The 53,946-nt window shown below is 68.1% G+C and carries 59 protein-coding genes and 1 tRNA gene (1 of these 60 only partly in view); 23 read left to right on the top strand and 37 right to left on the bottom strand.

Annotated elements, in window-relative coordinates; all coding sequences use genetic code 11:
* Positions 1-813 carry the 3' end of a carbon starvation protein A gene (locus B378_RS0109350; RefSeq protein ID WP_026046240.1) on the top strand. It extends 1,044 nt beyond the left edge of the window, so 813 of the gene's 1,857 nt are visible here — the last part of the coding sequence; its start codon lies off the left edge, out of view; its stop codon occupies positions 811-813.
* A 58-nt stretch (positions 814-871) separates the two neighbouring features.
* Here the strand turns inward: B378_RS0109350 and B378_RS0109345 are convergent, their stop codons facing one another.
* Positions 872-1,561, bottom strand: a complete 690-nt coding sequence (locus B378_RS0109345) for a hypothetical protein (protein WP_017343536.1) — start codon at positions 1,559-1,561, stop codon at positions 872-874.
* Entirely contained in the window at positions 1,554-1,934 is a 381-nt protein-coding gene (locus B378_RS0109340) for a cupin domain-containing protein (protein ID WP_017343535.1), read from the bottom strand. The genes B378_RS0109345 and B378_RS0109340 overlap by 8 nt, the downstream gene beginning before the upstream one ends.
* Positions 1,935-2,105: 171 nt before the next feature.
* Between B378_RS0109340 and B378_RS0109335 the strand changes: the two genes are divergently transcribed.
* From B378_RS0109335 to B378_RS0109320, 4 genes are all read left to right on the top strand, one after another.
* Positions 2,106-2,366, top strand: coding sequence for a hypothetical protein (locus B378_RS0109335; RefSeq protein ID WP_017343534.1), 261 nt, complete (start codon positions 2,106-2,108; stop codon positions 2,364-2,366).
* Between the two features lie 127 nt (positions 2,367-2,493).
* On the top strand, positions 2,494-3,180 hold the full coding sequence (locus B378_RS0109330) for a DUF5828 family protein (protein ID WP_017343533.1): 687 nt from the start codon (positions 2,494-2,496) through the stop codon (positions 3,178-3,180).
* A 113-nt stretch (positions 3,181-3,293) separates the two neighbouring features.
* Positions 3,294-3,533, top strand: coding sequence for a hypothetical protein (locus tag B378_RS0109325; protein WP_017343532.1), 240 nt, complete (start codon positions 3,294-3,296; stop codon positions 3,531-3,533).
* Positions 3,534-3,588: 55 nt separating this feature from the next.
* Positions 3,589-3,963, top strand: a complete 375-nt coding sequence (locus tag B378_RS0109320) for a helix-turn-helix domain-containing protein (protein WP_017343531.1) — start codon at positions 3,589-3,591, stop codon at positions 3,961-3,963.
* Between the two features lie 16 nt (positions 3,964-3,979).
* Here B378_RS0109320 and B378_RS0109315 read toward each other — a convergent pair whose 3' ends face one another.
* Both B378_RS0109315 and B378_RS0109310 read right to left on the bottom strand, forming a co-directional pair.
* On the bottom strand, positions 3,980-6,109 hold the full coding sequence (locus B378_RS0109315) for a S9 family peptidase (RefSeq protein WP_017343530.1): 2,130 nt from the start codon (positions 6,107-6,109) through the stop codon (positions 3,980-3,982).
* A gap of 77 nt (positions 6,110-6,186) precedes the next feature.
* Positions 6,187-6,780 carry an IMP cyclohydrolase gene (locus B378_RS0109310; protein WP_017343529.1) on the bottom strand — a complete coding sequence of 198 codons (594 nt, stop codon included), beginning with the start codon at positions 6,778-6,780 and terminating at the stop codon, positions 6,187-6,189.
* Positions 6,781-6,968: 188 nt separating this feature from the next.
* On the opposite strand from B378_RS0109310, the gene B378_RS0109305 reads away from it, so the two are divergent.
* Positions 6,969-7,041: transfer RNA gene (locus tag B378_RS0109305), tRNA-Gln, on the top strand.
* A gap of 178 nt (positions 7,042-7,219) precedes the next feature.
* Here B378_RS0109305 and B378_RS0109300 read toward each other — a convergent pair.
* Both B378_RS0109300 and B378_RS0109295 read right to left on the bottom strand, forming a co-directional pair.
* Positions 7,220-7,876 carry a hypothetical protein gene (locus tag B378_RS0109300; RefSeq protein ID WP_017343528.1) on the bottom strand — a complete coding sequence of 219 codons (657 nt, stop codon included), beginning with the start codon at positions 7,874-7,876 and terminating at the stop codon, positions 7,220-7,222.
* Positions 7,877-8,555: 679 nt separating this feature from the next.
* Positions 8,556-9,143: a MarR family transcriptional regulator gene (locus B378_RS0109295; protein WP_017343527.1), complete on the bottom strand. Its 588-nt coding sequence runs from the start codon at positions 9,141-9,143 to the stop codon at positions 8,556-8,558.
* A gap of 148 nt (positions 9,144-9,291) precedes the next feature.
* On the opposite strand from B378_RS0109295, the gene B378_RS0109290 reads away from it, so the two are divergent.
* On the top strand, positions 9,292-9,951 hold the full coding sequence (locus tag B378_RS0109290) for a hypothetical protein (RefSeq protein ID WP_017343526.1): 660 nt from the start codon (positions 9,292-9,294) through the stop codon (positions 9,949-9,951).
* Between the two features lie 283 nt (positions 9,952-10,234).
* Here the strand turns inward: B378_RS0109290 and cgi121 are convergent, their stop codons facing one another.
* The 3 genes from cgi121 to B378_RS0109275 all read right to left on the bottom strand — a co-directional run bounded on the left by cgi121 (position 10,235) and on the right by B378_RS0109275 (position 14,556).
* Positions 10,235-10,858: a KEOPS complex subunit Cgi121 gene (cgi121, locus tag B378_RS0109285; RefSeq protein WP_017343525.1), complete on the bottom strand. Its 624-nt coding sequence runs from the start codon at positions 10,856-10,858 to the stop codon at positions 10,235-10,237.
* Complete coding sequence (locus B378_RS0109280; protein WP_017343524.1) at positions 10,855-13,311, bottom strand: ATP-dependent DNA helicase; 2,457 nt, start codon at positions 13,309-13,311, stop codon at positions 10,855-10,857. The genes cgi121 and B378_RS0109280 overlap by 4 nt, the downstream gene beginning before the upstream one ends.
* A gap of 567 nt (positions 13,312-13,878) precedes the next feature.
* Positions 13,879-14,556, bottom strand: coding sequence for a class I SAM-dependent methyltransferase (locus B378_RS0109275; protein WP_017343523.1), 678 nt, complete (start codon positions 14,554-14,556; stop codon positions 13,879-13,881).
* Between the two features lie 66 nt (positions 14,557-14,622).
* Here B378_RS0109275 and B378_RS0109270 point away from each other — a divergent pair, with 66 nt between their 5' ends.
* Positions 14,623-15,066 carry a DUF2391 family protein gene (locus tag B378_RS0109270; RefSeq protein ID WP_017343522.1) on the top strand — a complete coding sequence of 148 codons (444 nt, stop codon included), beginning with the start codon at positions 14,623-14,625 and terminating at the stop codon, positions 15,064-15,066.
* Positions 15,067-15,112: 46 nt separating this feature from the next.
* On the opposite strand, the gene B378_RS0109265 is transcribed toward B378_RS0109270, so the two are convergent.
* Both B378_RS0109265 and B378_RS0109260 read right to left on the bottom strand, forming a co-directional pair.
* Positions 15,113-15,688, bottom strand: coding sequence for a magnesium transporter (locus tag B378_RS0109265; protein WP_017343521.1), 576 nt, complete (start codon positions 15,686-15,688; stop codon positions 15,113-15,115).
* Entirely contained in the window at positions 15,685-16,257 is a 573-nt protein-coding gene (locus tag B378_RS0109260) for a magnesium transporter (RefSeq protein WP_017343520.1), read from the bottom strand. Before B378_RS0109260 ends, B378_RS0109265 begins: the two co-directional genes overlap by 4 nt.
* 252 nt (positions 16,258-16,509) lie before the next feature.
* Between B378_RS0109260 and B378_RS0109255 the strand changes: the two genes are divergently transcribed.
* A complete protein-coding gene (locus B378_RS0109255; protein WP_017343519.1) occupies positions 16,510-17,088 on the top strand; it encodes a hypothetical protein in 579 nt (192 codons plus the stop codon).
* 31 nt (positions 17,089-17,119) lie between these two features.
* Here the strand turns inward: B378_RS0109255 and B378_RS0109250 are convergent, their stop codons facing one another.
* Positions 17,120-17,983: a hypothetical protein gene (locus B378_RS0109250; protein WP_017343518.1), complete on the bottom strand. Its 864-nt coding sequence runs from the start codon at positions 17,981-17,983 to the stop codon at positions 17,120-17,122.
* 177 nt (positions 17,984-18,160) lie between these two features.
* Between B378_RS0109250 and B378_RS0109240 the strand changes: the two genes are divergently transcribed.
* Positions 18,161-18,604 carry a hypothetical protein gene (locus tag B378_RS0109240; protein ID WP_017343516.1) on the top strand — a complete coding sequence of 148 codons (444 nt, stop codon included), beginning with the start codon at positions 18,161-18,163 and terminating at the stop codon, positions 18,602-18,604.
* Positions 18,605-18,622: 18 nt separating this feature from the next.
* Here the strand turns inward: B378_RS0109240 and B378_RS0109235 are convergent, their stop codons facing one another.
* The 6 genes from B378_RS0109235 to B378_RS0109205 all read right to left on the bottom strand — a co-directional run bounded on the left by B378_RS0109235 (position 18,623) and on the right by B378_RS0109205 (position 23,709).
* A complete protein-coding gene (locus tag B378_RS0109235; RefSeq protein ID WP_017343515.1) occupies positions 18,623-19,804 on the bottom strand; it encodes an aspartate kinase in 1,182 nt (393 codons plus the stop codon).
* Between the two features lie 343 nt (positions 19,805-20,147).
* Entirely contained in the window at positions 20,148-20,816 is a 669-nt protein-coding gene (locus B378_RS0109225; RefSeq protein WP_017343513.1) for a Zn-ribbon containing protein, read from the bottom strand.
* A complete protein-coding gene (locus B378_RS0109220) occupies positions 20,817-21,239 on the bottom strand; it encodes a DUF2073 domain-containing protein (protein ID WP_017343512.1) in 423 nt (140 codons plus the stop codon).
* Positions 21,239-21,880 (bottom strand): Era-like GTP-binding protein, encoded by a 642-nt coding sequence (locus B378_RS0109215; protein WP_017343511.1) that lies wholly within the window; start codon positions 21,878-21,880, stop codon positions 21,239-21,241. Before B378_RS0109215 ends, B378_RS0109220 begins: the two co-directional genes overlap by 1 nt.
* Positions 21,881-22,179: 299 nt before the next feature.
* On the bottom strand, positions 22,180-22,647 hold the full coding sequence (locus tag B378_RS0109210; RefSeq protein WP_017343510.1) for a DoxX family protein: 468 nt from the start codon (positions 22,645-22,647) through the stop codon (positions 22,180-22,182).
* Positions 22,648-23,709, bottom strand: a complete 1,062-nt coding sequence (locus B378_RS0109205; RefSeq protein ID WP_017343509.1) for a hypothetical protein — start codon at positions 23,707-23,709, stop codon at positions 22,648-22,650.
* A gap of 79 nt (positions 23,710-23,788) precedes the next feature.
* Between B378_RS0109205 and B378_RS0109200 the strand changes: the two genes are divergently transcribed.
* The gene (locus B378_RS0109200) at positions 23,789-24,802 is read left to right on the top strand and encodes a TatD family hydrolase (protein WP_017343508.1); all 1,014 of its coding nucleotides are present in this window, start codon (positions 23,789-23,791) and stop codon (positions 24,800-24,802) included.
* Between the two features lie 5 nt (positions 24,803-24,807).
* On the opposite strand, the gene B378_RS15860 is transcribed toward B378_RS0109200, so the two are convergent.
* From B378_RS15860 to B378_RS0109175, 6 genes are all read right to left on the bottom strand, one after another.
* Entirely contained in the window at positions 24,808-25,221 is a 414-nt protein-coding gene (locus tag B378_RS15860; protein ID WP_017343507.1) for a hypothetical protein, read from the bottom strand.
* The gene (locus tag B378_RS17310; protein WP_256364749.1) at positions 25,214-25,588 is read right to left on the bottom strand and encodes a nucleotidyltransferase domain-containing protein; all 375 of its coding nucleotides are present in this window, start codon (positions 25,586-25,588) and stop codon (positions 25,214-25,216) included. The genes B378_RS15860 and B378_RS17310 overlap by 8 nt, the downstream gene beginning before the upstream one ends.
* A gap of 42 nt (positions 25,589-25,630) precedes the next feature.
* Positions 25,631-25,879, bottom strand: a complete 249-nt coding sequence (locus B378_RS17305; protein WP_017343505.1) for a hypothetical protein — start codon at positions 25,877-25,879, stop codon at positions 25,631-25,633.
* A gap of 634 nt (positions 25,880-26,513) precedes the next feature.
* On the bottom strand, positions 26,514-26,786 hold the full coding sequence (locus tag B378_RS16410) for a hypothetical protein (protein ID WP_017343504.1): 273 nt from the start codon (positions 26,784-26,786) through the stop codon (positions 26,514-26,516).
* A 125-nt stretch (positions 26,787-26,911) separates the two neighbouring features.
* Positions 26,912-27,796: a fumarylacetoacetate hydrolase family protein gene (locus B378_RS0109180; protein ID WP_017343503.1), complete on the bottom strand. Its 885-nt coding sequence runs from the start codon at positions 27,794-27,796 to the stop codon at positions 26,912-26,914.
* Between the two features lie 60 nt (positions 27,797-27,856).
* Positions 27,857-29,212, bottom strand: coding sequence for an amidohydrolase family protein (locus tag B378_RS0109175; protein WP_017343502.1), 1,356 nt, complete (start codon positions 29,210-29,212; stop codon positions 27,857-27,859).
* A 138-nt stretch (positions 29,213-29,350) separates the two neighbouring features.
* On the opposite strand from B378_RS0109175, the gene B378_RS0109170 reads away from it, so the two are divergent.
* A complete protein-coding gene (locus B378_RS0109170; protein ID WP_017343501.1) occupies positions 29,351-30,022 on the top strand; it encodes a TetR/AcrR family transcriptional regulator in 672 nt (223 codons plus the stop codon).
* 121 nt (positions 30,023-30,143) lie between these two features.
* Here B378_RS0109170 and B378_RS0109165 read toward each other — a convergent pair whose 3' ends face one another.
* From B378_RS0109165 to B378_RS0109155, 3 genes are read right to left on the bottom strand one after another with little or no spacing between them, the layout of a single operon-like run.
* A complete protein-coding gene (locus B378_RS0109165; RefSeq protein WP_017343500.1) occupies positions 30,144-30,530 on the bottom strand; it encodes a hypothetical protein in 387 nt (128 codons plus the stop codon).
* Positions 30,527-31,723 carry a beta-ketoacyl synthase N-terminal-like domain-containing protein gene (locus tag B378_RS0109160; RefSeq protein WP_017343499.1) on the bottom strand — a complete coding sequence of 399 codons (1,197 nt, stop codon included), beginning with the start codon at positions 31,721-31,723 and terminating at the stop codon, positions 30,527-30,529. The genes B378_RS0109165 and B378_RS0109160 overlap by 4 nt, the downstream gene beginning before the upstream one ends.
* A complete protein-coding gene (locus B378_RS0109155; protein ID WP_017343498.1) occupies positions 31,723-33,039 on the bottom strand; it encodes a CaiB/BaiF CoA-transferase family protein in 1,317 nt (438 codons plus the stop codon). Before B378_RS0109155 ends, B378_RS0109160 begins: the two co-directional genes overlap by 1 nt.
* 848 nt (positions 33,040-33,887) lie before the next feature.
* Here B378_RS0109155 and B378_RS0109150 point away from each other — a divergent pair.
* Positions 33,888-35,822 carry a Cdc6/Cdc18 family protein gene (locus B378_RS0109150; protein WP_017343497.1) on the top strand — a complete coding sequence of 645 codons (1,935 nt, stop codon included), beginning with the start codon at positions 33,888-33,890 and terminating at the stop codon, positions 35,820-35,822.
* Positions 35,823-35,867: 45 nt separating this feature from the next.
* On the opposite strand, the gene B378_RS0109145 is transcribed toward B378_RS0109150, so the two are convergent.
* On the bottom strand, positions 35,868-36,941 hold the full coding sequence (locus B378_RS0109145) for a S26 family signal peptidase (RefSeq protein ID WP_017343496.1): 1,074 nt from the start codon (positions 36,939-36,941) through the stop codon (positions 35,868-35,870).
* 129 nt (positions 36,942-37,070) lie between these two features.
* Between B378_RS0109145 and B378_RS0109140 the strand changes: the two genes are divergently transcribed.
* Positions 37,071-38,738: a DNA-directed DNA polymerase II small subunit gene (locus tag B378_RS0109140; protein WP_017343495.1), complete on the top strand. Its 1,668-nt coding sequence runs from the start codon at positions 37,071-37,073 to the stop codon at positions 38,736-38,738.
* 20 nt (positions 38,739-38,758) lie between these two features.
* On the opposite strand, the gene B378_RS0109135 is transcribed toward B378_RS0109140, so the two are convergent.
* From B378_RS0109135 to B378_RS0109120, 4 genes are all read right to left on the bottom strand, one after another.
* Positions 38,759-39,388 (bottom strand): YigZ family protein, encoded by a 630-nt coding sequence (locus tag B378_RS0109135; protein ID WP_017343494.1) that lies wholly within the window; start codon positions 39,386-39,388, stop codon positions 38,759-38,761.
* Complete coding sequence (locus B378_RS0109130) at positions 39,385-39,864, bottom strand: hypothetical protein (RefSeq protein WP_017343493.1); 480 nt, start codon at positions 39,862-39,864, stop codon at positions 39,385-39,387. Before B378_RS0109130 ends, B378_RS0109135 begins: the two co-directional genes overlap by 4 nt.
* A gap of 14 nt (positions 39,865-39,878) precedes the next feature.
* Positions 39,879-40,484, bottom strand: a complete 606-nt coding sequence (locus B378_RS0109125) for a hypothetical protein (protein ID WP_017343492.1) — start codon at positions 40,482-40,484, stop codon at positions 39,879-39,881.
* Positions 40,485-40,610: 126 nt separating this feature from the next.
* Positions 40,611-41,525 (bottom strand): MBL fold metallo-hydrolase, encoded by a 915-nt coding sequence (locus tag B378_RS0109120; protein WP_017343491.1) that lies wholly within the window; start codon positions 41,523-41,525, stop codon positions 40,611-40,613.
* 128 nt (positions 41,526-41,653) lie between these two features.
* Between B378_RS0109120 and B378_RS0109115 the strand changes: the two genes are divergently transcribed.
* Together B378_RS0109115 and B378_RS0109110 are read left to right on the top strand one after the other, a co-directional pair.
* Positions 41,654-42,598 carry an NAD(P)H-binding protein gene (locus tag B378_RS0109115; RefSeq protein WP_017343490.1) on the top strand — a complete coding sequence of 315 codons (945 nt, stop codon included), beginning with the start codon at positions 41,654-41,656 and terminating at the stop codon, positions 42,596-42,598.
* Positions 42,595-43,263: a hypothetical protein gene (locus tag B378_RS0109110; protein ID WP_026046237.1), complete on the top strand. Its 669-nt coding sequence runs from the start codon at positions 42,595-42,597 to the stop codon at positions 43,261-43,263. Before B378_RS0109115 ends, B378_RS0109110 begins: the two co-directional genes overlap by 4 nt.
* A 133-nt stretch (positions 43,264-43,396) precedes the next feature.
* Here the strand turns inward: B378_RS0109110 and B378_RS16755 are convergent, their stop codons facing one another.
* Complete coding sequence (locus B378_RS16755) at positions 43,397-43,564, bottom strand: DUF5786 family protein (protein ID WP_004599209.1); 168 nt, start codon at positions 43,562-43,564, stop codon at positions 43,397-43,399.
* A 125-nt stretch (positions 43,565-43,689) separates the two neighbouring features.
* Here B378_RS16755 and B378_RS0109100 point away from each other — a divergent pair, with 125 nt between their 5' ends.
* On the top strand, positions 43,690-44,739 hold the full coding sequence (locus tag B378_RS0109100) for a DUF5784 family protein (protein ID WP_017343488.1): 1,050 nt from the start codon (positions 43,690-43,692) through the stop codon (positions 44,737-44,739).
* A gap of 93 nt (positions 44,740-44,832) precedes the next feature.
* Here the strand turns inward: B378_RS0109100 and B378_RS0109095 are convergent, their stop codons facing one another.
* Positions 44,833-45,117 (bottom strand): hypothetical protein, encoded by a 285-nt coding sequence (locus B378_RS0109095; protein ID WP_008444580.1) that lies wholly within the window; start codon positions 45,115-45,117, stop codon positions 44,833-44,835.
* A 147-nt stretch (positions 45,118-45,264) separates the two neighbouring features.
* On the opposite strand from B378_RS0109095, the gene B378_RS0109090 reads away from it, so the two are divergent.
* From B378_RS0109090 to hemB, 3 genes are all read left to right on the top strand, one after another.
* Positions 45,265-46,200 (top strand): PHP domain-containing protein, encoded by a 936-nt coding sequence (locus B378_RS0109090; protein WP_017343487.1) that lies wholly within the window; start codon positions 45,265-45,267, stop codon positions 46,198-46,200.
* 25 nt (positions 46,201-46,225) lie between these two features.
* On the top strand, positions 46,226-46,390 hold the full coding sequence (locus B378_RS17075; RefSeq protein WP_004599205.1) for a DUF6757 family protein: 165 nt from the start codon (positions 46,226-46,228) through the stop codon (positions 46,388-46,390).
* An 84-nt stretch (positions 46,391-46,474) separates the two neighbouring features.
* Positions 46,475-47,455 (top strand): porphobilinogen synthase, encoded by a 981-nt coding sequence (gene hemB / locus B378_RS0109080; protein ID WP_017343486.1) that lies wholly within the window; start codon positions 46,475-46,477, stop codon positions 47,453-47,455.
* Between the two features lie 365 nt (positions 47,456-47,820).
* Here the strand turns inward: hemB and B378_RS0109075 are convergent, their stop codons facing one another.
* Positions 47,821-48,063, bottom strand: a complete 243-nt coding sequence (locus tag B378_RS0109075) for a ferredoxin (protein WP_017343485.1) — start codon at positions 48,061-48,063, stop codon at positions 47,821-47,823.
* Between the two features lie 418 nt (positions 48,064-48,481).
* Here B378_RS0109075 and B378_RS0109070 point away from each other — a divergent pair, with 418 nt between their 5' ends.
* Positions 48,482-48,736, top strand: a complete 255-nt coding sequence (locus B378_RS0109070; RefSeq protein WP_017343484.1) for a hypothetical protein — start codon at positions 48,482-48,484, stop codon at positions 48,734-48,736.
* A 93-nt stretch (positions 48,737-48,829) separates the two neighbouring features.
* Positions 48,830-51,517: a valine--tRNA ligase gene (locus B378_RS0109065; protein ID WP_017343483.1), complete on the top strand. Its 2,688-nt coding sequence runs from the start codon at positions 48,830-48,832 to the stop codon at positions 51,515-51,517.
* Between the two features lie 30 nt (positions 51,518-51,547).
* Here the strand turns inward: B378_RS0109065 and B378_RS0109060 are convergent, their stop codons facing one another.
* Positions 51,548-52,603, bottom strand: a complete 1,056-nt coding sequence (locus B378_RS0109060; RefSeq protein ID WP_017343482.1) for a quinone-dependent dihydroorotate dehydrogenase — start codon at positions 52,601-52,603, stop codon at positions 51,548-51,550.
* 97 nt (positions 52,604-52,700) lie between these two features.
* Positions 52,701-52,904 carry a hypothetical protein gene (locus B378_RS0109055; protein WP_004599199.1) on the bottom strand — a complete coding sequence of 68 codons (204 nt, stop codon included), beginning with the start codon at positions 52,902-52,904 and terminating at the stop codon, positions 52,701-52,703.
* A gap of 344 nt (positions 52,905-53,248) precedes the next feature.
* Between B378_RS0109055 and B378_RS15850 the strand changes: the two genes are divergently transcribed.
* Positions 53,249-53,578: a non-histone chromosomal MC1 family protein gene (locus B378_RS15850; protein ID WP_044965795.1), complete on the top strand. Its 330-nt coding sequence runs from the start codon at positions 53,249-53,251 to the stop codon at positions 53,576-53,578.
* The last annotated feature ends 368 nt before the right edge of the window (positions 53,579-53,946 follow it).

The following is a 53,946-nucleotide window of genomic DNA, read 5'->3' as shown; positions in this document are numbered from 1 at the left end:
TCCTCAGGGACGACGGCCAAGCAGCTGAACAAGGAGAGCGACGCCCGGCTCATCGGCTACGGCGGCATGCTCGGTGAGGGGTTACTCGCCGCGACGGCGCTGTCCGCGCTCGCCATCGCCGGGTTCGCGTCCGACGCCGCGGCCGGCGGCATCGGCGGCGCGCTGCCGAACTTCGCGACCGGCGGCGGGATCATCCTCACGAGCCTGAACATCCCCACCGCGTACGGCGCTCCCTTCATGGCGCTGGTGCTCGTGAGCTTCCTGCTCACCTCCACGGACACGGCCGCGCGGCTCGGCCGCTACATGATGGAGGAGATCGTCGGGACGAAGGGGACCCAGAGCGAGACCGGCTTCGCGGGCGGCATCGGTTCGTTCGCCCGCGGTCGGTACACGAATCCTGTCATTCAGGGGCTCATCGCGTACGCGCTGGTCATCTCCGGCGAGTGGGCGACCCTGTGGGCGCTGTTCGGGAGCGCGAATCAGCTGCTCGCCGCGCTCGCGCTGCTCACCGGAACCGTCTGGCTCGCCAACTGGGACGAGACGAAACAGCTCGTCAGCACGGGCGTGCCGATGGCGATCATGGTCGTGATCACCGTGATCGCCCTGGCGTTCCTGGCGGGGTATCAGTGGTTCTTCGTCAACCTCGTTCAGGGCGGCGTCACCGGCATCGGCGGCCAGATATCGATGGTCGTCCGCATCGTCCTCGCGGCCGTCCTCGTCTACCTCGCGCTGTCGCTCGTGCGCATCGGCTACAGCAACATCACGAGCGTCCGCGGCGGCGACCGGCCCGCGGCGGAGCCGAGCGACGACTGACGCCGCCGACCGACCCCGCCCCCTGCCCTCTACGGTTTTTTCGGCGCCGCTTCGACCGCTACCGCCAGAACCGCTTCGCCAGCCGCGAGAAGAACCCCTCGTCCGGCTCCGCGACCGCCTCCCACAGGCGGAACGCGCCGGCGACGTCAGCGACCTCGCTCGCGACCAGCTCCTCCTCGTCGGGCGCGACGACGATCAGGTTCACCTCGTAGTGGCCGTAGTAGCCGAACTTCAGCAGCGTTCGGTCGCGGAACCCGTCGACGAAGTCGGCGACGTCGTCAGGGATCCGGTCCGCGACGAGCGCGACGGTGACGTCCGTCCCGTAGTGTTCCTCGTCGGCCTCGACGCGGTCGTCAGCCACCGCGTGGGCGAACTCCACGAGCCGTTCGAGCTCGGCGACCGACGGGGTCGAGACGCGCCGAGCGAACAGGAACTCCATCATGTCGTGGTCCGCGTAGCTCAGCGCCGGGTGGAGGAACTGCTTCTGGTTGCGCACCCGCATCTCGGCCGTCATGTCGAAGCGCTCGCCGTCGACGACGACATCACGGTCGAGGTCGTAGCTGTACAGCAGCCGGTCGGAGACCCGGTCGAGGTACTCGTCGTCGTAGTCGGGGACGGCCTCGCGGATCTCGGCCGGCAGCTCCTCGGGGTCGCGGCGGCCGTCGCCTCCCGCTGGGGCGGTCCCGTCGCTGCCCGTCGCGTCGCCGCCCGTCGCGTCGCCGCCCTCCGGCCCGGCCCGCTCACTCATCGTCCGGGTCGTAGGCGACCGCGTCGCCGTCGGCCGGCGGCGCGCCGATCGCGAGCACGGTGACGGGGGCGTCGGCGTCGGCCGGGTTGTACGCGCGCTGCGGGCTCTCGGGGTCGACGACGAACAGGTCGTCCGCGGGAATCTCGTAGGTCTCCTCGGGCGTCTCCACCGAGAGCGTCCCGTCGAGCACGTAGAACGCCTCCTGTTGCGTCTCGTGGTAGTGGTACGCGAGCGGGAGCTGCTCGCCCGGCTCGGCCCTGAATCGGTTGATCGCCGCGGCGTCGAGGCCGCCCGGCTCGGAGAGCTTCCGGCACTCGCACGGTCGGTCCGGCTCCGGGTCGACCGAGTCGACGTCGACGACGCGATATCCCATGCCAACGCATTCCACGGAGCGAGTAAAAAGGGCGTCGGGAGCGGGATGCCGGCGGCGACCCGGGCGTCGACGCGGTGCCGCAGCCGACGAGATCGAGCGTCCGAAACGGGCGGGAGCGGGAGCTAGGCGCGGTTTTAAGAAGACGCACGGCGTAACGTGTCGTGAGAGACCATGGCAGACGAACGAGACCGGTCCGACGGGGACGACGGCGCGGTTGAGGTCGAGGCCTGCGGCCGCTGCTCGATGTCGACCGTCGTCGGCGCGGTGTCGAGCGATCAGTCCTCCGAAGAGCGGGCCGAGCGCGACCCGTTCTCGGGCGAGCGGATCGAGGTCGACGAGTCGTCGGTCCGGCGCGTCTCGCCGGCCGGGTACTTCGGCGACCTCAAAGCGCGGATCGACGCGTTCGCGCGCCGGATCGCGTACGGAGAGTAGGCATCGGCCGGAAGTCGGCGTCAACTGCAAGCCGGCGTCGGCCACGGGTCAGACCGCGAGCCGCGCTCGGCGAGTCACGTCAGTTCGGGGAGACTTATACGCGTCCGTGCCGTAGCGAGGGCAACCGATGGAAGAGAGCATCTCCGGGTTCAAGGTGCGCGGCGACTGGGGAGACGTCGTCGAACACGGCGAGCGGATCGCCTTGGCGCTCCGGGAGGTCGGCGTCGACGGCGACGCCTACTACGAGTTCGACGAGTGGCGTCCCAAGACCCACGAGCGCATCGACGAGGACGTCTCGGAGAAGACCGCGGCGCAGGCGTCCGTCGACGAGGGGAAAGGCGAGCGCGCGGGGCAGTCGCCCGGCGACGACCTCCAGACGGCCGGCGAGAAGCTCACGGAGTCCTACGAGAAGGTCGAGGAGAACGACACGGAGAGCGCCCGCGAGAGCTGGGGGGAGTCGATCGAGCACGTCGCCCGCGCGGCCGACTCCGCCAGCCGGAAGGCGCTCCGGAAGGTGGAAGACGCCGTCTACCGCAACGTGATGACCCAGATGGCGCCGTACTACTTCGACAACGAGCTCGTCAGCGCCAATATCCAGGAGGTCGCCCGCGCCGAGGACGGCGAGACGTTCGTCTTCGAGGTGAACGTCAACGACGACGAGCTGAAAACGGAGGTCTCCGAGGTCCTCGGCGAGTACGAGTCCGAGATCGACCGCTGGCACGTCGAGACCGAGAAGCGGACCGACGACATCGCGGCGGCCGAGGGCGTCGAGCCGCCCGCCGAGGAGGGCGGCCCGGACTCGACGACGACGTGAGATCGGGAGCGATCCCGCCGACCACGCCGGCGCATCGCCCGCGTCGACGGGACGGCCGCCGCGGGCCGAGCGACATCGGTCGCCTTTAACTCGCCGACCGTCGTATCACACCCATGAGCGAGGTACTCCGAGTCGAGGCGGGCGAGCTGTCCGTCGACGAACTCATCGACGCGCTCAACGACGGCCGGCGGATCCTCGTCGACGTCGAGGTCGCCGGCGCTAACCACGAGGTCGCCCTCCGCTACGACGGGGAGACGTACCACTGCGACACGCCGACGAACCTCCATCGGCACGCGGACGAGTCGGGGATGCGGGGCTGTATCGACCAGATGGGGTACGCGGCGGACGAATGACCGCGTCGAGCCGCCGTGACGGGTATTTAACAGCACCGCGCGCGGATCGACCGACATGAGCGATCCCGAAATCGAGGACCTCGTCGGCGACGCCTCCCCCTCCTTCGAGCACGTCCTCTCCTGCGTCTTCGGCGTGCGCGACCACGAGAGCCGGGCGTACCTCGAACTGCTCGATTACCCGGGCAGCACCGTCTCGGAGCTGGCCGACGCGCTCGACCGCGACCGGTCGAACGTGAACCGGTCGCTGTCGACCCTGCGGGAGAAGGGGCTCGTCGAGCGCCGGCGGCGGCTGCTCGACTCCGGCGGCTACGTCTACCAGTACACCGCGATCCCGGTCCCGGAGGCCAAGCGTCGGCTCCACGACGCGCTCGACGAGTGGGTCGCGGACGTCCACGACGCGATCGACGGGTTCGACCCGGACGAGCGCTGACCCTCGGCCGAGACGCCTACTCCTCCCCTTCCTCGTCTTCCGCGCCGGCGGTCAGCCCGTCGTCCTCGGGGCGGTCGAGCGCGCGCTCGGCGTCGTGGTGGTCGGAGTAGCCGTCGAACCAGCGGGCGATGCGCTCGATGCGGTCGACGATATGCGCGGGCTCGCCGGACCGCGAGAGCTCGTGTCCCTCGCGGGGGTACCTGACGAACCGCGTGTCGACGCCGTTCTTGCGGAGGATCCGGTGGTACAGCTCCGCCGTACAGATCGGCGTCCGCGTGTCGTCCTCGGAGTGGATCAGGAGCGTGGGCGTGTCGACCGCGTCGGCGTGGCCCGTCGGCGACTGCTCCCAGAGCCACTCGGGCTCGTCGGAGGGGACCGTGTCGAAGTCGCCCTCGACGAGCTTGTACGCCGCGTCGGTCGAGCCGTAGAAGCCGGTGAGGTCGTAGACGCCGCGCTGGGCGACGGCCGCGCGGAAGTAGTCGGTCTGCCCGACGATCCACGAGGTCATGAACCCGCCGAAGGAGCCGCCGGTGACGAACGCGTTCGACGCGTCGATCTCCGAGCGGTCCGCGACTGTCTCGACGCCCGCCATCACGTCGCGGGTGGTGACCGCTCCCCAGTCGCGCTCGATCGCTTGCATGAACTCCTCGCCGTAGCCGGTCGAGCCGCGGGGGTTCGACCAGAAGACGGCGTAGCCGCGGGCGGCGAGCGTCTGGAACTCGTGCCACATCGTCCCCGCGGTCGACCACATCGCGTGCGGGCCGCCGTGTATCTCGACCGCGAGCGGGTACGGCTCGTCGGCGTCCCCGGCGGCCGCGTCGTCGCTTCCGCCGACGCCCGCCGGCGGCGTCAGCAGCCACCCCTGAACCTCGACGCCGTCGGACTCGAACCGAAGCTCCTCCGGCTCGCCGACCGCCCGCTCGGCGAGGTAGTCGGCGTTCAGCTCGGTCAGGCGAGTCGTCTCGTCGGCCGCGGCGTCGTACGCGAACGCGTCGCCCGGGTGGTCCCATTCGCTTGCGGCGAACGCGACGGTCACCGACTCGGGCCCCGCGTCGGCGTCGCCGCCGACGGTCGCGCCCGAGACGGTGCCCGGTCGGAGCAGGCGCTCGGGGCCGGCGCTCCCGTCGGCGGGGACGTGCCACAGCGCCGTCTTCCCCTCGTCGGGCGTCGCGAAGTAGATCGTCTCCCCGTCCGGCCCCCACTGGGGCGTCGTGTCGCGGCCGAGCCCGCGGTCGATGCCGCCGGTGAGGTCGGTGACCGCGCCCGATTCCGCGTCGAGGACGCGGAGGTCCGTCGGCTGCATCGACACCTGCTCCGGCTCCGCGTGCGTGAACGCGACGCGGCCGTCGGCGGTCGCCGCGAGGTCGGCGCCCCACCCGGTCGTGGTGTGGACGCGCTCGGCCTCGTCGGCCGCTAGATCGTGGGCGTGTATCGCGATCTCGACGGAGTCGTCGGGGTCGTCGCCGACCGCCTCGGTGTAGTACAGCGTGTCGGCGTCGCCCCACGAAGGCGCGACGAAGTCGGCGTCGCGGTCGGTGACGCGCGTGACCGCCCCGGACTCGGCCGGGTCGGGGTCGGTGACGCCCCCGACCGTCGCGTCCGCGTCGACGACGTACACGCCGGGGCGGCGGCCGTCGAAGTAGCGCTCGGCGGCGCGGTAGACGGTCCGGTCGATGACGCGCGGGTCGGGGTGTTCCTCGGGCTCGTACTCGTCGGGCACCGCGAGGTCGCGGTCGGCCTCGCGGTCGTCCGCGGTCACCGACTGGACGAACGTGATCCGCTCGCCGTCGGGCGACCACGTGATGGAGGAGACGCCGCCGACGACGTCGGTGACGCGGCGGGCTTCGCCGCCGTCGAGCGGGAGGACCCACAGCTGCTGGCGGTCGTCGGCCGCGCCGCGGGTGGAGGTGAAGGCGATCCGATCGCCGGAGGGGCTCCAGCGCGGTTCGGCGTCGGCGCCCTCCGAGAGGGTGAGCCGGCGCGGATCATCCTCGCCCGCGACGTCGACGAGGTACACCGTCGTCTCGTAGCTCTCGTCGTCGGTCGGCTGTCGGCGCACGAAGGCGACGCGGTCGCCGTCCGGCGAGATTCGGGGGTCGGACGGGACCGCGAGGTCGTGGTAGTCGGCGGCGGTGACGCGCTCCATGCGCGTCAGTCGGACGGGGGAGGCAAAAGGCGTCGGGAGCCGGAAAGGCGGGGGCGGGCGCGCTCCGGTGGGGGCGATCAGTCCTCGCCGTTGTCGAACGCGAGCGAGACGCCGTCGTCGTCGACCGTCGCGCCCGCGGCGCAGACCGGGTGTTCGAGGTCGGCCTCGAGGAGTTCGGTCGCGACGGATTCGGCATCGGTCGCGGTCAGGTCGTACGGCTCCGGCGAGTCGGTTTCGTAGGTCGCGACGACGGTGGGCTCGTCGACGGCCTCGACGAGCAGCGCGTCGCGGCGGACGGTGCCGATCACCGCCGCGTCCGCGCCGACGACCCCGGCGACGCGGGGCGTGTCGTAGTCGTCCTTCTCGAAGTCGAGCGCGAGCAGCGTCGACGCGAGCGCGTCGCGGGCGGGATAGCCGCGCTCCAGTTTCTCTGCGATCGGGTCGACGTGCGATCCGTTGCCGAGGGCCGCGAGGGGCTCGCCGGTCGGGCTCTCGACCGCCCGCGCGCAGTTGTACGAGACGTACGGGTTGTCGGTCTCGGGCGCGTCCGGGGTCGGACCGACGGTGAGGGTCCCGTCTCGGCGGCTGACGCGACGGTTCGGGAACGAGCGCGAGGAGACGCGGTAGCCGCCGATCCCGGGCGCGACGACGACGAATCGTCCGACGTACATACAGCTTCGTGCGGATTAGGTCGTGTAAAACGCGTCGATATGTCCACGAACGCGATCGGAGAGAGCGAGGAAGGCGACCGGCGACCCCACGACGGGGGGAGACCGTCGGACGCGGGAGCGTCAACGGATCGCACGGCGGCCGCAACGCGCAACGCTTACAAAGACGTACTGGCTACTGATAAGTGCGCAGTCCATTGGGGTAGTGGCCAATCCTGTTGCCTTCTGGGGGCAACGACCCTGGTTCGAATCCAGGATGGACTACTTCCTCCGTATCTCACTTCGACTGGAACGGAGTGGCGTCCCCGTCCTGCGGTTTCCACTCGAAACGAAGGGGTGGCATTCGCCAGTTCGAGCTGTAGTTGTAGTTCACCAACGATCTCCATCGCACAAGCGTATGGAAAGAAAGAGGAGTAGAGCGTGTTTTTACTGTCAGTTAGTCTTATTCGCCGTTGACTGTCTGATTCTCCGGAGGCAGGTCGATCCTGATAATCTCTTCTGAAGGGACGGTCGTGGTGGTTTCGTCGTCTTCGACTTCGAAGGTGAAGGTGCCCTCTCCGCCACGTTCAATCGAGCTCTCGTTCAGCTCTATCTGAGTGGCTTGGTCTGCTGTGAGTCTCGTGGCGTTTTCTTCATTGTTCGTGTGCTGACTGGGTTCCGTATCGTTGAGATCGTAGTCGGTGGCATCGATCGTGATGGCGTTGGAGGCGTTGAGTTTCACCGGTTCATCGATGTAGGTGACCTGCTTCTTTGAGAGGTTAACGTCGGTGATGACCCGTGTCTCGTCCGGCTCCTCAAGCGGAGCAGCCTTGACGTGGATCACACTCTCGTCCAACCCGGAGGCCCATACCTCGAAATGAACGGTAGTTACCTCGTCGAAGTAACTCCGGACCGTCTGGTTCGCCCAAGCCGTCTCGATGGCCTGATCGACCTCTTCATCGCTCGCCTCTCCGGGATTGATGACGTCAACGGTGTAGTTGGCTGGCAATGCATCATCCGACGCTGTGTCGGCCGTAGGGATGTCCATTGCGGCGACGACACTACCCGTACCGAGGGCGAGCAGTGCGGCGACCGCGAGGACGGCAAGTTTCGTGCGCATAGTTCGTCAATCACCTGGTAGCATGGAGATACACCGAAACCTCCGAACCTTGGAGGGGGGTGCTCTCCACGTAGACCGTTAGATGAAAGACCTGAAAGTGATTGATTGGAAACGCATTACGGAACCGGTTTGGAACCCGTTTCAGGCGGTGGTTCACCGAAGATTATAGAGACGGCAAGGCGAATACACCCGCCTTTAGGCGGGTGATGAAGCCGACATGGTGGGAAGCAATCCACTAGCCGAACGTCTGTACAGAGTTTCACAGACGGAGATTTAACTGACAGGCCGCTCTATCTGAAGGTAGGAATCGGTCGGAACGGAGCGGATTCCGAACCGTCCTTCAGAGGCGGCCTGTCCGCCCGCGTAACGAGACAGTATCTGAAAGGGTAGTCGGTGAACGCTACATCCTCGAAGGGTGTGTCTGTGCCGACCGCTCAAAGCACGCGACACGATATCCCCAACTCCGCTGACGCCTGCTGGCGTCCCCGTGGCAAAAACAACATTGGGACGCCATACATGGTCGAGGATAGGGGTAACGGCGGCTTGGCACCGCCAGCAGTCCACCACATCAACGCTGTGGGACTACCCGTGCCCGAAAGGTGTGGTAGTCCGGTGATCGGACTGGAAACCTGAAACTCCCACCGCTCGGGATTCCTCCGCGTTTACGCGGAGGAGGGTGTCAACTGAGGACGACGACGTTACCCATCCCTTTGCGTTTCCGCTCGACCAGGCCCTTGCTTTCGAGGGTATCCAAGGTTCGGCTGACCGTGGCCTTAGACAGCTCGGTTCCCTCGACGATATCGCGTTGCGGAAGTTCACCACCGGCGTCAAGCACGACGGTGTAGACCGTTTCCTCGTTGTTGTGTAACCGGTCAACCGTCTCCTCCCACCGTTCCTCAGGGGCCGTTGTGTCGTTCTGGACAGTGTCGCTGCCGTGTCCGTCGCTGACCGCTTGTCGCGTCGGTGGGTGTTCTCCGCCGTTTGCGACGGGATGCGGTGTCGCTGACTCGGTTGTCGGGACTGTGGAGGTGTGGTCGTGGAGTAAGAGGTAGGTGCCACTGGCACCGAGGAGGGAGGCTGCGACGGTGATGAGGGCGACATCGGTGTACGTGAAGTACTGGCCGAGCTGGGTGGTTTGCGCGCCGTTGTCACCGAGAGAGACCATAACCGGAGAGGGAGTGATCAGTTGGACGGCAACCACGAGGACCGCGGCGACGAACGCGGACGCCGCGATAAGGCGCTTGCCGTGGAGGGCTGACAAGTCCATATGATCAGGGTAATGAACACACCGTCTAATGCGTATCGCTCTTTGGCTGTAAAACCGGGGTGAAACGCCTGTGAAACGCATTTCCAACCGTTTCCCAACCGGTTTCACGCAGTACTGATGTGGTCTTTCACCGAAGTCCAAACCACGAATGACATCCGATCTACAGTCCCGGCTCGCCCTGTTGGTGGTCCTTGCCGTTCTCGGTGTCGGGCTCGCCGTCCTCGGCACCGCGGTCGGTGCCACCACTCCTCACGCCGCTTCCGGGCCGGGTACGGCGTTCGTCGTGTCCGAAGACAACGTCACCGTCGAACAGGGTGATCAGCAGGTTACCGTCGTCGACAACATAACCCGGGTTGACAGTATCGAAATCGAACAACAAGGGAGTGGAACCTATCAGGTGAACACGGAGACAGAGGACCCACTGACGGACAGCGAACGCAGTCACGCCAAAGCCATCGCCCATGACAACGCGACCGTACAGCAGGTGCTTCAGGACGTAGAACAGTACGAACTGACCGTTGAACCGATCCACAAACTGACCGCGGACTCCGTCCGGACCACGACCGTCACCGGGCTCAATAGTACCTCGATGGAAAGTGAGACAGCCGAGGGAGAGGAGACGTTCACCCTCACAGTCGAAGACGGTGACGAGACAGGTGCGGTCACCATCGACCGTCAACCCGAATACGTCAAAGACGAGGCCGCCATCAGGATCCGCAACCCTTCGACCGACGAGGTGTACTACTCCGCCACAGTCGACCTCGAAAACGAGACCGTCACAGAGATCACCGACTGGCGTTCGGATTAAACTGGCCGTCCTACAGGAGAGGACAACTGCGGCTGGATTTCGACAGTAGCTGTCGATCCGCAACAGCAGACGACAAGGTGGTAGCGGCGTCCTCCGGGTCGGAAGTCACTCGAAGTACGGCTTCGGAGAGCTACGAGTGAAGCCCGTCGAGCCCCGCTCGAATCAGTGTCAGAACCCAGAGGAAGTGACGAAGCTCACCGGTGAGACACTCATGTGTGACGGGGGGATCGGCACGAAAAATCACACTACAGACTGAATGGAAAAATAGTTTGTATAACAACTGTCACTTCTCGACGTCCAGCAGCGCGGCGCGCTCGCGGACGACGTCGGCGAGGTCGCCGTTCGTCGCGGCGAGTTCGCGGTCGGTGACGCCGTAGAACTCGCGGACGCGTTCCGCGTCGAACGCGACGTCGAGCGCGTCACTCTCCTCGATGCGCTCTCCGGGAGCGTCCACGGCGAGGTTCCGAACCGCCTCGACCGCCGCGTCGAGGTCCGCGGTCGACCGGCCGGCGTCGGGCACGTCGCCGAAGTCCGCGAGGAGGACGACCGTCGCGCGCTCGCCCTCCGAGACGCCGAGTTCGAGCGCGCGGTCGATCTGCCTGCGCCCGGCCGCGTACAGCAGGACCTCGACCGCGGGGTCGCGCGCGACCGCCTCGCCGCGGGCGATGGCTCGCGCGGCGAGCCGCGCTGCCTCGCGGAGCTGCGTCGGGGAGACGACGAGGTCGACGTCGAACGCCTGGACGACCGCGCCGGTCTCCGCGGCGATCCCGTCGAGGTCGGCGAGGAACGCGTCGAGGTCGTCGATGGCGAAGGTACCGCGGACGAGGCGGACCGCGGGCTCGGGCGCCGGCTCACCGTCGGGGTCGGGCGCCGGTTCCTCGTCGGCGTCGACAGCGGGGCCAGTCATCCGAAATCACCCAGACTCGCCTGTCCGTCGCCGTCGCCGTCGGCGTCCGCGCCCGCGGTCGCCGCCGCGGAGGCCGATCGGTCGGGGTCGACGCCGTCCAGCGAGGGGTCCTCGCGGCCGGCGTTCTCCAAGATGCGCTCGGCGGTGAGCTCGCGGCCGCGGAGCGCGCCCAGCACGACCGCCTTGTCCGCCTCCCGGAGGTCGGCGCGGCTCTCGATGCCGGCCTCGAAGAGGCGGCGGGCGCGCTTGCGGCCGACGTTCCGGACGCCGGCGAGGTCGAGCAGCTCCTCGCGGACCCCGTACTCCAGCCGCTTGCGGGCCTCGCGCACCTGAACGACGACGTCGCCGTCGATTCCCTCCACGTCGCGCGCGAGCGTCTCGGCCGCCCGGAGGAGCCACTCGGCGGTGTCGACCTTCCCGCGGATGTCGCCCGGGCCGACGCCGTAGCGCTCCGCGATCCGGTCCTCGTCCACCTCGTTCGCCCAGTCCTCCAAGAGGCGGGCCGTCTTCAGCGCGGCGAGCCAGTCCTCGAAGCGCACGTCCTCGTACTCGGAGGGCACGTCGCCGAGGAACTCCGCCTCGCGCTCGTAGCAGACCTCGGTGTACTCCTCGCGGTCGCCGGACTTGAGGTACAGCTCGTAGGTGTCAGGAGTCCGGCTGACGAGGTGGTAGAGGCCGAGCGGGGTTACCGCGGGGCCGTCGTCGTCCGACTCCGCGGGCTCGGCGGCGGGGTCGCCCCCCTCGTCGTCCGCCCGCGTGTAGGTCGTGAACCCGGCGTCGTCGGCGTCCGCGTCGAGATCCGCATCGGCGCCGTCCGCCGGAACGAACTCGCCGCTCTCGGCGCCCTCGTCGTCCGCGCCGTCCACGACAGTCCGCAGCCCGTCGAGTATCTCGGCCGCGCTCATCGGGTCGAGGTAGAGCCGGGAGACGGTGTGGCCGATACCGGTCGCGGCGAGCCCCTCGCTCCCGCCGTCGCGGTCGCGGTCGACGAAGCCGTTGACTTCGAGGTAGTCGAGGACGGTGTCGGTCACCGATGCGAGGCGCCCCTCGTCGTCGGTCTGGGTCGCGTAGAGAGTGTTATCGAGGAAGGAGAGGAGCCCGTCGCGGGTGGCGGCGAAGCCGGAGGCGACCGTCGCAAGGACGTGCGTGCGGAGCGCGGGCTCGGCCGCCAGCTTCGAGCGGACCGGCTCGGGGTCGGCCCAGACGTACCGGTCGAACAGCTCCTCGCGGGTGTCGGCGCTGTTCGCGAGCAGCACCGCCTCGCCGTAGGGGTCGAGCCCGGGCCGTCCCGCGCGGCCGCACATCTGGTGGACTTCGAGGACGTCGAGCGGCTGCATCCCGCCGAACTCCCCGTCGTAGCGGCGCCAGTCGCGGACGATCACCCGGCGGGCGGGGGTGTTGACGCCGGCCGCGAGCGTCGGCGTCGCGGAGACGCACTTGATCAGCCGGTCGCGGAACGCGTCCTCGATCAGGCTGCGGTGCTCGCTCGCGAGGCCCGCGTGGTGGAACGCCGATCCCTGCTCGACCGCGTCCGCGAGGTCCTCGGAGGTGTCCGTGTCGGAGACGCCGCGGATCTCCTCGGCCAGCTCGCGGAGGCGGTCGCGCTCGTCGCCGGTGAGTCTGGGGGCGGTGACCTCGCCCAGCTTCCGGGCCGACGACTCGGCGTTGCGCCGGGAGTTGACGAAGACGAGCGAGGAGCCGCCCTGCCCGTCCTCCTCGGTGTCGAGGGCGTCCGCGACGAGCCGGGCGGTCTGGTCCTCGCCGCGCTCGACGGGCACCTCGCGCTGGCTCCCGTCGTCGAACTCGATCGCGTTGCCGAAGTGGACCCCCGTCCGCAGTTCGATGGGTCGCCAGTCGGACTCGACGAGCTCGGCGTCGAGCCAGTCGGCGATGACGTCCGCGTTGCCGACGGTCGCCGAGAGCGCGACCGTTTGGAGGCCGGGGTTCACCTTCCGGAGCTTCGCGAGGGTGACTTCGAGGGTGGGGCCGCGGTGAGAGTCGTCGACGAGGTGGACCTCGTCGCTGACGACGCAGGTGAGGTCGTCGATCCACGGCGCGCCGTTGCGGATCAGCGAGTCCACCTTCTCGGAGGTGGCGACGATGATGTCCCGGCTCGCGAGCCACTCGCCGTCGGAGTCGTAGTTGCCCGTGGAGACGCCGACCGTGACGCCGAACTCCTCCCAGCGCTCGAACTCCGCCTTCTTCTCGCTGGCGAGCGCGCGCAGCGGGACGATATATAAGGCCTTCCCGCCGCGCTCGATCGAAGAGAGCATCGCCAGCTCGGCGATAAGGGTCTTGCCGGACGCGGTCGGTACGGCCGCGACGAGGCTCTCGCCGTCGACGACGCCCGCCTCGACGGCCGCCTGCTGGGGCGGGTACAGCTCCGCGACGCCCTCCGCTTCGAGCGCCTCGCCGACGCCCGCGGGGAGCCCGGAGAGCGAACTCGGTTCCATTACGTGTCCGTGGGGCCCCCACGCGATTTAAACCGTCGGAACGGGCCGGTAGGGGGGAGAGAGCGAGCGCAGACGCGACCGCCGACTGCGACGCTTGTTTATAAATAGATCCGCGGTGGCGTCGCCGGCGGCAGAGCCGCCGGCTGCAAGAGGCGCGTCGCGCCTCCCTGCGTGCCTGCGAGGCCGCCCCGCGGCCGAGCAGCACGCGCGAGGGAGTCGGCCGGCCGGAGCGAAGCGAAGGCCGGCCGACGAGGCTGGGGAGGCGTGAGGCGCTGTGCGGTGCTGTGCGGGGCGGGACTCAAAGGGGCAGTCGCGAGGGCGGCGCAGGCGAAGCAAGGACCACAGGGAGCGAGCACCGCGAGCGACCGAGGACCGCAGCGAGCGTGCGCCGCCCTCGCGACTGGGGCTTTGGAGGTGGCCTCTACCGACCCGCGATCAACTATTTATAAATAAACGGCTGGGGCTTTGAATCTGTACTCCGCCGATCCGCAGTCAACTATTTATAAACAGACTACGCAGTTTTTGGAGGCTGTCAGCGCGCCGGCGATGTCTATTTAAGAACCCAGATCAGGGAGCGACGCCGACCGTCAACAGCGTCCCCCACGTCCGGTAGCGGTCCACCATCGCCTCGCGCGTCTCGTACCCCTCGGTCGGGAACTCGGCGGCCTCCGGAATCTCGGTCTCGCGGTCGGGGATCGCGTCCTGCTCTGCGACGTACAGCCCGGCCTCGCGGAACGCCTCGCGGTACTCGTCGCGGGACCACAGCGTCATCTCGACCGAGATGTTCTCCTGCCACGCGTGGGTCGTCTCGCTCTCCGCGAAGTAGTTGACGGCGCAGTAGAAGGTGCCGCCCGGCTTCAGCACGCGCCGGACCTCTTCGAGCGTATGGACGGGGTCGGCCGCGTAGTAGAACGCCTCCATCGAGAAGACGTGGTCGAGCGAGTCGTCGGCGAAGGGGAGTTCGTCGAAGTCGCCGACCAAGAAACCGACCGCGTCGTCGTCGGTGTACCCGCGGGCGTTGCGCGCCATCTCGGGGGCGCCGTCGAGGCCGTAGCCGCGCCCGATCCCGCGCTCGCGGAGCGCGCGGAGCGCGTAGCCGGAGCCGGTACCCAAATCGAGGACGGCGTCGCCCGCCTCGACCGGCATCCGCGCCAAGACGTGTTTCGCGGTGTGCCAGTGGCGGTCCTCCATGCCGCGGTCCTTCCCGCTCGCCGCCCACTCGTCGAACTCCTCGCGAACGCTCATACGGGCTGAAGGAGGACAGCGCTGAAAAACAGCGGTGTTTTACCGGCTCCGCTCCCCACGGGGGACATGAAACGCCCGCGAGCGCTCCGCCGACCAGACTTCCGGGTGGCGGACATCGCCCAGCAGTCGGTCGGCGGCTTCCTGCTCGCGGGGCCCTTCGTCGTCACCGAGGAGGTGTGGGTGCTCGCAGCGGGGATGAACTGGATTCAGGCCGGCGTGACCGCCGCGCTCGTCGCCCTGATCGGCTACGCCGCGCTGTACCGGGCCGACACCGGCCGCGACGTCGACGAGGAGCCGGACCTCGTCGGGATCCCGACCCGGTTCGTCTCGCTGATGACGGTCGCGTTCGGCTCCGTACTCCTGCTGGCGCTGATCTTCGACGCGCCGCACACCTTCCTCGTCGAAGGCGGCATCGGCGACGGCGAGGTGGTGGCGACGACCGCGAAGGCCGTCTCGCTCGGCGCCCTCTTCAGCGTCGTCGGCGCCGCGACCGCCGACAGCGTGTTCTGATCCGGGCCCGCGCGGTCCGAGTCAGAGGACGACCGCGCGGTCCGAGTCAGAGGACGACCGAGACGACCGCGAAGAGGATCAACACGCCGGCGATGTCACAGAGGTTCGTCACCACGGGGATCGTTGTGTCGTCGGGGTTGAGCCCGATCCGGTAGGAGGCCTCGACGGCGGCGACGCTGGCGACGACGACGAGGACGGCGAGACACAGCCCGGAGACCAACGAGATCAGCAGCACCCGGCCGAGCGCGAGCGACCCGCCGAGCGCGAGCCCGATCGCCCACGCGGCGACCCCCACCGCGCCGAAGACGGTCGCCGCGAGCGCGAACACCGCGCCCGCGTTCGCCCGGAGCGCGGGATTCGAGGGGCTGAACTCGTAGGTCCCCAGGTACAGCTGCGTCGTGAGCCGCGAGCAGGTGATCGACGCGAGGTTGCCGGCCGTCCCGATCTGGACCGGGACCAAGACCAGCAGCGCCGGGTACCGCAGGAGGACTTCCTCGTACGTCTCCAACACGGTCCCGGAGACGAGCTGGAGCACAGACAGCACGGCCAAAAGCGGGATCATCGTCCGGACGATCCGGCGTATCGACCACTCGTCGACGACGGTCGACTGCGGCTCGGTCACGAGACGGCCCCCACGACGGCCACCCCGACGAGGAGGAAGAACACCCCGAACACGTCGCCGAGGGTCGTGACGACCGGGCCGATGACGTTGTCGGGGTCGAGCCCGCGGCGGTAGCCGACGAAGATGACCGAGATGAGCACGGAGATCATCAGCACCGCCGAGAGGAAGCCGGCGACGACCATCACGCCGACGAGCTGGAAGAGGCTCCCGCCGTCGCCGAACAGCACGAGCGTGAGATAGGTGACGACCGCGATGAACACGGAGACGGTCATCCCGTTGATAAAGGAGGCGACGACCGCGTTCGTGAGCCGGCGGGACGGCCGGAACCGCGGCTCGATCACCCCCTGATGGAGCCCCGTCGAGAGCCGGGCGCCGAGCGAGCCGTACACGCCGCCGCGGGTGGCGAGGAACGCCGGCAGCAGCAGCAGGAGCCCGGGGACTTCCGCGATGTTCGCACGCATGGTCTCGGAGGCGAGTATCGTCCCCGCGAACAGCCCGGCAATCAGGCTGACGGCTATCACCGGGAGCGCCTGCCGGTAGATCTCGCGCGCGGAGTCGTGCCCGGGCATCGAACGCACCGACGGCGGGCGGGGCAAAAAAACCGACCGCCGCGCCGGGCGATCGCCGTCGGTCCGCGATCGCCCGTGAGCGACTCGGGGAGCGATCGTCCCATAACTATCAGAATCTCCAAACGAAACGGTGGGGTCGGTGGCGGACGGACGCGACGCCGACCGAACGCGACGGGAGCGACCCGCCCGCGTCCGACGGTCTTGGACGGCTCCGGCCCGCACCGTTAAGTCGATCCGGCGAGTTCCGATCCCATGGACTACTCCCTCGCCGTCGAGAACGGGCCGGAGACGATACCGGGCGGGACCGGGCTCCTCCTCGTCCACCCGAGCATCGGCGAGACGGACCGGATCGACACGGACTTTCTGAAGACCGACACCGACGCGTTCCTCGTCGTCTCGACGCGGACGACCGCGCGCGAGGTCGAACAGAAGCTGGAGTACTACGACGTCGACGAGACGAAGGCGACCATCCTCGACACGCTCTCCGTCGAGCGCGGCTACTCGCGGCGCACGTCCGACGACGTCTACTACGTCTCCGCGCCGGACGATCTCGACGGCGTCGTCGACCGCGTGGAGCGGTTCCTCACCGAGAACGAGGGGAAGCGGCGCGTCTCTGTCGACTCGCTCACAGAGATGGCCTACTACGCCGACGACGACGCGGTGTACGAGGCCGCCGCAGAGATCCTCGCCCTCCTCGACGAGCACGACGCGGTCGGCATCTTCCACCTCTCAGAGGAGGTCCACGAGGTCGCGACGCTCGACCGGTTCCGCGAGCTGTTCGACGGCGTCATCGACCTCGACGGCGAGGGCAACGTCGTCGTCGACGTCTGAGCGGCCGCTTCGCCGCGGGCCGCGCGACCCCTTACTCCTCGTCGACGAGCGCCGCGAACGTCTTCTCCGCCCACGCCACCGCGTAGTCCGCCCCGCGATCCCGGTAGGCGGTCGTGTCGAGCGCGCCGTACGGCGCCGGGAGGTCGAGGTCGTGTTTCACCGCCGAGCAGGCGTACTCCGTCGCGCTCGGGAACTCGGTCTCGCCGCGGGCGACCTCGCCGGAGAGGCCGCCGAGCCGGCCGGAGAGGCGCTCGCCGGCGTCGACCCACGCGCCGAACAGCCGGGGGTACTCCCCCTCCCACGAGGCGAACTCGTCGCGGGCGTGGAGCCCGACCCACGCGTCGAACAGCGCGTTCGCGACCTGGAAGACGTCGGTCGGGCCGAATCCCGTCGTCGACTCGCCCGTCTCCGAGTCCGGGCGGCGGATCGCCGCGTCGAGGTCGCGGTAGCGCTCGCCGAAGAAGGGGAGGAACGACTCGGGGAGGCCGGAAGAACCACCGGCGTCGACGGATCCCGGGGCCGGCTCGCGGCCGATCTGGACCAACCGCTCGGCGATGAGGAACGCGAGGAAGTCCTCCGGGGTCCCCTCAGCGCGCCGCTTGACGAGGACGGTCGGCGGGTCGGTCTGCGTCGTCCGGACGACCGTCCCGTCCCCGGGGAGCCCGACGGTGAACGCGGGCCCCGCGTGCTTCCGGAGCAGGTCGGGTACCGCTTCGGGAAGCCACTCGGCGGGGTACGACGCGGGGTCGAGCGCGTCGACGAAGAGGCCGAGGTCCTCCGCGGCGGCCGGCGGGAGCGTCTCGAAGTCGGAGTCGACGTCGAGGACGGGCGTTCCCGGCGCGTAGCGGTCGCGGACCGTCGCGAGGTCGTCGTCGAGCGACCGGGGTGAGAACATCAGGCGAGGACGTACGAGAGGATGATGAGCACCGAGAGGACGGCCGAGACGCCGACCGTTCCGACCACGATCTTCGTTGGTTTGGACATGCGCGTTCCTGCGTCCGCCGGTCGTTAAAATCATCCGGTCGCGGCGAGCGTGCGGCGATTTTATGTCACCGGGCGAGAGTGCGGAGGTATGCGAGTTCGTGACGCGGTCGAGGCCGACGCCGCGGCCCTGGGATCGATGACGGGCCGGCCCGAGGGCGTCGTCCGGAACATGATCCACGACCGCTCGGTCCGCGTCGCGGTGACGGACGCGGCCGCGTCCGAAAGAGGAGGCAACGACGCGGACGCCGACACCCCGGTCGACGCGGTCGCGGGGTTCGTCGCGTTCGACGTGCGCGACGGCGTCGTCCACGTGACGAACGTCGAGGGCGACCCCGACGCGGTCGAGCGCCTGTTCGAGGAGCCGGTGCGGTTCGCGACCCGGGAGGGGATGACGGTCGAGGCCGTCCTCCCGACCGACGGGACCGCCGATGAGGCGGCCGAGGCCGCAGGGTTCGAGCCGGGCGGTTCGGGACCGCGGATCGAGGGCGCGCCGACGACGCGGTACCGGTTCGACCCCGAAGAAGGCGGCTGAGAAGAGATCCGTCGCCGCTCAGTCGAAGCGGTCCTGAACGATTTCGAGCGCCTCCTCGCGGTCGTCCCAGTCGACGAACACCGCGACGGAGGTGGCGCTCGTGATGAGATCGATGATGTTGATGCCGGCCTCGGCGATGGGGGCGATGATGTCCTGGATGACGCCCGACTGGTTGGGGAGCTCGCCGCCCGTGACGCGGATCACGGCGATGGGGTCGGCGACGGTGACGGAGGAGAGCGCCTCGTCGGTGACAACCGCCTCGTGGAGCAGCGCCTCCGCGGTCTCGGCGACGTCGACGTCGACGTAGAAGGTGACCGAGTCCATCCCGGACGCGACCGCGTCGATGTTGATCTCCTCGGCGCGGAGCGCATTCGCCAACTCGGAGAGGATCCCCGGCCGGTTGCGGATCGCCCGGCCCGCGATGGTGAGGCACGCCAGCGGCTCCTCGCGCATGTCGATCAGGCTCTCGAACTCGCCCTCGATCCGGGTTCCCCCCCGGAGCAGGTCGCCGTGCTGGTAGTGGACGACCCGGACGTCGAGTCCCTCGTCCTTGTAGGAGAGCGCGGAGGGCGCAACCACCTCGGCGCCGCGGAAGGAGAGGTTGCGGAGCTCGTCGACGGTGATCTGGCCGACGTTGCGGGCGCCTTCGACCACCCGCGGGTCGCCGGTCATCACGCCCTCCACGTCGGTGACGATGACGACCTCGTCAGCGTCCATGTAGTTGCCGAGCATGACCGCGGTCGTGTCCGACCCGCCGCGCCCGAGCGTGGTGACGTTACCGTCGTGGTCCTCCGCGAGGAACCCGGTGATGATCGGGACGACCCCGTCCATCTCGGCGGCGATCTTCTCGGCTCGACGCTTGGTCTCCGCGACGTCGACCTCGCCGCGCTCGTCCGTGATCACCGGCCAGTCGGGGTGTCCGGGTTCGAGGAAGACGGCGTCGACGTCTCGGACCGACAGCGCGGCCTTCAGCATGCGGACGCTGGTGCGCTCGCCCATCGAGACGATCTCCGCGCGGTCGGCGTCGTCCGTCTCGAAGGTGATGTCGTCAAGCAGATCGTCCGTGGTCGATCCCATCGCGCTCGCGACGACCGCGATCTCGTGGCCGGCCGCGACCGCGCTCGCCACCGAGTCGGCGGCGCGCTCGATCCGGTCGCCGCTCCCGAGGCTCGTGCCGCCGAACTTGGCGATTACGCGCATGCGGCTACCTCGTCGGGGTGCGGTCGGTCTCCGAGAGACGGTCGAGGCGGTGCGAGGGCGACGGCGCGGTCCGGACCGAGGCCGGAGTCCCGGCCCGGTCGGCGGAAGCGATCGGCTAACATGCGACCCCGTAGCGGAGGAAGCCGGATAACAGTATCTTCTTCGACAAGGGTCGCCCGAATCACAGAACCGCACGAAGCGGCGGCCGTGAGCGGGTGAAAACGAAACGAACGATCAGCGCATTTCGGAATCGCGGGTCAGGGTGTGCGAGGGGGCAGGGGAGGCGAGATGGAGGCGCGCAGGGAAGATGAGGGGACGCGCGCAGGGAAGACGGACGGAGGCGCTACTCGTCTTGGATGCCCCAGGCGTCGGGCATCTCGATGACGTACCGGCCGTCCTCCTGGAGGGAGATGATGTACTCCTGTCTGTCGTACAGCTCCATCAGGTTGAGCTCGTACTGGCCGGGGCTGACGATGCGGATGCTCTCGAACTGGTCGTTGAGCTCGTCCCGGAGCGCATCGATGCCCGGCTCCGGCCCCTCCTCGGCCGGCGGCGTCTCGGCGGGCTCGACGTCGCGGCTCGCTCGGTCGAGCTCGTCCGGCGACACCACCTCGGAGCGGGCGCTCGCCTGCGCGGTGTCCTCGTCGCTCCGGTCCGCGATCTGTTCCGTCCCGTCGGATTCGGCCGGGGCGTCGGCGCGCGCGGCGCCGTCGTCCGGCGTCGCGTCCGCGGGGTCGCTCGGCTGGCGGTCGGCCCCGCTCTCCTCCGGGGTCGGCGCCGACCGATCGTCCGGGGTCGGCGGCGTCCGGTCGGCCGCGTCGGCGGCGGAATCGGACGGTCCGGCGGCGCCGGACGGCTGATCCCCCTCGTCGGTCGCGCCGGCGGTCGGGTCCTTCGTCGCGCCGGCGGGCTTGAACTGGAACTTGTTCCCGCCGCAGTCGGGACAGCCCGACAGCATCTCCTTGGAGCCGTCGGGGAACGTCCGGCCGCAGGAGGTACACTGGTGGGGCATCTACTTGCGGGAGACGAGCGTGCTGATGAGGTTCTCGTCTTTGTGGAGGGTCTCGATGCGGTTCGCCGGGCCGATGACGGTGAGCTTCTGGGTCGACTCGCGGCCCATCAGCTTGTCGAGGAAGCTCTGGTCGCCCGCCTCGGCCTTCGGGTACGTCTCGATCTCGATCCCGGTGAAGTCGTCGGGGCTGATCTCGGTCATCGTCACCTCGATGAGCTTCGACTCCTCGTCGGGGGAGAGCCCCTCTTCGAGGATGACGATGTTGCCGTCGCGGACGCCGTCGAGGATGAGCCGGATCTTCTCCATCCCGGTGAGCCCCTCCATCCGCGCGCCGCTTATCATGTCGATCCGGACGCCGTCACCGGAGTCGTCGCCGTCGTCCGGGTCGTCCGCGGCGTCGACGTTGGCTTTCGGCCCGGGCATCAGCCGAAGTACTCCGCTATTTTGGTGTACACTTCGTCCATGTTGTCGCCCTCCAGCGCGGACAGCGGGATCGTCTCGTGTTGCGGGAAGGCGTTCGCGATCTGCTGGACGTCCGACCCCTCTAAGTCCGTCTTGTTCGCGAGGATGAGCGCGGGCAGGTCCTGCGACTCGATGATCCCGATCAGCATCGTGTTCACCTGCGTGAACGGGTCCGTCGTGGAGTCGAGCACGTAGATGACGCCGTCGACGTCCTCGCGGAGCCAGTGCATCGCCTCCGCGACGCCCTCGGTCGCCTCGCGCGACCGGCGGACGGCGTCGTCCTTCTCCATGTCGTGGTCGAGGAACTCCTTGTAGTCGACCTTCGTCGTCACCCCGGGGGTGTCGACGATGTCGATGGTGACCGTCCGCCCGTTGCGCTCGATCTCCACGTTCTCCTTCCGGCGGGCCCGGCGAGTCTCGTGGGGGATGTGGCTCTCTGGGCCGACGGCGTCACCCGTCCAGTCGCGTGCGATCCGGTTTGCGAGGGTCGTTTTACCGGCGTTCGGCGGTCCGTAGATCCCGATCCGCTTGGGCTCGTCGGCCGCGAACAGGCCGTCCGTGACCCGCGATATGCTGTCTCTGAGATTTGTGAGCAGTCCCATCCTGACCTCCAGTCCGTGTGGTTTTCCCGAACACCGCGGTCGTCGCGCGGCGCCGTTCGATCCGTACGCTCGACGCCTGTTCGGGGAATTACGGTAGGGTCCTCGCCGCTCTCACTTAAGAACTGCGTCAGACATCCCGATCCGGGGCGTCGGCGGCGGACGGCGGCGAAATCGACGGCAGGCGGTGAAAGTTAAACGGAGGTGAAACGAAACCGCGGACGGGCCAGAGGAGTTCGCGGACGGGCCAGAGGAGTTCGCGGACGGTCCGCGACCGAGCGTTCCGGGACGTCGAGGCCGCGTTACTTCTCGTCGCGCTCGCCCGCGGCGTCGCTATCCCCGTCGCTCCCGCTGGCGGCGTCGAGGAAGACGACGGCGCCGCCGAGCAAGGCGAGGTTCTTCAGGAAGTTGATCTTGTTCCCCTGCCGCTCTTTCCCCTCCATCGTCCAGAAGTCGTGGATCGCGGGCGTCGTCCCGAGGAAGAAGAAGACGAGCGCGCCCGCGGCCGCCCGCGGGAGCCGCCAGAGGACGATCCCGAGGTTGGCGACCAGCAGCATCCCGGTGACGAACGGGACGAGCACGTCGGGCATCGGGACGCCCTTCTCCTCGGCGACCGCGACCCGCTTGTCGTTGTTCTTGAACCCGTCGAGGGCCATGTACGCGAGGACGCCACCGTACAGCGAGCGGCCGAGCAGCGAGGGGGCGTCGCGGCCGGAGCGGCCGTCGGCGGGCTCGGCGGCCTCGGATTGAGAGTCCGGTTCGTCCGCCATTTATACCACCTCGATCCGGCTGACGTTCGCGTCGACGCGCCCGACCGTCTCGTAGGTCGGCCCCTCGTCGCCCTCGCCGTCGAGGCGCCGCATGATCCGGCCCTCTACGTCGTCGCGCTCGTCGGGCACGTCGAAGAGGCCGGAGCCGCAGACGACGTCGCCGTCGTGGACCGCCCACGTCTCGATGATCTCGTGGGGCTCGCCGGGGAAGGAGACTCGCTCGAAGTCGCGCCCGAAGTTCGTCGACTCGAACAGCGCGACCTCGTGGTCGTCGTTCACCCACGCGGGGGGCGCCTCCTCGCCGCCGCAGAAGATCACCCGGCCGTCGTGGACGAACACGCGGCGGATGTACGAGAAGTCGTTGCCGACGTCGAGCCGCTCGAACGACTCGCCGGCGTCGGTGGTCCGCCACAGGCCGCCCTCGCCGACCGCGTGGCCGAGCCCGAGGTTCTCCAGGTTGTGGTCGAGGTAGCCGGTCGTCGCCAGCCAGACGTCCTCCGAGATGGGGAGGACTTGGTGGACGTCGTCGACGATGGCGTCACGGTGGTCCGACCACGTGCGGCCGCCGTCGCGGCTGACGTGGATCCCGCCGGCCTCGACGCCCGCGATGAGGTGGTCGGGGCGGCCGGGGACCGCTTCGAGGGCGCGGAGGCGGGCGTAGTGCGGATCGATCGGCGACTCCCAGTGGCCGCGGGAGGGGAGCTCGCGGAACCCCTTCAGCTCGGTCCACGTCTCGCCGCCGTCGACCGAGCGGAAGACGTACGGGTCGTTGGTGCCGGCGTACAGCGCGCCGTCGGCGGTCGCGAGGATCGCCCACACCTCGCTCTGGCCGGCGTGCCAGAAGCGGTCGCCGAGCGGGACCTCGAGGTCGGTCCACGTCTCGCCGCTGTCGAGCGAGCGGTACGCGCCCGTCGAGGCGGCGACGAAGACGCCTTCGGTGTGGTCCCACGACTTCACGGCGGTGACGACCCCGCAGTCGAGGACGGGGTCGAGGTCGTCGCGCTCGAAGGGGACGTCGTCGGCTCGGTACAGCCCGGAGTCTGTCCCGATCAACAGTGTCATATCCCAGAGTGCGTCGGACGCATAATAAAGTTTTACCAATCTGTAAAACGCTAAGTGGCCGGGGGACGACGGTGGGGGCATGACCGCGCCGCACGCCACCGTTCGCCCGACCGACGCCGCGTACCTCGAGGAGTCCGAGTCCGGACCCGAACTCCCGACCGAGCTGCTGAACCTGCCGTGGATCGACCCGCACAACCACGCGCACACGCTCTCATGGGAGGACCGCGAGCGGTACGCGCTGTCGGGGTGTCGGTCGATGGTGATGGTGTCGTCGGGGTACCACTGGACCCCCTACAAGCCCGTCGAGGCGAGCGACATCCGCTTCCTGTGGGACGACGCGGTCAACCGCCGGCGGGCGATCGAGCGAAACCACTTCTTCGAGGCGAAGTTAGGGCTCGGCGTCCACACCGGCGTCCGGATCGAGAATCCCGACGAGCTGCTGGCCGCGATGGACGACTACTGCGCGCTCGACGAGGTCGCCGCCGTCGGGGAGACCGGCGTCGTCCCGAGCCAGCACGTCGAGCGCTGGGACGTCGACGAACAGCAGGCGGTCGTTCAGGCGCAGATGGAGCTGGCCGCCGACCACGACCTCCCCGTCCTGCTCCACACACCGAACACGACGCCCGAGGCGAAGCGAGAGTATCGCGACGACCTCGGCGTGACTCCGGGGTACGAGAAGAACGCGGGCCTCGGCACCGACCCGGTCCTCGACGGCGAGAACCCGGCGCTCGAAGCCGTGAAACGCGACGTGGAGGCCGCCAACGACGCCGGGCTGGACGAGGAGCGCGTCGTGGCCTCGCACGCGGACGCGAACAACACGGAGTACCTGATGGAAGAAACGGACTGCTACCTGAGCTACACCATCGGCCACTCGTGGCTCGTGGGCGTCGACGCCGCCGACGTGGCGAACGCGATCGACGAGTACGGCCCCGAGCGGATCATGATCGACACCGACACCGCGAACGTGCTTCGTACGGACCCGTACGCCGTGAAGCGCGCGATATTCGAGCTGTACCGCTACGGGATCGACGTCGACGACATCCGGACCGTCGTGTACGAGAATCCGCGGGACGTGTTCGGGCTGGGGGAATAGAGTATTTAAATAAATTCGTGGTGCGGTGGCGTCGTGGCTCCGTGTGCGCCCGGGAGCGGCCGTGGATTCCGGTTCCACAGCTCGGCGAGGTCGTCCCCGAAGGCATCGTCGTAGAGACCGATCTCGGCGCCGCGTTGGTAGAGCCGTCGGTGGCTGCTGATGACCTCCGAGGGCGACATCGCTCCGTCGTGGATTAGCCGGAACTGAATCGTGCGCTCGATGGCGACGAACGCCGACTCGATAACGACCGTGTAGTACCCTCGGTCGAGGAGGTTCGATCCGACCTCCAACAGCCGGCAGGCACGGCGAAGTTGAACCAACTCCGCGTCGTCGACATCCAAACCCTCCTCGATCGTTCCGGGGCTGCCCTCGAAGCTTCGCTCGGCCTCCGCCAATTGATCCCGAATATCGTCATTCATCGGCGTACACCTCTGTCCGGAGCTCTGAGAGGAGGTCGGAGTCGACCAACGTAATGCCGTCGTCGAACTGGGGGCGAAGCTTGTCGCCGATTCGCTGGACGCTGTCCGTCGATTCGACGAGCGGCTGGTAGGTGTAGCGGTTCCCCTCGAACCGTCGGTCTTCGAGGTCACCGACGATCGACTGGACGGTCCGACGAGCAGCGGTCCGATCTTCGTCGACGACCACCAGTAGGTCGATGTCGCTGGTCCTATCCGCTTCCCCCCGAGCGACGCTGCCGAATAGGACGACACCGACTAAATCGTCCAGTTCCTCTCGGGCTCGTTGGAGGAAGGCCCGGACCGGGTGGTGGAACTCACTTTGCGGGATCGAGAGAATCGGATCGGGTTTCGTGAGCCGGTCACGGTTGATTCAGACCTGCTGTGTCCGACCGTCCTGTGCCGTTTCGACGACGTCAAGCTCGGAAAGGAGCTTCACCGCCTTCGATATCGTCCCCTGATTCGCCCCGGTGAGACTCGCGAGTTCGCTCATTGAGTACGTTGCGTATGGCTGATCTACGAGAACCGCAAGAACGTCCTCCATTGCTTGGTATCGAAACACCCGATCCTCCGGAAACGGATATCGCAGTTCTATCGAGATCGACTCTTTCTTATTGGGCATACAATTCCTAATAAGAATAGTCTAAAAACACTACCGATGAACTGGGTCGAGTAGGGCAGACTGGCACGGTTAGAATCCGATTTTTAGGCACATTCTCCTCAAAAAGTGGTGTATTGTGAATCGTTCCGGTCGGTACGAACATAGCGACGAGTGAGAGCGAGAGTGAGTATCGCAGATCGGTAGCAGCGATGTAGTATTTAAACAACCGTGAGCGACGGCGGCGAGCGTTTATAAATGGGAGGCGGTGCGGTGGCGCGCCTGCGAGCGGCCGCCACCGGCGGCCGCGAGCCAGCCCGCGAGGGACGCGGTGAGCGCTCGCAGAGCGCGAACCGCGAGGCTGGGGAGGTGTGAGGTGCGGGTGCTGTGCGGGGCGGGGCGGGATTCAAAGGGGCAGTCGCGAGGGTGCCGTAGGCGACGCAAGCACCGGAATGAGGGAGCGAACGGAGTGAGCGACCGAGTGAGGAGCGCAGCGAGCGTACGGTACCCTCGCGACTGGGGCTTTGGAGGTACTCACCGCCGATCTGTGGTCAACTATTTATAAATGAACGGCCGGAGCTGTAGAGAAGTTCACTGTACGGGCTCCGTTGAGATTCTCTACAGAGAAGGCATTCCGATTCCGGTCGGTCCAAGCCATTTAGAACCCGGTCACCGCAGGGAGTACTGTTCCGAGAAGAGTCAGACAGGCGGCACCGACCAACGCCAGAAGGACGATAGGAGGGGCAGTAAACTCCTCTGGGTCAGTTTGAAGCGATTCGTAGCCGGCAACTGCGAGCATTCCAGCCCCACCGATGGCCATGAGCAGTATCGGGATGCTGCGATCACCAGCGACGACCGACGCTACCGCTGGCCCTCCTAGTGACGTTCCGATTACGGCGAATGAGCCGGTGTAGACATACAGATCCTCCATTGGCGATGTAACAGCACGAGGACACTTGTAGTTTGGTTAGCGATGTACGAGCGCGTCCGGAGAATACGGTTTCAACGAGGCCGCCACGCCGGCGATCATTTATAAACTCCGACGAGCCGAGTGCTCTACTCCGTCTCGAACGAGTTCGTGAGCTCGCCGACGCCCTCGACGCCGATAGTGACGGAATCATCGTCGCCGAGCAGCACAGGGGGTTCCCGGTAGACGCCGACGCCGGGGGGCGTGCCGGTAAAGACCAGATCGCCGGGTTCGAGCGTGAACGCCTGACTACAGAAGGAGATCAGCTCGTCGACGCCGAAGATCAGGTTCTCGGTCGAGGACTCCTGTAGGCGCTCGCCGTTGATCTCGGCGAAGATCTCGAGGTCGTGGGGGTCGCCCACCTCCTCGGTCGTCACGAGCTCGGGCCCGGTCGGGGCGAAGGTGTCGAGGCTCTTCCCGCGGACCCACTGGCCGTCACCGTGCTGGAGGTCGCGCGCGGAGACGTCGTTGCCGACGGTGAAGCCGGCGACGTGATCGAGGGCGTCCTCGGGGTCGACGCGACGCGCCCGCTCGCCGATCACGGCGACGAGTTCGGCCTCGTAGTCGACCTTTTCCGTGTACTCGGGGTCCCAGCGGACCGGGTCGTCGGGGCCGACGACCGAGGTGGGGAACTTCGAGAAGAGGACGGGTTCGTCGGGGATCTCGTTGTCGCCCTCCTCGGCGTGGTCGCGGTAGTTCAGCCCGACGCAGACGACCTTCTGCGGGTCGTCGACGGGGGCGGCGCGTTGGAGGTCGTCGGGGTCGCGGACGCCGACGCCGGTCTCCGCGGCGTGCTCGACCGCGAGGTCCGCCTTGCGGCGCCACTCCCAGTCGGCGAGGAGGTCGCTGGTTCGGGCGGGGACGTGGATCCCGGCGGCGGCGCCGGCCTCGGCGAGGTCGACGACGCCGTCGTCGGTCGCGACGCCGGGCCACGGTGTCTGTGCGTCCGTCGTTCGGTATTGTCCGATTCGCATGTGAAGTGAGGGAAGTGAGTCGAAGGGGTGAGTTCGGTTAGCGAAACTACGCAGCGGGCGTTACAGGTCGATCCCGGCCTCGTCGAGCAGTCGCTCGCCGGAGGCGACGAACCGGTCGAACTCCTCGTCGACCTTCGGGTTCGTCAGCTCGCCGTCGCGCTTGACGACCTCGCCGTCGACGAGGACGGTGTCGATGTGCGAGGGGTCGGCCTGGAACACGACGGTCTGGACCGGGTTGTGGCTGGGGGCGGTCATGAAGTCGTCGGCGTCGAACAGGACGAGGTCGGCGCGCTTGCCGGGGGTGATCGTCCCGATCTCGTCGTCGAGCCCGAGCGCCTTCGCGCCCTCGACAGTGGCCATCTCTAAGGTGTCGCGCGCGGAGATGCTGACCTCGGTGACCTCCTCGTCGCCCTCGAGGATCTTCTGGTTGTCGAACATGCGCTGGAGCTGCATCCCGATCCGCATCTGGCTCCCCATGTCGCCGCTGACGTTCGAGCAGACGTCGACGCCCCACGCCGGGCGGCCGCCGGCTTCGAGCACCTTCCCGGTGACGGGGATGCCGTGGCCCATCTGCATCTCGACCTCCGGCGTCGAGGAGAAGGAGACCCCCTGCTCGACGGCGTGATCGATATCCTCCTGCGAGAAGTGGTTCCCGTGGGCGACGTTGACGTCGGGGCCGAGCATGTCCTCGATACAGCCGAACCCCTGGTAGTCGTCGCCGTACTCCGAGGACGGCCACAGCGCCGCGCCCATGTGGATCGTCGAGAGGACGCCGAGGTCGCGGGCGAGTTCGAGGTCGCCGCGGGCGGTCTCGTCGGTACAGAAGTCCGGACCGCGAAGCCCGAGCGCGAGGCTGAGCCGGTCGTCGTCGCGGATCTTCTCCTCGCGGAGCTCGCGGATCTCCTCCTCGGGGAGGCCGACGTCGCTCTCGAACCACCACTTCGCCGCGTCGTCGCCCGGCGGGCCGTAGGTGTACACCGCTCGCAGGCCGGTGTCCTGCAGCGCGTCGACGGCGCGTTCGCCGTGTTCGAGCGTGTTGGGGTACGACCAGTCGAGCGCGGTCGTCGTCCCGGTGTGGAGCTTCTCGAAAGCGCCGAAGAGGCCGCCGAGGTACATGTCCTCCGGCTGATACAGCCCGGTGATGTTGCCGAGCATGTCGTCGAAGTACTCGCCCATGAGCGACCAGTCGCCGGCGATCCCGCGGACCTGTGTCTGTGCGAGGTGGATGTGCGAGTCGACGAACCCGGGGACGACGATCTTCCCGGCGGCGTCGATCTCCTCCGCGTTCGACGCCGAGAGCCCGGTGCCGACCTCGATTATCTCCCCGTCCTCGATCAGGACGTCGGCCTCGTCGAACTCCCCCACGTCCGGGTCGAGCGAGACCACGGTCCCGTTTCGCACGATCGTCTGTGTCATGTTCGATAATAGGGTTTGACCAAGAGGTTAAAACTTTACCGGACGGTAAAGGCCGACAGAGGCGACCGTAGGTTGAGGGGGACAACCACAGGCCGAGAGAGGCAATCGTATTATGTACCTCACACGTAGAGTGTCCGTATGAGCGAATCACAGGGCGGATCGGCGAACGAGTCCGCCGAGTCCCCGAGCGAAAACGTCGACGGCGGCGACGAGACGGTGTCCTCCAAGGACACGAAGGAGGTGATCATGGAGGCGACGTTCCGCGCGCTGAGCAAGCACGGGTACAAGGACCTCCGGATGCGCGACATCGGCGAGGAGATGGATCTCACGCGGCAGGTGATCCACTACCACTTCGACGGCAAGTACGACCTGATGTCCTCGTTCCTCGAACACATCATCGACCAGTACGAGGGCAGCGTGGTCGTCGAGGGCGACGCGGACCCGCGGACGGAACTCCGCGCCCGCGTCGACCAGTGCCTGTTCGGCCCCGAGTTCGAGGAGTTCAGCCACTGGGACCGGATGAAGGTGTACCACGAGCTGTACACGCACGCCCAGAACGACGGCGAGCACCGCGAGGTGTTCAACGAACACTACGACCGCCTTCGCGGCAGCATCGTCGAAGTCGTCGAGGAGGGGATCGAGGAAGGCGTCTTCCGCGACGTCGACGCCGAGCGGATGGGCCAACTGGTGACCGACGTGATCCACGCCGCGCGCGGGCGCCGGATCTCGCTGGGTCACGAGGATGCGCCCGAGGAGGCCCGGAAGGCGATGGACGAGTTCATCTTCGAGTCGCTGGAGCGGACGGAGTAGTCGAGCGGTTGCCTTTTTTGGCCGGCGTTTCACGTCGAGATTGGTTTCCAGTCGAAAGCGGTTTCGCGTCGAGATCGGTTTCCAGTCGGAATCGATTTCCAGTCGAAATCGGTCCCCGTCGTCAGGAGTCGTCGACCGCGACGAGCCGCGGGTCGGTCCGCTCGCGTTCGTCGCGAAGTCGGTGGGAACCGTCGAATCGAACGCGATCGCCGGGAGACAGGTCGCCGGCGGCGGCCTGTGCGATCAGCTGGACCTCGTCGAACCGGACCAGCGCGAGGTGGTTCGGCGCGTGGACGTCCGGGGGCGTGGTCTCGACCGTCGTCGTCGCGACGACCGCCCCCGTTTCGAGTCGAACCGTCGCGGCCGACTCGGCGCCGCGGCCGCACGCCGGACAGCGGCGTCGGTCGTAGTACCAGCGGTGGCCGCAGTCGTCGCAGACGAAGGCGCGGTCCGCGGGGACGTCGCGGTCGGCCGGCCGGTCGGTGACCGGGTGATCGGAGTCGGTCACGCGCGCAACACCGTACAGACGCTGTTGTTCCCGAAGCCGGCGACGTTGATCGCGAACGCCGTCTCCGCGCCGTCGACGCGGCGGCTCCCGGGGAGGTCGCCGCGGAGTTGCCACACGAGTTCGACGATCTGCGAGAGCCCGGTCGCGCCGAGCGGGTGGCCGCGGGCCTTGAGCCCGCCGCCGGGGTTGACCGGGAGGTCGCCGTCGAGCGCGGTGTCGCCGTCGAGCGTCGCCTCCCACGCGGTCCCGCGCTCGTAGAAGCCGAGCTCCTCCAGTTCGATCAGTTCGAGGACCGTGAACGCGTCGTGGATACAGGCGACGTCGACGTCGTCCGGGGCGATTCCGGCCCGGTCGAAGACGCGCTCGCCGGCGGTCCGGACGGAGTCGATCGAGAGCGGGTCCGGGCGCTCGGCGACGGCGTGGGTGCCCGTGGCGCTCGCGGTACCTGCGACCCGTGGGGCAGGACCGGCTTCGGCGCCGCCGTCCGCGGCGGAGTCGTCCTCGTCCGTTCGCGTCAGCACGACCGCGGCGGCGCCGTCGGACATCGGACAGCAGTCGTACAGTCGGAGCGGCGCGGCGACCACCGGGGAGTCGAGCGCGTCCTCGACGTCGATCGACTTCCGGAACTGGGCGACGGGGTTGTCGACCGCGTTGGCGTGGTTCTTCGCCGCGACCGCGGCGAGCGCCTCGCGGGGCGCGTCGTGGCGGTCGAGGTAGGTTCCGGCGGCGAGGCCGCCGAAGGAAGGGAGCGTGACCCCCTGCGCGTACTCGCGGCGGTGGACGAGGCGGCTGATCGCCTCCGTGACGTCCCGCGTGTCGCCCGCGGACATCTTCTCGGCGCCGACGACGAGCGCGACGTCTGCGTCGCCCTTTTTAATGCGGTCGACGCCTCGGTGGAAGGCGCTCGCGCCGGTCGCGCTCGTGTTCTCGATCCGGTCCGCCGAGGCGCCGTCGAGGCCGAGGGCGGCCGCGAGCGCGTTCGCGAGGCCCGCGCTCTCGTCGAGCGCCTCGGCGAGGGCGTTGCCGAAGTGAAGCGCGTCGACCTCCGCGGGGTCGACCGCGGCGTCCGCGAGGGCTTCCTCGGCGGCGGTGGCGGCGAGGTCGGTGAGCGAGCGCTCGGAGTCGCTCTCGAAGGGCGTCATGCCGACGCCGCTGACGCGGACCTCGGTCGCGTCGGTCACGGTCGAGCCCATCAGTCGCCGTTCTCGTCCGCGTCGTCGCCGAACACGCCCAGCTCCGCGAGGCGGTCGATCTCGGCCTCCGAGTAGCCGTGTTCGCGGAACACCTCGCGGTTGTGTTCGCCTAAAAGCGGCGGCGGGAGCTCGAAGCCGCTCTCGGCGTTGCGGAACTTGAGCGGGTGTTCGATCACGGGGACCTCGCCGAGTTCGGGGTGGTCGATCTCGGTGACGGTGCCTCGGGCCTCGATCTGCTCACTGTTGAGCGCCTCCTCGACGCTGTACACCGGGCCGGCGGGGACGCCGGCGTCCTCCGCGATGACCTCGATCCACTCGTCGGTCGTCTTGTCCGCGAGCGTGGCCTCGATCTCGGCCTCGAGTTCGTCGAGGTGTTCCACGCGGTCGGCGTTCTGCTCGAACCGGTCGTCCTCGGGGAGGTCGGGCCGGTCGAGCGCCTCGCAGAGCTCGCCCCAGAGCTTCTCGTTGAGGATACAGATGTTGATGAACCCGTCCTTCGTCTCGAACGTCTGGTACGGGGCGAGGACGGGGTCTTTGGTTCCCATACGCTTCGTCTCCTCGCCCGCGAACACCATGCCGGCCTGCTTGGTGAGCCACGGCAGGGTTGCTTCGAGCATACCGAGGTCGATGTACTCGCCCTCGCCCGTCCGCTCTCGGCGGTAGAGGGCGGTCGTCGCGCCGAAGGCCGCCCACATCGCGGTGATGAGGTCGGTCATCGGGAGGCCCACTTTGACCGGCTGGCGGTCCGCCTCGCCGGTGACGCTCATGATCCCGCTCATCCCCTGGATGAGGAGGTCGTACCCGGACCGCTCGCGCCACGGCCCGGTCTGTCCGAACGCCGAGATCGCGAGGTAGATCAGGTCCTCGTTGTGGTCAGTGAGCGTGTCGTAGTCGACGTCGAGCCGCTCCGCGGTGCCCGGGCGGAAGTTCTGGATGAAGATGTCCGCCTCCTCGACCAGCTCGTACAGCGCCTCCTTCGCGTCGTCGTTCTTCAAGTCGAGTTCGAGGCTCTTTTTCCCGTAACTCAGTGTCCAGTAGTACGGGGACTCGCCCTTGATGAACGGCGGCCCGGAGTGGCGGACCGCGTCGCCGTAGCCGGGCTGTTCGATCTTGACGACCTCCGCGCCCTGGTTCGCGAGCATTGCCGAGCAGAAGCCGCCGGTGACGAACGTCGAGAGGTCGAGAACGGTGACGCCGTCCAAGATTCGTCCGCTGCTCGCGGAACTCCCGGTGCCGCCGTCTTCGGTACCGGTGTCGTCGGTACCGGTGTCGTCGGTACCGGTGTCGTCGGTACCGGTGTCGTCGGTATCCGTCATCTACCCACCTCGTCTGACGTGCGGAGTCGTCTCATAGGTACGTGTACGGTTTGTTTACCGGATGGTAAAACTATCGGCGTCGACCGTGATATTCGTTGGCTCGTCGGTCACATGGCCGTCGTTTGGGAGCCCCCCACCCCTTTGTTTCGAGTGGAACCGGGTAACCTGTGGGGGCGTCCGGTGGGCGTTCGGAGGTGATCCCGGTTCCCTCAGATAATTCATTAGCTATAGCTGGATAAAACAACACTAACAAACAAAATATAATATAGAATAGATTGTCGAGGGTACCGTTGAACAGTTTTAGATATAAAACCACCGGTACCAAAATCCAATCTCACCACCCCCACCCACCCATTCACCGTTCCACACGAAACAAAGGGGTGTGGGGGTCTCCCCGATCGAGTCGACTCAACGGAACTGGAAATCGCGGACCGAAACCAGCGAGTCGGAACGCTCCGACTGAACTTCCAGGCCGGATCCGAGTAGCCACGACTCGATTGCGTCAGATGGGAACCTGTCACGAGAGCGCCCGAAACTCGATCTATCGACGAGATCGTCTCGGAGAACCCGGTCGTTTCCTCTCCCGTCGTCCGTTTCACCTCGACTTTTCGATCCGATCGACGAACCCGCGAATGCTCCCGAACCGCTTCTCCGTCGCCCCGATACTTCGCGAGGGAGGACCGTTTCAACTCCAGAGAGGAACACTTTTGTACCGTCTCTTCATCTGGTTCGACTGTATCAACTGGACGTGGTCGGTCTCGATTCCGACCGCGAATGCGTATTTCCGACGGGAGACGGCGTCTCAAGCGACATACCCGGCTGTCTCCACCTGAAACAGAGGGGTTCACATGGACGAAGGCGATCACACACCGCGGGCCGACGGCGGTATCGACCCGGACGACGGCGACGAATCGGACCACAGTAGCGACTCCGAGGACTCATCGCCCAGCCGCTCTTCGACTCCCGACGCCGACGGCTTCGCCGTCGAGGGCTCCGAAACCGACGAGTCCGAGGACGAGGATCCCGAAGCCGAGGACCCCGATATCGAGGATTTCGACCCCGACGCTCCAACCGAAACGGGGGGCGACAACTCGACTGAAGCCGACCCGACTACCCCAACCGAAGCCGATCCGACCACCCCAACCGAAGCCGACTCCGGCGGTCTTAGCGAATCCGACCCCGATACCGGCCTCAACGTCGAAGACGGAACGAGTCACGATACGCCAGACGTCGAATCGATCGACTCGGACGCCGACACGCCTTCCGTCTCGACCGACGCTCGACCCGAAACGGCGGGGCTCGACAACGGCGGTCGCGACCGGTCGTCGCCCGACGTCGACTTTGACGGCGTCGTCCTCGACGACGACGACGAGGACAACCAAGGCCTGTTCGACGACCTCCTCTCCGGCGAACCGATCTTCGAGAACAAGGAGGTCCTCCGCCCCTCGTACACCCCGCACGAACTCCCGCACCGCAACGACCAGATCAACCGGATGGCGACCATCCTCGTCTCGGCGCTCCGCGGCGAGACCCCGTCGAACATCCTCATCTACGGGAAGACGGGGACCGGGAAGACCGCGTCGGCGAAGTTCGTCTCTCAGGAGCTGGAGTCCACCTCCCAGAAGTACGACGTCCCCTGTGAGGTCGAGTACATCAACTGCGAGGTGACCGACACGCAGTACCGCGTCCTCGCCCAGCTCGCGAACACGTTTATCGAGGAGAACCAGGCGGTGATCGCCGACCGCTTAGAGCGGCTCGAAACCCTCCGAGGGGACGCGACGGACGCCGAGGACACGGCCGGTCGCGACGCGGCGGCCGCCCTCGCCGACACCGAGTTCGACTCGGTCGACGAGATCGACGAGCGCATCGAGACCCTCGAAGACGACGCCGACGGGATGGAGGAAGTGCCGATGACCGGCTGGCCCACCGACCGCGTCTACTCGACGTTCTTCGAGGCGGTCGACTACCACGAGCGCGTGGTCGTGATCATGCTCGACGAGATCGACAAGCTCGTCGAAAAGAGCGGCGACGACACCCTCTACAACCTCTCCCGGATGAACTCCGAGCTCGACCGCTCGCGCATCTCGATCATGGGGATCTCGAACGACCTGAAGTTCACCGACTTCCTCGACCCCCGCGTCAAGTCGAGCCTCGGCGAGGAGGAGATCGTCTTCCCACCGTACGACGCCAACCAGCTCCGCGACATCCTCCAGCACCGCGCCGACACCGCGTTCAAGCCCGACGCGCTCACCGACGACGTGATCCCGCTGTGCGCCGCCTTCGCCGCGCAGGAACACGGCGACGCGCGCCGCGCGCTCGACCTCCTCCGCACCGCCGGCGAGCTCGCCGAGCGCTCGCAGGCCGAGATCGTCGCGGAGAAACACGTCCGGCAGGCGCAGGACAAGATCGAGCTCGACCGCGTCGTCGAGGTCGTCCGCACGCTCCCCACCCAGAGCAAGATCGTCCTGTTCGCCGTCATCCTCCTCGAGAAGAACGGCGTCCACAACATCAACACCGGTGAGGTGTTCAACATCTACAAGCGGCTCTGCGAGGAGATCGACGCCGACGTCTTGACCCAGCGGCGCGTCACCGACCTCATCAGCGAGCTCGACATGCTGGGGATCGTCAACGCCGTCGTCGTCTCGAAGGGCCGCTACGGCCGAACGAAGGAGATGGGCCTCTCGGTGCCCGTCGAGGAGACCGAGGCGGTCCTCCTGTCGGACTCGCGGCTCGGCGACATCGAGAACGCGCAGCCGTTCGTTCAGGCCCGGTTCGACAACTGAGCCCGTCCGTCAATCGCTACGTCGCCAACCCCGTCTCGGCAGGCGTCACGCCGCCGTGGCGGACGAAGCGGGGGTCGAATCCACCGCCGGAAGACCGCTCTCCATCGCCGCCGGGAGGGCGCTTCCCACCGTCCGCGTGATCGCCTCGTTCAGCTCCACCTGTCCCGTCGCGATCAGCCGGATGTACCCGAGATACGGGACTCGGAGCCGCGCGACCCCGTTCACCCACTCGGCCCTGACCGGCGGGGAGAGGCCGCTCGCCTGGTCGTAGGCGCCGTTGTTGTCGCCGAGGGTGATGTACCCGTCGTGCGGCGCCGGGCAGTTGGCGAGCGACCCGCAGTCGACGGCGTTGTGGTGCTCGGGGTCGGCGCGGTCATACCAGTTCTCGCCCTCGGTAACGTGGAACATGGCTCGGTGGATGATCGGTGACCCGGTCCGCCCCGGAGGCGTGTATATCATCACCGACCCGTAGGACCCGAACGTCCGGTAGTCGACCTCCTGGCCCACCTCGTGGGTGACGACGCCGACGCCGTTCTCGGCCGCGTCCGGGGCGAGCCGCCCGGGCTCGGTGACGAACACGAGGTCGCCGACCTGCATGTTCGGCTCCATGCTCCCAGACTCGACAGCGACCATGGGCGGCCACACGCCGCTGACGCCGAACAGCAGCAGGCCGACGAGGAGGACGACGCCGACGCTCGCCAGCATCTCCCGGATCCACATCAGCGCGCCCTCCCGGTCGTGGCGGAACCGATGTACCAGCGACTCGTCGGCCGTCGTCGTCTCTTCCGTCTCGAACGCGGGATCTCCGACCGATTCCGATGCGCCCTGCGCTCCGCTCCCGGTGTCGGATTCCCCGGAACCAACGGCTTCCCTGGATGATTCGGGCTCGTCCCCGAGGTCGGCTTCGCGCTCGCTATCGGTTTCATCGTCCGAGTCACCGGAGGTCGCGCGGTCGGACTCGTCGGAAACCTCGTCGTCCGATCGGCCGGAAATATTGTGGTCTGACCGGTCGGGAACTACGTCATCCGATTCGTCGGGAGCCGCCCCGGATTGGTCTTCGACCCGCTCGTCTCGACCGGCCGACCCGTCGGTGTCCGTCGGCCGATCCCCTTCGTCCATTACGTCGCCTTTGGAGGGTTCCGTTCATAAGCTTCCGGGTCGCGCGGATTCCGCCCTCGCTCGCGGCCCCGCGCGCTCGCCTCCGACGCCTCCGGAACGGTTTTGCCCGCGACCCTCCTTTCGGGTATCGTGCCGCTGGAGTCGAACGCCCGGATCGCGAAAGCCCTCGCCGAGCGCGGCTACAACGCCGAGCGCGAGGCGGTCACCCTGCTCGCGGGCGCGACCGATCCGACCGCCGCCGTTGCGGCCGCCGTCGACCGCGCCCCCGACGACGCCCTTCGGATCACCGCCGACCACGTGCGCGAGGCGATCGCCGAGACCGAGGAATCGGCCGCGTCCCCCGACGAAACCGGACAATCTCCAGTTGAAACGAAGGGGTCCACGGGCGCCGAAGCCGCGGAGACCGAAGCGGGTTCCGGAGTCGCGACGAACGGCGTCGCGGACGCCGGGGCTACCGAGTCCGTCGCCAGCGACTCCCTCACCGCCGACTCCCCGACTGCCGACTCTACCACCACCGATTCCGTCGCTACCGACTCCACAACCACTGACTCCGCGCAGTCGACCGGTGCCGAACGCTCCCGGGACCCCGACCTGCGCGACCTCGAAGTCGGAAACGACATGACCGGGCGTAGCACCGGGACGGGCGAGTACTCCGACTTCGTCACGACGTTCCGCGACCGCTACGAACGGCTCTCGAAGATCCTCCGCGGCCGCGTCAACCACCGGCCTGCGGAGGCGATCGCGGACATGCCGGGTGGGAGCGACGCCGCGATGATCGGCCTCGTCAACGACGTGCGCTCCACGAAGTCCGGCCACTGGCTGATCGAGTTGGAGGACACGACGGGAACCTTCCCCGCCCTCGTGATGAAGGACAAGGGCCTCGCCGACGTCGTCGACGAGATCCTCTTAGACGAGTGCGTCGCCGTCGAGGGGACGCTCGCGGACGACGCCGGCATCCTCTTCGCGGACTCGCTCCACTTCCCCGACGTCCCTCGCACTTATCATCCCGGGGGGGCCGACCGCCACGTTCAGGCCGCGCTGATCTCCGACGTCCACGTCGGCAGCGACGAGTTCATGGCCGACGCGTGGCACAGCTTCACCGACTGGCTCCACACCGAGGAGGCCGACCCCGTGGAGTACCTGCTGCTCGCGGGCGACATGGTCGAGGGCGTCGGCGTCTACCCCGACCAGGACGAGGAGCTGGAGATCGTCGACATCTACGAGCAGTACGAGGTCTTCGCGGAACACCTCAAGGAGGTGCCCGCGGACACCGAGGTCGTGATGATCCCGGGCAACCACGACGCGGTCCGCCTCGCTGAGCCGCAGCCCGGGTTCGACGACGAGATCCGTGACATCTTGGACGTCCACGACGCACGGATCGTCTCGAACCCGGCCACCGTCTCGGTCGAGGGCGTCGAGGTGCTGATGTACCACGGCGTCTCGCTCGACGAGGTGATCGCGGAGCTGCCCGAGGAGAAGGCGAGCTACGACGAGCCGCACAAGGCGATGTACCAGCTGCTGAAGAAGCGCCACGTCGCGCCGCAGTTCGGCGGTCACACCCGCGTCGCGCCGGAGGAGCGCGACTACCTCGTGATGGAGGACGTGCCCGACGTGTTCCACACCGGCCACGTCCACAAGCTCGGCTGGGGGAAGTACCACAACGTGCTCGCGGTCAACTCCGGCTGCTGGCAGGCCCAGACCGACTTCCAGAAGTCCGTCAACATCGACCCCGACGCCGGCTACGCGCCCATCCTCGACCTCGACACCCTCGACATGACGGTCCGGAAGTTCTCGTAGGCCGACTATTCCAAGCGTTATCAGTCGATCTCCACCCGCCCGCTCGTCGCGTCGTTGAGCCGCTCGCGGAGTTCCTCGACCTCGGCGACCGGCACTCTCAGGTCGAACCGCACGCGCTCACCGTAGTCGGCGTCGAACTTGACGCCCGTGGACTCGATCACTCCCCGGACCGTCCCCGAGTCGTCGTACTCCGTCTCGACGACGAGGGTGCGGTGCGGCCGCTCCTCGGCCACGCCCGCGGCGTCGACGCCCTCCTTCACCGCGCGCGAGTAGGCACGCGCGAGCCCCCCGACACCGAGGTTCGTCCCGCCGTAGTACCGCGTCACCACCGCGACGACGTTCCGGATCTCGCGCTGCTGGAGGACGTTCAGCGCGGGCTTCCCCGCGGAGCCGGTGGGCTCGCCGTCGTCCGACGAGTACTCCCTGAGCATCGGCTCCGACCCCGGCGCGCGCTCGGAGGGCTCGCCCGCGGGGACCCGGTACGCAGGCACGTTGTGGGTCGCGTCGGCGTACTCCTCGCGGACTTCCTCGACGAACGACTCCGCCGCCTCGACCGTGTCGACGGGCGCGACGTGCCCGAGGAACTCGGAGCCCTGGACCTCGAACCGCGCGGTCGCGCGCTCGGCGACCGTCAGGTACGCGTCGGTCACGGCGGTTCCTCCTCCTCGCCGTCTTCCTTCCCCTCGTCCGGTTCGTCCTCCCGTCGGCGCTCGACGGCGACGCTCGTCGGCGGCGCGAGCCGGTACAGCGCGAGGTAGGCGCCGACGCCGACGACCTCGACGATCACCGCCACGACCGCCAGCGGCTCCGCCGCGAGCGCCGCGGGGGCGTCCGTCCCGTGCCACGCGAGGAACCCGCCGAGGAACGCCCCGAGCGTCCCCGCGCCGAGCGCGTACAGCCGGCGGTACTCGCCGCCCCGCAGCGTCGCGACGGCGACCGCGGCCGCGAGCGCGCTCCCGGCGAGGAAGAAGTACGGGCGCGCGTCCGGCGGCGAGCCGAGCCGCGGCCACGCCCACAGCAGGTGGACCGCCGCGGCGACGGCCGCGGTCTGGACGGCGATTCCGCGGAGCAGACGCTTCTTCGGGGTGTTCCGCCCGGCAATATCCGCGTCCGAGCCGTCGTTCATGTCGTCACCTGCGCTCACTCCCACGGGTGGTTCCCGGGCGCGTCGGGCCACAGCGGGTACCAGTACGACTCGTCGTCCTCCAAGCCGAGCTCCCCGTCGAGGACGGACTGGAGCTTGAACTCGACCCGCTGGTTCCGGTCGCTCGTCCCCCGCGGCGCGAACGGGTAGTAGGCGCCGCGCCGGAACGAGTAGATCCAGTAGACCGGCCCGTCGTCGTTCTCGAAGCCGAACACGGCCGCGAGCAGCCGCGAGCCGAACCCCTCCTCGATGAACTGGTCGGCCGCGAAGTGGACGCTCGTCACCAGGTCCTCGGGGTCGTCGTCCTCCAGGACGAACCACTGGTAGCCGTGGTCGTCCTCGTGGCGGTGGAAGCCGGTGCCGGTGTCTATCTCGCCGGCCTCCAAGATGGCCTCGACGGTCTCGACCGCCTCGTCGAAGCGGGTGCTGTCCATGCCGGAGAAACAGAGCGCGGCCTCGCCGCAGTGGTCGTAGCGGAGGTCCGCCTCCATCGTCATGTACGCGGTCGACATCCCGAAGAGGTCCTCGGGGTCCGCCTCGCGGGTCGCGTCGGTCTCGGCGCTCGTCCCGAGCACGGCCCGGATCGTGTCGAAGATGCCCATCTGGTCGGGCCTACGTGCGGCGGGGTTTAGGGCGTTTCTCTCGGCGGGTCCGTATCCGCGCTCATCGTCCGGCCACGTCTGCGCTCATCGGCGGGTCCACGTCCCCGCCGCGTCTCGCCGCGCGGGTCACTCCTCGCTGTCGACGCGATCGAGATACGTCAACACGCCACGCGCATTCAGACTCGTGTTCGCTCTGGCGCGCTCGGGGTTCCAGTAGTCGATGTCGCGGCTCGCCGCCTCGAAGTGGTCGACGACCGCCTCGTCGTCGTCGAGCTCGGCGCGCTTCTCGCGGACGCGCTCGACCCACTCGACGTACGCGCGCTTCGCCTCGCCGAGCAGGTCCGCGTCGCAGTCGCGCGGGCCGAAGTGGCCGAAACAGAGCGTGTCGGGGTCGAGTTCCTCGATCAGCCGGATGTCGTCAAGACACTGCTCGAAGTCGAACTGGGGCGGCGGCGACGTCGGGGTCACCGCGTCGATCTCGGGGACGTAGATGCCGGCGGCGTCGGCGGCGAACACGACGTCCGCGTCGGGGTCGTGGTACACCGCGTGGTGGGGCGCGTGTCCGGGCGCGTCGTGAACGACGAGCTCGCGGTCCCCGAGGTCGATCCGGTCGCCCTCGGCGACGCCCTCGATCCGGTCGTCGGGGACCGGCTTCGGCTCCGCGTAGTACTCCCACTGCTCCTCGACCGCCGACTTGGTGCCCGCGACGAGCGCCCCGGGGTCGACGAGGTGGCGGACGCCTTTTTCAGGCACGCGGACCTCGGCGTTCGGGTAGCGCTCCGCGAGGTAGCCGGCGCCGCCGGCGTGGTCGAGGTGGGCGTGGGTCGGGAGGATCCACCCGAGCTCCTCGCGGCCGATTCCGATCTCCTCGACGCTCTCGAAGAGCGCCTCCCGGTTCGCTCCCGTTCCGGTGTCTATCACGATCGGTCGCTCGGCGTCGTACACGTAGACGGCGCCGTACTCGTCGGTGTCGAACATGCCGGTGTCGTGGACGTACAGGTCCTCGACGCCGCGGACCGGTTCGAACTCGCCAGCGCGCATACCGGAGGAGGGACCCGGGGGCACTTCTAGCGATCGGTCCGCGCCCCCGGCGCTCGCGGCGACCTCGGGGCCCGGAGAGGTCGGCCGCGCGGGCCGAGGCTTATGGTCGCGCCGCCCGAGGGGACTGTATGCGAGTGCTCGTCACCGGCGCGACCGGGTTCGTCGGGAGCCGGCTCGTCCCGACGCTCCGCGAGCGCGGCCACGACGTTGTCGCGCTCGTCCGCGACGCCGACGGTTACGACGCGCCCGAGGGCGTCTCGGTCGTCGAGGGCGACCTCCTCGAACCGGAGACGCTCCCGCCCGCGTTCGAACTCGACGGCGAGACCGTCGACGCCGCGTACTACCTCGTCCACTCGATGGACGGCGGCCCGGGGTACGAGGAGCGCGACCGCAACTGCGCGTCCAACTTCGCCGCGGCCGCGTCCGACGCGGGGGTCGACCGGATCGTCTACCTCGGCGGGCTGGGGGAGGACCGCGAGGAGCTCTCCGAACACCTCCGCTCCCGCCGCGAGGTGGAGCGGATCCTGGGAGATGGGGAGCCGGCGCTCACGACGCTGCGGGCCGCGATCATCATCGGCGCCGGCAGCGCGAGCTTCGAGGTGATCGCCGGACTCGCGCGGCGGCTCCCGGTGATGGTCACGCCGAAGTGGGTCGACACGCTGTGCCAGCCGATCGCGATCGCGGACGTGGTCGCGTACCTCGCCGGCGTGCTCGACGTCCCCGAGACCGCGGGCGAGACCTTCGAGATCGGCGGGCCGGAGGTGTTGACCTACGGGGAGATCCTGCGGCGGACTAGGCGCCAGCTCGGGGGCGGGCTCCGGATCGTCAGGGTGCCGGTGCTGAGCCCGGAGCTGTCGGCCCGGTGGCTCCGGCTCGTCACTGACGTGAACCCCTACCTCGCCCGGTCGCTGGTCGAGGGGCTCCGGAACACCGTGATCGTCGAGGACGACCGCATCCGCGACCTCGTCCCGGTCGAGCGAACCCCGTTCGAGCTCGCGGTCGCGCGCGCTCTGACCGACTCGCCGAACGCGCAGCGCCCGTGGCTGACGACGCTCCGGGGGCTCCGGTCGTGAGCCGCGAGTACGGCGAGACGTGGGTGTACGAGAGCCTCGTCGGCGGGATCCCCGGGTTAGGGATCTCGCGGACGCTGGCGGTCGCGCTCCAGTTCGCGATCTTCGAGGTCGGCGTGGTCGCGCTCGGCTGGTACTACGGGGTCTGGAACGCCGTGGCCGCCGGGACGGTCGCGGTCGTCGTCGCGGCGGTCGGCAGCGTCGAAATGCACCGGTTGGGCGCGAAGAACCGGCTGCTCGGGACCCCGCCGGAACACAAGCGGCTGCTGTTCGGGTCGAGCATCGAGATCGTGTTGGGCGTGTTAGCGTTCATCGCCCTCGTGACGTACCTGTTCGCGTGGGAGAACACCCTCCTCGACCGGCTCTTCGGTTCGCAGCCGCCGATCCCCGTCGTCTACCTCACGCTGCTCGTCCTCTGGGACCTCACCTACCGCATCGGCACCTCTTGGTGGAGCGCCGTCGTCGCGCTGTGGCGCGCGGTCCACGTCGACCTCTCGCCCGAGGAGCGGGCGACCGTCCGGCGGCTCGACGCCGAGAACATCGGCTTCTCCGCGGTCCAACTGGCGCTCGTGCCGTTCCTGCTCACGGAACCCGTGCTACTCGGCGCGGTGGTCGGTCACGTCCTCGCGGTCGCGCTCGTCTGTACGGCGGCGATCCTACTCACCTGAGCTCTCGGTTCCGTTCGGACCGTCGCTCCCCGCTGTCGCGACCGTTACCTGTCGCTCCCCGCTGTCGCGACCGTTACCCGTCGCTACCGGCGTCGAGAATGGAATTAGAAGGCGCGGCGTCGCCGCGGCCGCGTCACTTGCCCTGAAGCTCTTCGAACTTGTCGAGGAGTGCCTCCGTGGAGTCGCCCGAGTCGTAGGTCAGCGATCCGGAGTACTCGGGGCGCTCCGCGTCGAAGTCGGCGTCGACTTCGCTGGTCTTCTTCTCCCGACGCTCGTGTTCGGCCTCGTCATAGGCACCCATTGACATGGTACACCAACACTTGGCCGTTTCCTGTTATATACCTGTCGGCAAAGGTATCATAAACCGTGAACGATCGGGTCAGTCCACCGGAATCGATTAACCCCGCGGCGTGATACCGAACGCCCGTGGCACAACCGCTCCGCTTCAGGCGCTCGCCCGGCCGGTGGACCGCGGACCGGGTCCGGTCGCAGATCGGTCGCCCCCTCGACGAGAACCTCGGAGCGACGGCCGGCGATCCGTGGTTCGCGCCGCCGCCGGGCTACGAGGCGCGCCGGTTCGACATGGACGACGGCTCGTTCGCGCTGTTCTGCTGGACCGACGACGACGCGGACCCCCCGGCCGGCGCCGACGGCGGCCCGGTCGGGTACTGGCTGGGCAACACGGAGACGCCGAGCGAGCTCTGGCGGACGGACAAGTACGGGTTCGACGAGGCGCCGTACCCGGTCTCGCGGTGGGCGCAGCGGGAGCTGCTCGCCGGGCTTCACGACGACGAGCCGTGGCTGGCCGACTACCCGCACGTCTCGTGGTACTTCCTGCCCGTCTTCTGCTCGAAGGACGGCGCGGCGACGAGCCGGGCGTTCTTCCGCGACCACGCGGCCGGGTTCCCGGACGCGACGCGCGAGGACGGCACCGGGTTCGTCGAGGAGACGCTCCGGCCGGGAACGCTCGACGAGTACCGCGAGGTCATGGCCGGGAAGCTCGGGACCTCCGCCTCGCGGGACCTCGTCCGCATGAGCGCGGCCATCGCCGAGTTCACCGCGGCCCGGATCCTCACGGACGCGGGGTACGAGGTCACCCCGGAGATCGAGGTGACGACGGGTCACTCGCTCGACTTCCGCGCGACGGACCCGGAGACTGGCACCGGTCACCTCGTCGAGGTGACGCGCCCGCAGCCGACCGCCGGGCGCTCCGCGAACGACCCCGTGGCGGCGGTCCGCGACACCGCCGAGACGAAGACGAGCGGCCAGCTCGCGGCCCACGCCGGCGGCGTCACGCTGTTCGTCGACTGCTCGTCGTTCCCGACCGACGAGTGGGCCGCCGTGCGCGAGGCGGAACCCGCGGTCCGACACAAGCCCGCGGTCGTCTACCGCGCCGAGCCCGACGGCTCGATCGAGGGGTATCGGAAGGGGTCGATCCCGATCGACCTCTCCGGGGTCGTCGACGGCGTGTCGTAGCCGCGTCGCTCGCACGGGAGTCCGTCCGCGCGGCGCCGCCGCTCCGCGGTCGAGCTCCGAAAGAAGGGTATGGACCTTGGTCGGTTCGGCGCGTCAGAAGGAGACCGGCGAGGGTCCCTCCTCCGCGTCGGTGGTCGGGTCGCGGTCCGAGTAGAACCGGCGCCCGACGCCGCGGTGGCAGACGCCGGCGCGGAGCGTGGTGAACACGTCCTCCGCGTCCTCAAACGTCTGGTCGCCGAACCGCTCTAAGACGTCGCCGAGCCGCTCGGACCCGTTCGCGAGCTCTACGGTCGCGTTGCCGTGAGCCGCGATGATCTCCTCAGAGGTGGTCGGGTACTGGTGCCGTTCGAGTCGGTCGTCGACGCCGTTCAAGCGCATCGACAGATGAAAACCGCCGATGGTTCTTAATGATTGTCCATGTACGACCTTAGTCGGAGGGGATACCTTATATCGCCTTATATCGTCTCGAATCCGGTGGTTCCCGGAACCGCCGCGGCTTAGTGTCGGGCGCAGGTATTCACCTCCATGTCCGCTGCCCCCGCCGACTCCGCCGATTCCGCCGAATCTTCTGATTCCGCTGTCACCGACGATTCCCCCGACTCCAGCGATCCCGTCGTCGCCGACCTCCACGCGCACACGACCGTCTCGGACGGGACCTTAACGCTCGACGAGGTGCCCGCGGCCGCCCGCGACGCGGGCGTCGACTGGGTCGCCGTCACCGACCACGACCGGATTCACCCCGGGCTCGACGCGCCGGTCGTCGAGCGCGACGGCGTCCGGGTCGTCCGCGGGATCGAACTGCGCGTCGACGCCGGCTTCGAACGCCTCGACCTCCTCGGGTACGGCGTCGAGCACACCGACGCGCTCGACGCGGAGATCGATCGGCTCCAGCGCGACCGCCGCGAGCGCGGCGCCGCCATCCTCGACGCGATCGAGGAGCGGCTCGGCGTCGACCTCGACGTCGAGCCCCGCGCCGGGCTCGGGCGCCCGCACATCGCGCGGGCGATCGACGCGTCGGACGCGCCCTACGACTACGCCGGGGCCTTCGACGAGCTGATCGGAAACGACGGCCCGTGTTACGTCGCGCGCGACGTGACGCCGCTCGACGAGGGGCTCGATCTGCTCGCGGACGCCTGCGCGCTCGTCGGGCTCGCGCACCCGTTCCGGTACGAGGATGTTGACGAGGCGCTCGACGTCGCCCGCGAGTCGGCCGCGATCGACGCGATCGAACGCTTCTACCCGTACGGCCGCGCCGTCGACGACGCGCGGATCGACCGTCTCGCCGCCGAGAACGACCTGCTCAGAACCGGCGGGACGGACGCGCACGAGCGGACGCTCGGCGTCGCGGGGCTGACGGAATCGGCGTTCGATCCGGTCCGCGAGCGGCTACCCGAGCCGGTTTCTGTCGGGGAGTTCGCGGCCGGGGACTCCCCCGGTGCGGCGCCCGACGAACAACATTAAGCCCGCGCCGGACGGAGTGGGGCGTATGCGGTGTCACTACTGCGACCGGGAGGCCACGTACGAGGCGGAGCAGGGCGGCGTGGTCGTCGGGCTCTGCGAGTCCCACTTCAAACAGCGCGTCGAGGAGCTCGCCGAGTCGGACGAGCTCGCGGAGCTCCGCGACCGGATCGACATCGAGTCCTCGGAGTAGTCGCCCGGCCGGACGCTTCTCTCCGTCGATAGTCCCCCGCGGCCGAGACGAACGGTAAAAGTCCGCGCGGGGCCAACCCCCTCCATGGACCTCACGGACCGGCCCCGCCGCCTCCGGACCGACGGCGTTCGCCCGCTCGTCGCCGAGACCGACCTCTCGGCGTCGGACCTCGTCGCGCCCGTCTTCGTCGACGCCACGACCGACGAGCGCGTGCCCATCGAGACGATGCCCGGCCACGAGCGCGTCCCGGTCGACGAGGCGGTCGACCGCGTCGCGGAGATCCGCGAGACCGGCGTCGAGGCCGTCATCCTCTTCGGCGTCCCCGAGTCGAAGGACGCCTCCGGGAGCCGCGCGTACGCCGACGACGGCGTCGTCCAGCGCGCGATCCGGCGGATCGACGCGGAGACCGACGTCACCGTGATCGGCGACGTCTGCCTCTGCGAGTACACCGACCACGGTCACTGCGGGGTCATCGAGGAGACCGCCGAGTCGGACCCGACGCTCACCGTGAAGAACGACGAGACGCTCGACCTCCTCGCGCGGACCGCCGTTTCGCAGGCGGACGCGGGCGCGGACGTGGTCGCCCCCTCGGCGATGACCGACGGGCAGGTGGGGGCGATCCGCGAGGCGCTCGACGAGGCCGGCCACGAGGACGTCGCAATCTTGAGCTACGCTGCGAAGTACGAGTCCGCCTTCTACGGCCCGTTTCGCGACGCGGCCGACGGCGCGCCTGAGTTCGGCGACCGCCGCCACTACCAGATGGACCCCGCGAACCGCCGCGAGGCGCTCCGGGAGGCGCGGCTCGACGCCGAGCAGGGCGCCGACGTGCTGATGGTGAAGCCCGGCCTCCCGTACCTCGACATCGTCGGGGACCTCCGCCGCGAGTTCGACCGCCCCATCGCCGCGTACAACGTCTCCGGCGAGTACGCGATGCTCCACGCCGCCGCCGAGAAGGGGTGGCTCGACCTCGAGGCGACCGCGCTGGAGTCGCTCACCGCGCTCAAGCGCGCGGGCGCGGACCTCATCGTCACGTACTTCGCCGAGGACGTGGCCGATCACTTATAAATAGAGTCGGGAGTAGACTCGCTTCCTCAACCATTTACCCCGGCGCGCGCCTGCGAGCGGCCGGAGCGAAGCGGAGGCCGTGAAGCAGCGCGTGCGAGGGAGTCAGTCGCCCGAAGCGAAGCGAGGGCGACTGACGAGGCTGAGGAGGTGTGAGGTGCGGTTGCGGAGCGGTGCGGGGTGGGACTCAAAGGGGCAGCCGCGAGGGCGAAGCACGGCGACGGAAGCACCGCAGACCGCGAACGGAGTGAGCGGTCGAGGAGCGCACCGAGCCGCGCGAGCCGTCGCGGCTGGGGCTTTGGCGGCGATTGTCCGGTTCGCTTCTGAACCAGCGATTTATATACGAAGAATCGACCGCTCGGAACCGTTCACACCACCTGTTCGCCGTCGTCGTCGTACACTTCGATGGCGTCGACCGGGCAGACGCGCGCCGCGAACTTCGCGTCGAACTCCTCGCCGTCGGGCACCTCGACGACGAACAGATCGTCTTCCTCCTCGGTGCTCCCTTTTAAATCGGCCTTCCCGTCGTTCAGGTCCTTTTCGAAGGCGTCCCACTCGGCGACGCACTGGTACATCCCGACGCAGGTGTCGCGGTCGAACTCAACGTACATGGCTCTCGGTTAGATGAGACGGTACAAAGCCGTGGCGACGAGAGGTGTGGAGATCTGAAAGGGATCGCCGGTGACTTCCTCCAAAGCCCCAGTCGCGAGGCCGCCGTACGCTCGCTGCGCTCCTCGTTCGTTCGCTCCGCTCACTCACTGCGGTGCTTGCGTCGCCTACGGCGGCCTCGCGACTGCCCCTTTAAGTCCCGCCCCGCACGGCACCGCAACCGCACCTCTCACCTCCCCAGCCTCGTCGGTCGCCGTCGCTTCGCTCGGCGACCGACTCCCTCGCGCGTGCGACTCACGCCCTACCGGGCGTTCGTCGGCACGCGCCAACCGCATCGGCATTCAAATCGCTCCTTGTTGTCATGCGTTCTCTCGGATCTCGACCGCCCTTTTTAAGCGTCGCAGGCACCCATCCCCGCCCATGCCCACCGTCTGGCTCGTCGACCGGCAGTTCGACTCGAAGGGACTCGTGCGGCTCACCTACGCCACGGAGGACGGCGAGCGGATGCACACGAAGGAGCTGGCCGAACAGCGGCTCGTCACGGGCGACGGGATCACCGCCGGCCGCGAGGTCGAGGAGAACGCGCTGGGCGAGAGCCCGGCAGAGGAGGTCGAGCGGTTCGCGTCCGAGGCGTCGAAGATGGCGGCCGAACACGACCTCGACGATCGGGTCTGACGCCGCGCTCCGCACCTCCCCGCGCCTGACCGCGCAAACCCGCCCCACACAACCGAGTCCGTTAAGGGGGAACCGGCGGAACGTGTGACCGAAATGCCCAGTGGTGAGTACGACCCCGACGCCGTCGAGCCGCGCTGGCAGCGGCGCTGGGTCGACGAGGAGACGTACGCCTACTCCGCCGACGACCCGGTCGATCCGAACACCGTCTTCTCCATCGACACGCCCCCGCCGACGGTATCGGGGAGCCTCCACATGGGCCACCTGTACGGGTTCACCCTCCAGGACTTCGTCGCGCGCTTCGAGCGCATGAACGGCGGGGAGACGTTCTTCCCGTTCGGCTACGACGACAACGGGATCGCCTCCGAACGCCTGACGGAGGACGAGCTCGACATCCGCCATCAGGAGTTCGAGCGCCGCGAGTTCCAACGGAAGTGCCGAGAGGTCTGTGCCGACTACGAGCAGCAGTTCACCGAGAACGTCCAGTCGCTCGGGGTGTCGGTCGACTGGGACCACACCTACCAGACGATCGAGCCGCGCGTCCAGCGCGTCTCCCAGCTGTCGTTCGTCGACCTCTACGACCAGGGCCGCGAGTACCGCGAGAAGGCGCCCGCGATCTGGTGTCCCGAGTGCGAGACGGCCATCTCGCAGGTCGAGACCGAGGACGACGAGCAGGCCAGCCACTTCAACGACATCGCGTTCTCCGTCGCCGGGAGCGAAGGCGAGACCTTCACCATCTCCACGACGCGCCCGGAGCTCCTCCCGGCCTGCGTCGCCGTCTTCGTCCACCCCGAGGACGACGAGAACCAGGGCCTCGTCGGGGAGTCCGCCGAGGTGCCACTGTTCGGCCACGAGGTGCCGATCATCGCCGACGAGCGCGTCGACATGGAGACGGGCTCCGGGGTCGTGATGTGCTGTACGTTCGGCGACCAGAACGACATCGAGTGGTACCAGGTCCACGACCTGGACCTCCGTGTCGCCATCGACGAGTCCGGTCACATGACCGACGTCGCCGAGGGGTACGAGGGGCTCCACGCCGACGAGGCCGGCGAGGCCATCGTCGAGGACCTCGACGAGGCGGACGCGCTGCTCGACCGCCGCGACATTACCCACACGGTCAACGTCCACGAGCGCTGCGGGACGAGCGTCGAGTTCCTCGTCACCGAGCAGTGGTACATCGAGATGCTCGACAAGACGGACGAGTACCTCGAGATCGGCCGGGAGATGGAGTGGTCCCCCGAGAAGATGTTCACCCGGTACGAACACTGGGTCGAGGGGCTCCAGTGGGACTGGCTCATCTCCCGCCAGCGCTCCTCCGGCATCCCGTTCCCGGTGTGGTACTGCGAGGACTGCGGCGAGGAGGTCATCGCCGAGAAGGCCGACCTGCCCGTCGACCCGCTCTCCGACGACCCGCCGGTCGACGCGTGTTCCGCGTGCGGGCACGACGAGTTCGAGCCCGAGGACGACGTGCTCGACACGTGGGCCACTTCCAGTCTCACCCCGCTCATCAACGCCGGCTGGGACTGGGACGAGGAGGCCGAGGAGTTTACCATGGAGCATCCGGAGCTGTACCAGTTCGACCTCCGGCCGCAGGGCCACGACATCATCAGCTTCTGGCTGTTCCACACGCTCGTCAAGTGCTACGAGCACACCGGCGAGGTCCCGTTCGAGGAGACGATGATCAACGGCCACGTCCTCGACGAGAACCGCGAGAAGATGTCGAAGTCGGTCGGCAACGTCGTCGAGCCGGAGGCGGTCTTAGAGGAGTTCCCGGTCGACGCCACGCGCTACTGGGCGGCCGGCACCGCCGTCGGAGACGACTTCCCGTTCAAGGAGAAGGACCTCCGCGCGGGCGAGAAGCTGATCCGGAAGCTGTGGAACGCCTCGAAGCTGGTCGAGTCGCTCGCGCCGGAGCCGTTCCCGGCCGAGCCCGACGGCGGGCTCCGCGAGCTCGACCGCTGGCTGCTCGCGGAGCTGGACGCCGAGGTCGAGCGGCTCACCGAGCTGCTCGACGACCGCGCGTTCTCGAAGGCCCGCGACGAGCTCCGGAGCTTCTTCTGGAACACGTTCTGCGACGACTACCTCGAGATCGCCAAACAGCGCGAGGACGACGCGGCCGCGTACACGCTCCGGACCGCGCACCGCCGGTTCCTGAAGCTGTTCGCGCCGCTGCTCGCACACGTCACCGAGGAGCTGTGGCACGACATGTACGCGGACGCCGTCGCGGACGCGACCGGCAGCAGTGACGCCGCGACCGCCGATACGGAGGCGACTGCCCTCGCCGACGGCGCGGCCGACTCGATCCACCTCACGGATTGGCCCGAGCCGCTGGGTATCGAGGCCGACCGCGACGCCGGGACCGCCGCGACGGCCGTCGTGGGCGCGCTCCGGAAGTACAAGAGCGAGAACCAGCTCCCCCTCACCGCGACGCTCGACGCGGTGGAGGTGTACGCCGACGTGCGCGGCTTCGAGGACGACATCACCGGCGTGATGCACGTCGACGACCTCGCGGTCCACCCCGACGGCGACGCGCCCGTCGAGACGGTGATCACGGGTATTGACCTCGATTACGCCACTGTCGGCCCGAAGTACGGCGACCAGGTCGGCGACATCGAGGCCGCGCTGGCGCGGGAGGAGTACGAGATCGACGGGGACGAGCTCCACGTCGCGGGCGTCACGCTCGTCGACGACGAGTTCGCGGTCGAGGAAGAGCGGCAGTACCAGGGCGAGGGCGAGCTGCTTCAGGCCGACGATGTCGTCGTCATCGTCCGCAACGACGCGTAGCCCGGTCTCTCATTTCGATTCCCGACTCGGTCACAGGTCCGCGCCGACGGCCTCGTTGACCGAGTCGAACCCGTCGCGCTCGAGCAGTTCGACGAGTCCTTCGTTGATGTCGCGCGCAAGTCCTGGCCCCTCGTAGACGAGCCCTGTGTACAGCTGGACCAGCGAAGCGCCCGCCCGTATCTTCTCGTAGGCGCCCGCGGCGTCGGAGATTCCCCCGACGCCGATCACCGGGACGTCGGTGCGCTCCGCGACGAAGCGCACCCGCTCGGTCGCGAGCGACTCGATCGGCTTCCCCGAGAGCCCGCCGCGCTCGGCCCGGTTGTGGCTCCGCAGCGAATCTGGCCGGGAGGTCGTCGTGTTGGTCGCGATGACGCCGTCGAGGTCGAGGTCGTCGACGACGCCGAGCGCGTCTTCGACCGCCGGCTCCGGGAGGTCCGGCGAGAGCTTCACGAGCAGCGGATCCGCGCCGGCGTCGGCGAGCGTCCCGAGGATGCGCTCCAAGGCCTCGCGGTTCTGTAGCTCGCGGAGGCCGGGGGTGTTCGGGCTGGAGACGTTGACCACGAAATAGTCTCCCGCGTCCGCGACGCGCTCGTACGTGTACAGGTAGTCGTCCGGGGCCTCGCTCAGGGGCGTCGACTTCGACTTCCCGATGTTGATCCCGACCGGCACCTCGGGGAGCGGGTCGCGGTCGAGTCGTTCGCCCACCCGGTCGGCGCCCTCGTTGTTGAACCCCATCCGGTTGACGAGCGCCTCGTCCTCTTTCAGCCGGAACAGTCGCGGGCGCGGGTTCCCGGGCTGTCGCTCCGCGGTGACGCCGCCGACCTCGACGTGTCCGAACCCGAGCGACGCCAGCGCCCGCGGGACGTGCGCGTTCTTGTCGAACCCGGCGGCGACGCCCACGGGGTTCGGGAACGTCGACCCGAACAGATCGACCGCGAGCCGCTCGTCGTCGACCGCGTACCGCTCGGCGAGCGCGTCGGTGACCGGCGTCCCCTGGACGCCGCCGAGCAGTCGGTGAACGAGTCCGTGTGCGGTCTCCGGCGGCAGTCGGAACAGTGCTGGCTTCAACAGGTCGTACGCGCCCATCGTCTGGGCCTCGTCACGAGCGACAATCAATCCGCCGACCGCGGTCCGCGCGGCGATCGCTCGGCGGCGAACATACGTCGGACTCCCGCGGTCCGCGTCAGAAGTCGTGTTCGAGCTGCTCCGGGTTGGCGTCCGCCTTCTGGATGATTATCTTCCCGTCTCGGACTCGAACGAACACCTCGTCGCCGATCTCCATGCCGGCGACGGCGAGCTCGTCTTCGTGGAGGTTCACGTGGACGTTGTGGTACTCCCCGTCGTCGTCCTTGGCCCCACTGGGGCTGAGCTTCTTTTTGCGGACCATCGCGGGTGTGCTTGTCGCCCTTCGCCATAGCAGACACATAAGTGTTGTTTACACGCACTCGCTCGCCGGTGAATCGCGGGTGCGCACGTCGCGACCGACGACGGGCGGCGAGACCGATCTCCCGGTGACACGGGGGAGCAAAATTGCCTCGCGACCCCCGAATCGACGTGTCGCGCGCGCTGAACGCTCCGCGAATCGTCGTCGATACCCCGTTTCGCTTCCGCTTCGAGGCCCCAAATCGCCAGCCGCCACCGAGGTAATATATAAAAATTGTGGCGCACAGCTTTCATTTCCCCGATATATTTATTACACACTGTGTGCTGGTGTCACACGGAGGCAAAACCATGGTACGTGAAGACGGTAAGCGAAACTTTGCCCTGCGAGAGGAAGACGGATCGGAACCGAGTGAGTTCTCGGGCAACATGCCGCGTCAGGCGGCGCTCAAAGCGGCTCGGACGCTCGAGCCGGCACCCTCCGAGGAAGAGGCGGAGCGAACGACGCTTCGTCTCCGGGAGAAGGGGACCCAGAAGGTCCACGAGTACGAGGGATGGGCTTGGAAGGACGGCGCTCCCGAGGTCGACGACGCGGACGACGACTTCTGGCTCAACGACCTTGACGACATCACCAAGGCCAACGTCTCGAAGCAGGGCATCGAGTACCTCGACGACGAGTAACCCTCGGGCCGCCGGTTCCGATCTCTCGTTTTCGCCGTCGACCGGCCGGAACACCTCGGAGTTGATCACCCTGTCGCGACAGAGCTACTGTCCCGGGTAGGCTCGCCTTCGCTTCGACTCGATCCGGTCAGTTGTCCCGCTTCTCTCGGCATGAAATCGCATGACGTGGCGCCGGTAGTTCGACGGGGTTAAATACAACCCGGCCATTCGAAGAAATGCGAAGAACGCATCGCGGACTCGGGCCGTTCAACTCGGCCCGGTTTCGCTGGACCCGTACCGTTCCGATGGGTTTATGACCCGTCGTCCGGTACGTTCAGGTCCGCGAAAGATGAGGATCACGCCCCCTGCGCTCCGGCGTAAGCGGTGAT

The sequence above is a fragment of the Halorubrum sp. T3 genome, assembly GCF_000296615.1.
Lineage (GTDB): Archaea > Halobacteriota > Halobacteria > Halobacteriales > Haloferacaceae > Halorubrum > Halorubrum ruber.
The sequence above is the reverse complement of the archived record's forward strand: the minus strand, read 5'-3'. Positions and strand labels throughout refer to the sequence as shown.

Excerpts from the sequence above, each read along its gene's own strand:
- B378_RS0109200 (WP_017343508.1), top strand. The coding sequence starts at position 23,789 with ATGACCGCGCCGCACGCCACCGTTCGCCCGACCGACGCCGCGTACCTC.
- B378_RS0109120 (WP_017343491.1), bottom strand. The coding sequence starts at position 41,525 with ATGCGCGCTGGCGAGTTCGAACCGGTCCGCGGCGTCGAGGACCTGTAC.
- B378_RS15850 (WP_044965795.1), top strand. The coding sequence starts at position 53,249 with ATGGTACGTGAAGACGGTAAGCGAAACTTTGCCCTGCGAGAGGAAGAC.
- B378_RS0109155 (WP_017343498.1), bottom strand. The coding sequence starts at position 33,039 with ATGACGGATACCGACGACACCGGTACCGACGACACCGGTACCGACGAC.
- B378_RS0109260 (WP_017343520.1), bottom strand. The coding sequence starts at position 16,257 with ATGCCCGGGCACGACTCCGCGCGCGAGATCTACCGGCAGGCGCTCCCG.
- B378_RS0109170 (WP_017343501.1), top strand. The coding sequence starts at position 29,351 with ATGAGCGAATCACAGGGCGGATCGGCGAACGAGTCCGCCGAGTCCCCG.
- B378_RS0109225 (WP_017343513.1), bottom strand. The coding sequence starts at position 20,816 with ATGCCCCACCAGTGTACCTCCTGCGGCCGGACGTTCCCCGACGGCTCC.
- B378_RS0109290 (WP_017343526.1), top strand. The coding sequence starts at position 9,292 with ATGACATCCGATCTACAGTCCCGGCTCGCCCTGTTGGTGGTCCTTGCC.
- B378_RS0109255 (WP_017343519.1), top strand. The coding sequence starts at position 16,510 with ATGGACTACTCCCTCGCCGTCGAGAACGGGCCGGAGACGATACCGGGC.
- B378_RS0109145 (WP_017343496.1), bottom strand. The coding sequence starts at position 36,941 with ATGGACGAAGGGGATCGGCCGACGGACACCGACGGGTCGGCCGGTCGA.
- B378_RS16410 (WP_017343504.1), bottom strand. The coding sequence starts at position 26,786 with ATGGAGGATCTGTATGTCTACACCGGCTCATTCGCCGTAATCGGAACG.
- B378_RS0109310 (WP_017343529.1), bottom strand. The coding sequence starts at position 6,780 with ATGTACGTCGGACGATTCGTCGTCGTCGCGCCCGGGATCGGCGGCTAC.
- B378_RS0109270 (WP_017343522.1), top strand. The coding sequence starts at position 14,623 with ATGAAACGCCCGCGAGCGCTCCGCCGACCAGACTTCCGGGTGGCGGAC.
- B378_RS0109320 (WP_017343531.1), top strand. The coding sequence starts at position 3,589 with ATGAGCGATCCCGAAATCGAGGACCTCGTCGGCGACGCCTCCCCCTCC.
- B378_RS0109055 (WP_004599199.1), bottom strand. The coding sequence starts at position 52,904 with ATGGTCCGCAAAAAGAAGCTCAGCCCCAGTGGGGCCAAGGACGACGAC.
- B378_RS0109060 (WP_017343482.1), bottom strand. The coding sequence starts at position 52,603 with ATGGGCGCGTACGACCTGTTGAAGCCAGCACTGTTCCGACTGCCGCCG.
- B378_RS0109175 (WP_017343502.1), bottom strand. The coding sequence starts at position 29,212 with ATGACACAGACGATCGTGCGAAACGGGACCGTGGTCTCGCTCGACCCG.
- B378_RS0109330 (WP_017343533.1), top strand. The coding sequence starts at position 2,494 with ATGGAAGAGAGCATCTCCGGGTTCAAGGTGCGCGGCGACTGGGGAGAC.
- B378_RS0109205 (WP_017343509.1), bottom strand. The coding sequence starts at position 23,709 with ATGACACTGTTGATCGGGACAGACTCCGGGCTGTACCGAGCCGACGAC.
- B378_RS0109220 (WP_017343512.1), bottom strand. The coding sequence starts at position 21,239 with ATGCCCGGGCCGAAAGCCAACGTCGACGCCGCGGACGACCCGGACGAC.
- B378_RS0109300 (WP_017343528.1), bottom strand. The coding sequence starts at position 7,876 with ATGCGCACGAAACTTGCCGTCCTCGCGGTCGCCGCACTGCTCGCCCTC.
- B378_RS0109075 (WP_017343485.1), bottom strand. The coding sequence starts at position 48,063 with ATGTACGTTGAGTTCGACCGCGACACCTGCGTCGGGATGTACCAGTGC.
- B378_RS0109180 (WP_017343503.1), bottom strand. The coding sequence starts at position 27,796 with ATGCGAATCGGACAATACCGAACGACGGACGCACAGACACCGTGGCCC.
- B378_RS0109240 (WP_017343516.1), top strand. The coding sequence starts at position 18,161 with ATGCGAGTTCGTGACGCGGTCGAGGCCGACGCCGCGGCCCTGGGATCG.
- B378_RS0109315 (WP_017343530.1), bottom strand. The coding sequence starts at position 6,109 with ATGGAGCGCGTCACCGCCGCCGACTACCACGACCTCGCGGTCCCGTCC.
- B378_RS0109160 (WP_017343499.1), bottom strand. The coding sequence starts at position 31,723 with ATGGGCTCGACCGTGACCGACGCGACCGAGGTCCGCGTCAGCGGCGTC.
- B378_RS0109340 (WP_017343535.1), bottom strand. The coding sequence starts at position 1,934 with ATGGGATATCGCGTCGTCGACGTCGACTCGGTCGACCCGGAGCCGGAC.
- B378_RS0109335 (WP_017343534.1), top strand. The coding sequence starts at position 2,106 with ATGGCAGACGAACGAGACCGGTCCGACGGGGACGACGGCGCGGTTGAG.
- B378_RS17305 (WP_017343505.1), bottom strand. The coding sequence starts at position 25,879 with ATGCCCAATAAGAAAGAGTCGATCTCGATAGAACTGCGATATCCGTTT.
- B378_RS0109125 (WP_017343492.1), bottom strand. The coding sequence starts at position 40,484 with ATGGGCATCTTCGACACGATCCGGGCCGTGCTCGGGACGAGCGCCGAG.
- B378_RS0109215 (WP_017343511.1), bottom strand. The coding sequence starts at position 21,880 with ATGGGACTGCTCACAAATCTCAGAGACAGCATATCGCGGGTCACGGAC.
- B378_RS0109150 (WP_017343497.1), top strand. The coding sequence starts at position 33,888 with ATGGACGAAGGCGATCACACACCGCGGGCCGACGGCGGTATCGACCCG.
- B378_RS16755 (WP_004599209.1), bottom strand. The coding sequence starts at position 43,564 with ATGGGTGCCTATGACGAGGCCGAACACGAGCGTCGGGAGAAGAAGACC.
- B378_RS0109090 (WP_017343487.1), top strand. The coding sequence starts at position 45,265 with ATGTCCGCTGCCCCCGCCGACTCCGCCGATTCCGCCGAATCTTCTGAT.
- B378_RS0109295 (WP_017343527.1), bottom strand. The coding sequence starts at position 9,143 with ATGGACTTGTCAGCCCTCCACGGCAAGCGCCTTATCGCGGCGTCCGCG.
- B378_RS0109210 (WP_017343510.1), bottom strand. The coding sequence starts at position 22,647 with ATGGCGGACGAACCGGACTCTCAATCCGAGGCCGCCGAGCCCGCCGAC.
- cgi121 (WP_017343525.1), bottom strand. The coding sequence starts at position 10,858 with ATGACTGGCCCCGCTGTCGACGCCGACGAGGAACCGGCGCCCGACCCC.
- B378_RS0109280 (WP_017343524.1), bottom strand. The coding sequence starts at position 13,311 with ATGGAACCGAGTTCGCTCTCCGGGCTCCCCGCGGGCGTCGGCGAGGCG.
- B378_RS0109115 (WP_017343490.1), top strand. The coding sequence starts at position 41,654 with ATGCGAGTGCTCGTCACCGGCGCGACCGGGTTCGTCGGGAGCCGGCTC.
- B378_RS0109275 (WP_017343523.1), bottom strand. The coding sequence starts at position 14,556 with ATGAGCGTTCGCGAGGAGTTCGACGAGTGGGCGGCGAGCGGGAAGGAC.
- B378_RS0109065 (WP_017343483.1), top strand. The coding sequence starts at position 48,830 with ATGCCCAGTGGTGAGTACGACCCCGACGCCGTCGAGCCGCGCTGGCAG.
- B378_RS0109345 (WP_017343536.1), bottom strand. The coding sequence starts at position 1,561 with ATGAGTGAGCGGGCCGGGCCGGAGGGCGGCGACGCGACGGGCGGCGAC.
- B378_RS0109130 (WP_017343493.1), bottom strand. The coding sequence starts at position 39,864 with ATGAACGACGGCTCGGACGCGGATATTGCCGGGCGGAACACCCCGAAG.
- hemB (WP_017343486.1), top strand. The coding sequence starts at position 46,475 with ATGGACCTCACGGACCGGCCCCGCCGCCTCCGGACCGACGGCGTTCGC.
- B378_RS17075 (WP_004599205.1), top strand. The coding sequence starts at position 46,226 with ATGCGGTGTCACTACTGCGACCGGGAGGCCACGTACGAGGCGGAGCAG.
- B378_RS0109095 (WP_008444580.1), bottom strand. The coding sequence starts at position 45,117 with ATGCGCTTGAACGGCGTCGACGACCGACTCGAACGGCACCAGTACCCG.
- B378_RS0109250 (WP_017343518.1), bottom strand. The coding sequence starts at position 17,983 with ATGTTCTCACCCCGGTCGCTCGACGACGACCTCGCGACGGTCCGCGAC.
- B378_RS0109325 (WP_017343532.1), top strand. The coding sequence starts at position 3,294 with ATGAGCGAGGTACTCCGAGTCGAGGCGGGCGAGCTGTCCGTCGACGAA.
- B378_RS15860 (WP_017343507.1), bottom strand. The coding sequence starts at position 25,221 with ATGAATGACGATATTCGGGATCAATTGGCGGAGGCCGAGCGAAGCTTC.
- B378_RS0109070 (WP_017343484.1), top strand. The coding sequence starts at position 48,482 with ATGCCCACCGTCTGGCTCGTCGACCGGCAGTTCGACTCGAAGGGACTC.
- B378_RS0109235 (WP_017343515.1), bottom strand. The coding sequence starts at position 19,804 with ATGCGCGTAATCGCCAAGTTCGGCGGCACGAGCCTCGGGAGCGGCGAC.